This window comes from Blastococcus sp. TF02-09, from assembly GCF_003319105.1.
Taxonomy (GTDB): domain Bacteria; phylum Actinomycetota; class Actinomycetes; order Mycobacteriales; family Geodermatophilaceae; genus Blastococcus.
The window spans coordinates 1-55019 of sequence record NZ_QOHH01000012.1 but is presented as its reverse complement, the minus strand read 5'-3'; the positions used below and the strand labels follow the sequence as shown (position 1 = coordinate 55019).

63 protein-coding genes (1 of these 63 running past the window's edge) are annotated in these 55019 nt (G+C 74.6%); 23 read left to right on the top strand and 40 right to left on the bottom strand.

What is annotated here, in order from left to right; all coding sequences use genetic code 11:
- A protein-coding gene (locus DQ239_RS16975; RefSeq protein WP_113835596.1) for a DUF58 domain-containing protein crosses the window boundary here: on the top strand, positions 1 to 830 show its 3' portion. It extends 148 nt beyond the left edge of the window; the window shows 830 of its 978 coding nt (coding positions 149-978); the start codon falls outside the window, past its left edge; it ends in the stop codon at positions 828 to 830.
- Entirely contained in the window at positions 827 to 1783 is a 957-nt protein-coding gene (locus tag DQ239_RS16970; protein ID WP_233489419.1) for a VWA domain-containing protein, read from the top strand. The genes DQ239_RS16975 and DQ239_RS16970 overlap by 4 nt, the downstream gene beginning before the upstream one ends.
- Positions 1784 to 1886: 103 nt before the next feature.
- Here DQ239_RS16970 and DQ239_RS16965 read toward each other — a convergent pair whose 3' ends face one another.
- The 8 genes from DQ239_RS16965 to DQ239_RS16930 all read right to left on the bottom strand — a co-directional run bounded on the left by DQ239_RS16965 (position 1887) and on the right by DQ239_RS16930 (position 9877).
- A complete protein-coding gene (locus DQ239_RS16965; protein WP_113835595.1) occupies positions 1887 to 2726 on the bottom strand; it encodes an alpha/beta hydrolase in 840 nt (279 codons plus the stop codon).
- Between the two features lie 176 nt (positions 2727 to 2902).
- Entirely contained in the window at positions 2903 to 3619 is a 717-nt protein-coding gene (locus tag DQ239_RS16960; RefSeq protein ID WP_113835594.1) for an ANTAR domain-containing protein, read from the bottom strand.
- A gap of 300 nt (positions 3620 to 3919) precedes the next feature.
- Positions 3920 to 5689, bottom strand: coding sequence for a carbohydrate-binding domain-containing protein (locus tag DQ239_RS16955; RefSeq protein ID WP_113835593.1), 1770 nt, complete (start codon positions 5687 to 5689; stop codon positions 3920 to 3922).
- On the bottom strand, positions 5686 to 6489 hold the full coding sequence (locus DQ239_RS16950; RefSeq protein WP_113835592.1) for a polyphosphate polymerase domain-containing protein: 804 nt from the start codon (positions 6487 to 6489) through the stop codon (positions 5686 to 5688). Before DQ239_RS16950 ends, DQ239_RS16955 begins: the two co-directional genes overlap by 4 nt.
- Positions 6486 to 7115: a DUF4956 domain-containing protein gene (locus tag DQ239_RS16945; RefSeq protein WP_113835591.1), complete on the bottom strand. Its 630-nt coding sequence runs from the start codon at positions 7113 to 7115 to the stop codon at positions 6486 to 6488. The genes DQ239_RS16950 and DQ239_RS16945 overlap by 4 nt, the downstream gene beginning before the upstream one ends.
- Positions 7116 to 7225: 110 nt before the next feature.
- The gene (locus DQ239_RS16940; RefSeq protein WP_199583114.1) at positions 7226 to 8017 is read right to left on the bottom strand and encodes an FAD:protein FMN transferase; all 792 of its coding nucleotides are present in this window, start codon (positions 8015 to 8017) and stop codon (positions 7226 to 7228) included.
- Positions 8014 to 8463 (bottom strand): FMN-binding protein, encoded by a 450-nt coding sequence (locus DQ239_RS16935; protein WP_113835590.1) that lies wholly within the window; start codon positions 8461 to 8463, stop codon positions 8014 to 8016. Before DQ239_RS16935 ends, DQ239_RS16940 begins: the two co-directional genes overlap by 4 nt.
- A gap of 4 nt (positions 8464 to 8467) precedes the next feature.
- Entirely contained in the window at positions 8468 to 9877 is a 1410-nt protein-coding gene (locus tag DQ239_RS16930) for a ferredoxin reductase family protein (RefSeq protein ID WP_199583112.1), read from the bottom strand.
- A 408-nt stretch (positions 9878 to 10285) separates the two neighbouring features.
- On the opposite strand from DQ239_RS16930, the gene DQ239_RS16925 reads away from it, so the two are divergent.
- From DQ239_RS16925 to DQ239_RS16915, 3 genes are all read left to right on the top strand, one after another.
- Positions 10286 to 12391, top strand: coding sequence for a SpoIIE family protein phosphatase (locus tag DQ239_RS16925; protein ID WP_113835588.1), 2106 nt, complete (start codon positions 10286 to 10288; stop codon positions 12389 to 12391).
- Between the two features lie 64 nt (positions 12392 to 12455).
- Positions 12456 to 12710, top strand: coding sequence for a hypothetical protein (locus DQ239_RS16920; protein ID WP_113835587.1), 255 nt, complete (start codon positions 12456 to 12458; stop codon positions 12708 to 12710).
- Between the two features lie 206 nt (positions 12711 to 12916).
- Positions 12917 to 13126, top strand: coding sequence for a hypothetical protein (locus DQ239_RS16915; protein WP_113835586.1), 210 nt, complete (start codon positions 12917 to 12919; stop codon positions 13124 to 13126).
- Between the two features lie 171 nt (positions 13127 to 13297).
- Here the strand turns inward: DQ239_RS16915 and DQ239_RS20160 are convergent, their stop codons facing one another.
- Complete coding sequence (locus tag DQ239_RS20160; protein ID WP_199583108.1) at positions 13298 to 13735, bottom strand: MarR family transcriptional regulator; 438 nt, start codon at positions 13733 to 13735, stop codon at positions 13298 to 13300.
- 208 nt (positions 13736 to 13943) lie between these two features.
- Between DQ239_RS20160 and DQ239_RS16905 the strand changes: the two genes are divergently transcribed.
- Complete coding sequence (locus DQ239_RS16905) at positions 13944 to 14393, top strand: DUF6069 family protein (protein WP_199583106.1); 450 nt, start codon at positions 13944 to 13946, stop codon at positions 14391 to 14393.
- Here the strand turns inward: DQ239_RS16905 and DQ239_RS21045 are convergent.
- From DQ239_RS21045 to DQ239_RS21040, 4 genes are all read right to left on the bottom strand, one after another.
- Entirely contained in the window at positions 14390 to 14572 is a 183-nt protein-coding gene (locus tag DQ239_RS21045; RefSeq protein WP_233489418.1) for a hypothetical protein, read from the bottom strand. The two genes, DQ239_RS16905 and DQ239_RS21045, sit on opposite strands and share 4 nt — an antisense overlap.
- Before the next feature lie 254 nt (positions 14573 to 14826).
- On the bottom strand, positions 14827 to 15621 hold the full coding sequence (locus DQ239_RS20460; RefSeq protein WP_158544878.1) for a hypothetical protein: 795 nt from the start codon (positions 15619 to 15621) through the stop codon (positions 14827 to 14829).
- 120 nt (positions 15622 to 15741) lie between these two features.
- Positions 15742 to 16206 carry a MarR family transcriptional regulator gene (locus DQ239_RS16890; protein WP_158544877.1) on the bottom strand — a complete coding sequence of 155 codons (465 nt, stop codon included), beginning with the start codon at positions 16204 to 16206 and terminating at the stop codon, positions 15742 to 15744.
- A 298-nt stretch (positions 16207 to 16504) separates the two neighbouring features.
- Positions 16505 to 16741, bottom strand: coding sequence for a hypothetical protein (locus DQ239_RS21040; RefSeq protein WP_233489417.1), 237 nt, complete (start codon positions 16739 to 16741; stop codon positions 16505 to 16507).
- Positions 16742 to 17406: 665 nt separating this feature from the next.
- On the opposite strand from DQ239_RS21040, the gene DQ239_RS16880 reads away from it, so the two are divergent.
- On the top strand, positions 17407 to 18024 hold the full coding sequence (locus tag DQ239_RS16880; RefSeq protein ID WP_113835582.1) for a hypothetical protein: 618 nt from the start codon (positions 17407 to 17409) through the stop codon (positions 18022 to 18024).
- Between the two features lie 224 nt (positions 18025 to 18248).
- Complete coding sequence (locus tag DQ239_RS16875; protein WP_113835663.1) at positions 18249 to 18872, top strand: ATP-dependent Clp protease proteolytic subunit; 624 nt, start codon at positions 18249 to 18251, stop codon at positions 18870 to 18872.
- Positions 18873 to 18885: 13 nt separating this feature from the next.
- Here the strand turns inward: DQ239_RS16875 and DQ239_RS16870 are convergent, their stop codons facing one another.
- Positions 18886 to 19512 (bottom strand): PilZ domain-containing protein, encoded by a 627-nt coding sequence (locus DQ239_RS16870; RefSeq protein WP_113835581.1) that lies wholly within the window; start codon positions 19510 to 19512, stop codon positions 18886 to 18888.
- A 108-nt stretch (positions 19513 to 19620) separates the two neighbouring features.
- Positions 19621 to 19797, bottom strand: coding sequence for a hypothetical protein (locus DQ239_RS20455; protein ID WP_158544874.1), 177 nt, complete (start codon positions 19795 to 19797; stop codon positions 19621 to 19623).
- Positions 19798 to 20036: 239 nt separating this feature from the next.
- On the opposite strand from DQ239_RS20455, the gene DQ239_RS16865 reads away from it, so the two are divergent.
- Together DQ239_RS16865 and DQ239_RS16860 are read left to right on the top strand one after the other, a co-directional pair.
- The gene (locus DQ239_RS16865; RefSeq protein WP_147252151.1) at positions 20037 to 20465 is read left to right on the top strand and encodes a hypothetical protein; all 429 of its coding nucleotides are present in this window, start codon (positions 20037 to 20039) and stop codon (positions 20463 to 20465) included.
- A gap of 125 nt (positions 20466 to 20590) precedes the next feature.
- Complete coding sequence (locus DQ239_RS16860; protein WP_040339721.1) at positions 20591 to 20794, top strand: cold-shock protein; 204 nt, start codon at positions 20591 to 20593, stop codon at positions 20792 to 20794.
- A gap of 71 nt (positions 20795 to 20865) precedes the next feature.
- Here DQ239_RS16860 and DQ239_RS16855 read toward each other — a convergent pair whose 3' ends face one another.
- Positions 20866 to 21321 carry a hypothetical protein gene (locus DQ239_RS16855; protein WP_113835579.1) on the bottom strand — a complete coding sequence of 152 codons (456 nt, stop codon included), beginning with the start codon at positions 21319 to 21321 and terminating at the stop codon, positions 20866 to 20868.
- A 68-nt stretch (positions 21322 to 21389) separates the two neighbouring features.
- On the opposite strand from DQ239_RS16855, the gene msrB reads away from it, so the two are divergent.
- Positions 21390 to 21806, top strand: a complete 417-nt coding sequence (gene msrB / locus DQ239_RS16850) for a peptide-methionine (R)-S-oxide reductase MsrB (protein ID WP_113835578.1) — start codon at positions 21390 to 21392, stop codon at positions 21804 to 21806.
- A 123-nt stretch (positions 21807 to 21929) separates the two neighbouring features.
- Here msrB and hemQ read toward each other — a convergent pair whose 3' ends face one another.
- The 4 genes from hemQ to DQ239_RS20445 form a co-directional block, all read right to left on the bottom strand.
- Positions 21930 to 22646 carry a hydrogen peroxide-dependent heme synthase gene (gene hemQ, locus DQ239_RS16845; protein WP_113835577.1) on the bottom strand — a complete coding sequence of 239 codons (717 nt, stop codon included), beginning with the start codon at positions 22644 to 22646 and terminating at the stop codon, positions 21930 to 21932.
- A 65-nt stretch (positions 22647 to 22711) separates the two neighbouring features.
- Positions 22712 to 22870: a hypothetical protein gene (locus tag DQ239_RS20450; protein WP_158544872.1), complete on the bottom strand. Its 159-nt coding sequence runs from the start codon at positions 22868 to 22870 to the stop codon at positions 22712 to 22714.
- Between the two features lie 67 nt (positions 22871 to 22937).
- A complete protein-coding gene (locus tag DQ239_RS16840) occupies positions 22938 to 23456 on the bottom strand; it encodes a YceI family protein (protein WP_158544870.1) in 519 nt (172 codons plus the stop codon).
- Positions 23453 to 24040, bottom strand: coding sequence for a hypothetical protein (locus tag DQ239_RS20445; protein WP_158544869.1), 588 nt, complete (start codon positions 24038 to 24040; stop codon positions 23453 to 23455). Before DQ239_RS20445 ends, DQ239_RS16840 begins: the two co-directional genes overlap by 4 nt.
- Before the next feature lie 147 nt (positions 24041 to 24187).
- On the opposite strand from DQ239_RS20445, the gene DQ239_RS21035 reads away from it, so the two are divergent.
- Positions 24188 to 25609 carry an AAA family ATPase gene (locus DQ239_RS21035; RefSeq protein ID WP_233489415.1) on the top strand — a complete coding sequence of 474 codons (1422 nt, stop codon included), beginning with the start codon at positions 24188 to 24190 and terminating at the stop codon, positions 25607 to 25609.
- Between the two features lie 38 nt (positions 25610 to 25647).
- Entirely contained in the window at positions 25648 to 26946 is a 1299-nt protein-coding gene (locus tag DQ239_RS21365; protein WP_348519335.1) for a LuxR C-terminal-related transcriptional regulator, read from the top strand.
- Here DQ239_RS21365 and DQ239_RS16830 read toward each other — a convergent pair.
- Genes DQ239_RS16830 through hemE form a run of 3 tightly spaced genes read right to left on the bottom strand, consistent with a single transcriptional unit; the run spans position 26943 to position 30383 of the window.
- A complete protein-coding gene (locus DQ239_RS16830) occupies positions 26943 to 27911 on the bottom strand; it encodes a hypothetical protein (RefSeq protein ID WP_113835575.1) in 969 nt (322 codons plus the stop codon). The genes DQ239_RS21365 and DQ239_RS16830 overlap by 4 nt on opposite strands.
- Before the next feature lie 43 nt (positions 27912 to 27954).
- Positions 27955 to 29325 carry a protoporphyrinogen oxidase gene (gene hemG / locus DQ239_RS16825; RefSeq protein WP_113835574.1) on the bottom strand — a complete coding sequence of 457 codons (1371 nt, stop codon included), beginning with the start codon at positions 29323 to 29325 and terminating at the stop codon, positions 27955 to 27957.
- Positions 29322 to 30383, bottom strand: coding sequence for a uroporphyrinogen decarboxylase (gene hemE / locus DQ239_RS16820; protein WP_199583102.1), 1062 nt, complete (start codon positions 30381 to 30383; stop codon positions 29322 to 29324). The genes hemG and hemE overlap by 4 nt, the downstream gene beginning before the upstream one ends.
- 115 nt (positions 30384 to 30498) lie before the next feature.
- On the opposite strand from hemE, the gene DQ239_RS16815 reads away from it, so the two are divergent.
- Together DQ239_RS16815 and DQ239_RS16810 are read left to right on the top strand one after the other, a co-directional pair.
- Positions 30499 to 31119, top strand: a complete 621-nt coding sequence (locus DQ239_RS16815) for a DUF3000 domain-containing protein (RefSeq protein WP_113835573.1) — start codon at positions 30499 to 30501, stop codon at positions 31117 to 31119.
- An 85-nt stretch (positions 31120 to 31204) separates the two neighbouring features.
- Positions 31205 to 32458, top strand: a complete 1254-nt coding sequence (locus tag DQ239_RS16810; RefSeq protein WP_113835572.1) for a ribonuclease D — start codon at positions 31205 to 31207, stop codon at positions 32456 to 32458.
- Positions 32459 to 32571: 113 nt separating this feature from the next.
- Here DQ239_RS16810 and DQ239_RS16805 read toward each other — a convergent pair whose 3' ends face one another.
- From DQ239_RS16805 to DQ239_RS16785, 5 genes are all read right to left on the bottom strand, one after another.
- Positions 32572 to 32850, bottom strand: a complete 279-nt coding sequence (locus DQ239_RS16805) for a thiamine-binding protein (protein WP_233489412.1) — start codon at positions 32848 to 32850, stop codon at positions 32572 to 32574.
- A 2-nt stretch (positions 32851 to 32852) separates the two neighbouring features.
- The gene (gene dxs, locus DQ239_RS16800; RefSeq protein WP_113835570.1) at positions 32853 to 34772 is read right to left on the bottom strand and encodes a 1-deoxy-D-xylulose-5-phosphate synthase; all 1920 of its coding nucleotides are present in this window, start codon (positions 34770 to 34772) and stop codon (positions 32853 to 32855) included.
- 128 nt (positions 34773 to 34900) lie between these two features.
- Positions 34901 to 36157 carry a sugar ABC transporter permease gene (locus DQ239_RS16795; RefSeq protein WP_113835569.1) on the bottom strand — a complete coding sequence of 419 codons (1257 nt, stop codon included), beginning with the start codon at positions 36155 to 36157 and terminating at the stop codon, positions 34901 to 34903.
- Positions 36154 to 37005 (bottom strand): ATP-binding cassette domain-containing protein, encoded by an 852-nt coding sequence (locus DQ239_RS16790; protein WP_233489410.1) that lies wholly within the window; start codon positions 37003 to 37005, stop codon positions 36154 to 36156. Before DQ239_RS16790 ends, DQ239_RS16795 begins: the two co-directional genes overlap by 4 nt.
- Before the next feature lie 105 nt (positions 37006 to 37110).
- On the bottom strand, positions 37111 to 38229 hold the full coding sequence (locus DQ239_RS16785) for a substrate-binding domain-containing protein (RefSeq protein WP_199583100.1): 1119 nt from the start codon (positions 38227 to 38229) through the stop codon (positions 37111 to 37113).
- 166 nt (positions 38230 to 38395) lie between these two features.
- Between DQ239_RS16785 and DQ239_RS16780 the strand changes: the two genes are divergently transcribed.
- Positions 38396 to 39580 carry an ROK family transcriptional regulator gene (locus tag DQ239_RS16780; RefSeq protein ID WP_113835568.1) on the top strand — a complete coding sequence of 395 codons (1185 nt, stop codon included), beginning with the start codon at positions 38396 to 38398 and terminating at the stop codon, positions 39578 to 39580.
- 57 nt (positions 39581 to 39637) lie between these two features.
- Here the strand turns inward: DQ239_RS16780 and DQ239_RS16775 are convergent, their stop codons facing one another.
- A complete protein-coding gene (locus DQ239_RS16775; RefSeq protein ID WP_113835567.1) occupies positions 39638 to 40006 on the bottom strand; it encodes a hypothetical protein in 369 nt (122 codons plus the stop codon).
- Positions 40007 to 40142: 136 nt separating this feature from the next.
- Here DQ239_RS16775 and DQ239_RS20440 point away from each other — a divergent pair, with 136 nt between their 5' ends.
- Positions 40143 to 40403, top strand: coding sequence for a hypothetical protein (locus DQ239_RS20440; protein ID WP_158544867.1), 261 nt, complete (start codon positions 40143 to 40145; stop codon positions 40401 to 40403).
- Positions 40404 to 40427: 24 nt separating this feature from the next.
- Here DQ239_RS20440 and DQ239_RS16765 read toward each other — a convergent pair whose 3' ends face one another.
- Genes DQ239_RS16765 through DQ239_RS16750 form a run of 4 tightly spaced genes read right to left on the bottom strand, consistent with a single transcriptional unit; the run spans position 40428 to position 45201 of the window.
- Positions 40428 to 40658 (bottom strand): DUF4177 domain-containing protein, encoded by a 231-nt coding sequence (locus DQ239_RS16765; protein WP_113835566.1) that lies wholly within the window; start codon positions 40656 to 40658, stop codon positions 40428 to 40430.
- Between the two features lie 43 nt (positions 40659 to 40701).
- Positions 40702 to 41895, bottom strand: a complete 1194-nt coding sequence (locus DQ239_RS16760; RefSeq protein WP_113835565.1) for a hypothetical protein — start codon at positions 41893 to 41895, stop codon at positions 40702 to 40704.
- On the bottom strand, positions 41892 to 43181 hold the full coding sequence (locus DQ239_RS16755) for a class I SAM-dependent RNA methyltransferase (RefSeq protein WP_113835564.1): 1290 nt from the start codon (positions 43179 to 43181) through the stop codon (positions 41892 to 41894). The genes DQ239_RS16760 and DQ239_RS16755 overlap by 4 nt, the downstream gene beginning before the upstream one ends.
- Positions 43174 to 45201, bottom strand: a complete 2028-nt coding sequence (locus DQ239_RS16750) for an APC family permease (protein ID WP_113835563.1) — start codon at positions 45199 to 45201, stop codon at positions 43174 to 43176. Before DQ239_RS16750 ends, DQ239_RS16755 begins: the two co-directional genes overlap by 8 nt.
- Before the next feature lie 171 nt (positions 45202 to 45372).
- Between DQ239_RS16750 and DQ239_RS16745 the strand changes: the two genes are divergently transcribed.
- Both DQ239_RS16745 and DQ239_RS16740 read left to right on the top strand, forming a co-directional pair.
- Positions 45373 to 46041 carry a TrkA family potassium uptake protein gene (locus tag DQ239_RS16745; protein ID WP_113835562.1) on the top strand — a complete coding sequence of 223 codons (669 nt, stop codon included), beginning with the start codon at positions 45373 to 45375 and terminating at the stop codon, positions 46039 to 46041.
- Complete coding sequence (locus tag DQ239_RS16740; protein WP_113835561.1) at positions 46041 to 46715, top strand: TrkA family potassium uptake protein; 675 nt, start codon at positions 46041 to 46043, stop codon at positions 46713 to 46715. The genes DQ239_RS16745 and DQ239_RS16740 overlap by 1 nt, the downstream gene beginning before the upstream one ends.
- Positions 46716 to 46723: 8 nt before the next feature.
- On the opposite strand, the gene DQ239_RS16735 is transcribed toward DQ239_RS16740, so the two are convergent.
- From DQ239_RS16735 to DQ239_RS16710, 6 genes are all read right to left on the bottom strand, one after another.
- A complete protein-coding gene (locus tag DQ239_RS16735) occupies positions 46724 to 47545 on the bottom strand; it encodes a DUF3159 domain-containing protein (protein WP_233489408.1) in 822 nt (273 codons plus the stop codon).
- Positions 47546 to 47639: 94 nt separating this feature from the next.
- Positions 47640 to 48017: an OB-fold nucleic acid binding domain-containing protein gene (locus DQ239_RS16730; RefSeq protein WP_113835560.1), complete on the bottom strand. Its 378-nt coding sequence runs from the start codon at positions 48015 to 48017 to the stop codon at positions 47640 to 47642.
- Entirely contained in the window at positions 48014 to 48766 is a 753-nt protein-coding gene (locus DQ239_RS16725) for a DUF3710 domain-containing protein (protein WP_113835559.1), read from the bottom strand. The genes DQ239_RS16730 and DQ239_RS16725 overlap by 4 nt, the downstream gene beginning before the upstream one ends.
- 1 nt (position 48767) lies before the next feature.
- Entirely contained in the window at positions 48768 to 49262 is a 495-nt protein-coding gene (gene dut, locus DQ239_RS16720) for a dUTP diphosphatase (RefSeq protein WP_113835558.1), read from the bottom strand.
- Between the two features lie 189 nt (positions 49263 to 49451).
- On the bottom strand, positions 49452 to 50231 hold the full coding sequence (locus DQ239_RS16715; protein WP_113835557.1) for a hypothetical protein: 780 nt from the start codon (positions 50229 to 50231) through the stop codon (positions 49452 to 49454).
- A gap of 103 nt (positions 50232 to 50334) precedes the next feature.
- Positions 50335 to 50634, bottom strand: coding sequence for a DUF4193 domain-containing protein (locus DQ239_RS16710; protein WP_113835556.1), 300 nt, complete (start codon positions 50632 to 50634; stop codon positions 50335 to 50337).
- Between the two features lie 302 nt (positions 50635 to 50936).
- On the opposite strand from DQ239_RS16710, the gene DQ239_RS16705 reads away from it, so the two are divergent.
- Both DQ239_RS16705 and DQ239_RS16700 read left to right on the top strand, forming a co-directional pair.
- On the top strand, positions 50937 to 51983 hold the full coding sequence (locus tag DQ239_RS16705; protein WP_113835555.1) for a phosphotransferase family protein: 1047 nt from the start codon (positions 50937 to 50939) through the stop codon (positions 51981 to 51983).
- Between the two features lie 29 nt (positions 51984 to 52012).
- Positions 52013 to 52561 (top strand): LytR C-terminal domain-containing protein, encoded by a 549-nt coding sequence (locus DQ239_RS16700; RefSeq protein WP_113835554.1) that lies wholly within the window; start codon positions 52013 to 52015, stop codon positions 52559 to 52561.
- 9 nt (positions 52562 to 52570) lie between these two features.
- Here the strand turns inward: DQ239_RS16700 and DQ239_RS16695 are convergent, their stop codons facing one another.
- Positions 52571 to 53386: an inositol monophosphatase family protein gene (locus tag DQ239_RS16695; protein WP_113835553.1), complete on the bottom strand. Its 816-nt coding sequence runs from the start codon at positions 53384 to 53386 to the stop codon at positions 52571 to 52573.
- A 50-nt stretch (positions 53387 to 53436) separates the two neighbouring features.
- Here DQ239_RS16695 and ppgK point away from each other — a divergent pair, with 50 nt between their 5' ends.
- Positions 53437 to 54189, top strand: coding sequence for a polyphosphate--glucose phosphotransferase (gene ppgK / locus DQ239_RS16690; RefSeq protein ID WP_113835552.1), 753 nt, complete (start codon positions 53437 to 53439; stop codon positions 54187 to 54189).
- Positions 54190 to 54437: 248 nt separating this feature from the next.
- Positions 54438 to 55019 (top strand): sigma-70 factor domain-containing protein (locus DQ239_RS16685; protein WP_304543978.1); only part of this gene is annotated, 582 nt, incomplete at its 3' end.

Here is a 55019-nt window from a genome sequence, read left to right as displayed (position 1 = left end):
TGCACACGCCCGGCGACGACGCCCGCCGCATCGACTGGGCCGTCACCGCACGGACCGGCGAGACGCACGTGCGGACGACGACGCCCGACCGCGAGCTGGAGACGACGCTGCTCGTCGACCTCACCGCCTCGATGGCCCTCGGCACGCGCCGGTCGGAGAAGCGCGCCCTGGCCCTCGCCGTCGCCGGTGCGCTGGTGCACCTGACCAGCGCCCACGGGGACCGGGTCGGTGCGGTCCTGCTCACCGGGGACGGCGCCCGGCGGGTGCCGCCGCGGGCCGGCCGGAACGCGGCACTCGCGCTCCGCCACCTGATGCTCACCACCCCGCGGACCGAGTCCGGGAGGGGCGCGGACCTCGCCGAGGCGCTCACGGAGCCGGCCCGGCCGCCGCGGCGACGGGGGCTGGTCGTCCTCCTGAGCGACCTGGCCGAACCGGGCCCGTCGAGCGGTCCGCCGCGCTGGGTCCGGCCGCTGCAGCTGCTCGCCCAGCGCTCCGACGTCGTCGTCTGCCAGGTCCAGGACCCGCTGGAGACCGAGCTGCCGGCCGTGGGCACGCTGCACGTCGTCGACGTCGAGACCGGTCGGCAGATGGAGGTCCGCACCACCCGGACCGTCCGGGAGCGGTACCGCGAAGCGGCCGCCGCGCGCACCGAGGAACGGCGCGCCGCCGTCCTCGCCGCCGGGGCGGGCCACGTGCTGCTGCGCACCGACCGGGACTGGCTGCCCGAGCTGGCCCGCCACCTGTCGGCCCGCCGCCGGGCGCTCCGCGGCCCGGCTCCGGGTTCCCTCCCGCGCCGTCCGGCCGCCGTCCCCCCTGGAGTCCCGTCGTGAGCGACCTGTCCTTCGAGGCGCCGTGGCGCCTGCTCCTGCTGCTCGCCGTGGCCGCCGTCGCGCTCGCGTACGTGCTCGTGCAGCGTCGCCGCACCGCGTACGCCGTGCGGTTCGCCGACGTGGACCTGCTGGAGTCCGTCGCGCCGCGGAGCCCCCGCTGGCGCCGGCACCTGCCCGCAGCGCTGCTGGTCACGGCGCTGGCGTTCATGGTGACGGCCTTCGCCAAGCCCGCCGCCGCGGTCGAGGTGCCGAGCGAGGCGGCCACGATCGTGGTGGCCATCGACACCTCCGTCTCGATGCAAGCGACCGACGTCGAGCCCTCCCGGTTCGCGGCGGCGCAGGAGGCGGCCGTGCAGTTCGTCGAGGGGCTGCCCGACGGCATCGACGTGGGGCTGGTGAGCTTCTCCGGCTCGGCGAGCCTGGAGGTCGCGCCCACCGACGACCGGGACGCCGTCGTCTCGGCGATCGAGGACCTGCAGCTGGGCCAGGGGACGGCGATCGGCGAGGCGGTGGCCGCCTCGGTGGCCGCCGCCGGCGAGACGGCGCTGGCCGAGGGCGAGGAGCCGACCCCGACGTCGGTCGTGCTGCTGTCCGACGGCAGCAACACCCAGGGCCGCTCGATCGAGGAGTCGATCCAGATCGCCACCCGGGCCGACATCCCGGTGTCGACGATCGCGTACGGAACCGCGGACGCCGCGGTCAGCGTGCAGGGTCAGCGGGTGTCGGTCCCGGTCGACACCGCGGCGCTCGAGACCCTGGCGACGGACACCGGCGGCGAGGCGTACACCGCGGAGAGCAGCAGCGAGCTGCAGGACGTGTACGCGGACATCGGCGACCAGGTGGGCACCACCACCGAGCGCGAGGACGTGTCCTCGGCGTTCGCCGGCATGGCACTGCTGGTCACGCTGGGAGCAGCGGGCGGATCGCTCGCCTGGTCACCCCGGCTGCCCTGACCGCACACCCGCCCGCGGCGGCCGTCTCCCCCGGAGGCGGCCGCCGCCTCCGTGCGCGGAGCCCGTCGCAGCCGCTGAGGGGCCGGGTCCCCCGGCAGCGACCTCAGGGACGCCGCGTGCCGGCGTCGCGCTCGCCGGCGGGCACCCCGGTGCGGCCGTCGACCTCGCGGCGCGGCATCGGCGTGGGCGGCTGCGCGCCACTCGCGGCGGGCACCGTGGCGTCGACGGCCTGCAGGATGAGCTGGATCGTCGCCTCCGGCTGCGACACGAACGGCACGTGCGAGGCCGCGACCTCCACGACGGTGGCGTCGGCGCGCTCCGCCATGAACCGCTGGAGCGCCGGCGGGATCGCCTTGTCCTCGGTGCCCAGCAGGTACCAGCACGGGGTTCCTGCCCTCCAGGCCGGTGGGCCCGATGGCGCGGCGAACCCGGAGGCCGTCCACGGCCGCTGCGCCGCAGCCATGACGGCCGCGGTGGCGGGGTCGACGTCCGCGGCGAAGGCCTCGTGGAACGCGTCGGGATCCAGGTAGAGATCCGCGTCCTGCGTCCCGTCCGGCCTCGTGAACGGGACGGGCCTGATGGCGGGGCCCACGAGGCTGCCCTCGTGCTGCTGGAGGAGCTGCTGGATGCTCTCGCCCACGTCGGGCATCCAGCCGTTGAGGAGGACGAGCGCCCTGACCTCGGCGTTGCCGGTCGCGGCGGCCGAGATGACCGCGCCGCCGTAGGAGTGGCCGACGAGCACGATCGGTCCCGGCACGGTCCGCAGGAACTCGGCGAGGTAGCTCGCGTCGTCCGGCAGCCCGCGCAGCGGATTGCCGAACCCGACGGCGCGGAACCCCCGGTCCTGGAGGGCCCTGATCTGGCGGTCGAAGCCGGTCGCGTCGGCCCACGCGCCGTGCACGAGGACGATCGTCGGCCAGGTCTCTGCGGTCTGAGGAGTCATGTCCCGTTCCCTGCGTCGTGGCGGAGGTCCGACTCCCGCGACGCTTCTCCTCTCCGCGGCACCCCGTCCAGGGACGTTCGACCGCCCGCGGACCTGCCAGCAGGTGGCCCGGCGCAGGACGCGGCCGCCGCGTCGGCGTGGACCCCCGCACCTCACGACGTGGCAGCGACCTGCGGTCAGACGTCCAGGGTGCCCTGCTCGACGATGTCGTGCGCGATGTCCCGCAGCTTGCGGTTCGTCTGGGTGCTCACGGTGCGGATCATGTCGAAGGCGGCGCTGTAGGTGACCTTGTAGGCGGACATGACGATGCCGATGGCCGCCCCGATCTCGCGATTCGTCTGCAGCGCCGTCTCCAGGTGGTCACCGCGGTCACGGAGCACCGCGGTCACCTGCTGCTCGTGCGCGAGCGCCACCGCCACGTCGTCCACCGGGCAGTCATCGGCCGTCGTGGGTCTCGTTCCCCGCGTCGCGCGGTCGACGGCGGCGGTGACGTCCTCGACGTGGTGCAGGACGCCGACGACGGCACCCGTGCTCCGGTCGCGCAACGGCGAGTTGATCGGGCGCCAGAACTTCCGGACGAAGGTCCCCTCGTTGTCTCGCGCAGGCACGTCGTAGCGCTGGATCGGCATCCGGTCGCGCTGGCCGAACCGCAGCACCGCCTCCAGCGACCGGGTCAGGTTGGCGACCGAGCGCGCTTCCGGCGTCTCCGGGTTGTCGGGGAACGCCTCGAACATCCCATGGCCGAGCAGCGCGTCCGGGACCTGCAGGGTCGCCTCGCGGTAGGCCTCGTTGACCGCGGAGATGCACAGGTTCCGGTCCAGCACCAGGTACGGCGCCGCGGAGTCCTCGAAGACGTCCACCCAGTCGGTGAAGCGCCGGTTGACGGAAGGCATTCGACGCTCCAGATCTACCGGTCGGCCACGAGAGCTCCGGCGGTCGCCCCGTCGAGCATCGCGACACCCCTCGACGGACCACGGCGCGGCCGAGCAGCCGGCGGTATCCGCCGGCTGCGGCTCCAGAGGGGAACCATGCTGGCAGATGCGACGACAGCGGCGACATCCGGCGATGCCCCGATGCGTGTCCGGACCGACGCAGCAGGCCCGCCGCCGTGCGGACGACGCCGGTCGTCGTCCCCGACGAGCCGAACGGCGCCGCCTCCGATGGAGGCGACGCCGCTCGGGTAGGGCGAGGGGTCAGTTGCGCGGGGGGCGCGCTCCTCCGCCCGGCATGCCGCCGCCCATGCCCCCGCCGGTGAACTCGCCGGCGGTGACGGTCGCGACCTCGGTGCCGTCCACCACCACGGTGTACTCGGAGCCGCTCTCGGTCGCGGCCGAGGAGTAGACGACCGAGGCGAACGCCTTCTCCCCCGTCCAGCTGTCCAGCACCTCGCCGTCGGCGGAGACGACCTGGACCGAGGCACCGGCCGCCTGGGCGTCGAACGTCGCGGCGACCCAGCCCTGCGCGGAGTCGGTGGCCGGCGCCTGCGCCATCCCCGCGCTGCCCGTGACCAGCAGTGTTCCGCCGCTGACCGCCAGGCCGCCGTCGAGGTCGAGCGCACCGTTGCCGGCATCGGTCGGGCCGCTGACGGTCACGGTGCCGCCGGTCATCGAGCCGGCGCCCGCCGAGTCCAGCCCGTCACCGCCGGCGTCGACGACCGTCGTGCCACCGGAGATGGTCAGGCTCGACTCGCCGGACGACGTCTCGACGAAGGTGTCGGCGGCGCCGGGACCCTGCTGCCCGGAGCCGTCGTCGCCCCCGGAGACGTTGACGCCGTCGTCGGTCGCCGTGAGGTCGAGGTCTCCGCCGGCGAGGGTGATGGCGGCGCTCTCCAGCGCCTCGTAGGACCGGCTCACCGTCAGCGTGCCGCCGGCGACGGTGACGTCGCCGTCGGCGTGCACGCCGTCGTCGCCCGAGGCGAGGGCGAGCGTCCCGTCCTGGATGCTGACGACCCCGTCGGAGTGGACGGCGTCGTCGGCGGAGTCGACGTCGACGGTGCCGCCGCCGACCACCACGCTGACCGCGCCCTCGAGCCCCTTGGCGGAGGCGTCATCGGCGACGGTCTGCCCGCTGCCGCCCCCGGACTCCACCTGGACGGTGCCCGCGCCGACGAGGACGTCGGTCGCGGCGGAGATCCCGTCCCCGTCGGCGGTGACCGCCACCGACCCTCCGGCGACGTACACGTAGCCGGCAGCGGCGTCCTCGGTGTCGTCGGACTTCAGGCCGTCGCCGCCGGCGGTCACGGTGACGTCGGCGTCCTGCACGATCAGGTAGTCCTTGCCCCGGATGCCGTCGTCGACCGCGTCGACGGTGACCGTCCCGGACGCGACGACGACGCCGTCCTGCCCGCCGATGCCGTCGTTGGCGTTGCCGGTGACCGCCAGCGACCCGGTGCCGGCGATCACGAGGTCCGCGGTGCTGTACAGGGCGGCGTTCGGCTCCGCGCCCTCCCCGGCGTAGTCCGCCCCGTCGGACAGGGAGTTCGTGGAACCGTCGGCCAGCACGACCACCGCGGCGCCGGCATCCGTGAACGCCAGGGCCGAGGTCGTCGAGGACGTGATGTCGGCGTCGTCCAGGACGATCCGCACGACGCCGTCGTCCGGGCTGTCGACGACGACCTGGCCGGCCAGGCTGCCGGTGAGCCGGTAGGTGCCCGCCGCGCTGATGGTGACGGTGCCGTCGGAGACGGTCACCGCCTCGGAGTCGGACTCGGCCGTGTCGCCGGTCAGCGTCACGTCCACGACGTCGGACTCCTCGTACGAGGGGTCGATGTCCTCGGGTGCCACGTTGGCGGCGAGAGCCGCGTCCAGGGCGATCCCCGCGGCGGCCGCCACCTCCTCGGTCGACGCGGTGGTCGTCGTGCCGTCGGCGGCCGTCGTCGTCGCGGCCTCGGCCGTGCAGCCCGCGAGGACGGCGGCGAGCAGGACGCCGGACAGGGCGGCACGGGTCTTCTTGATGCGGGTCATGACTGGTTCCGATCGTCGGTGGAGCAGGAGGTCAGGGAGGTGAAGTGGCGGCGCAGGACCGGGCACCACCGGTTGTCGGGGAGATCGCCGCGCAGCGCGGCCAGGCCGGTGCCGTACTTGGAGATCCGGCTCGGCCGGTAGCCCGCGCGCCACAGGAGCCGGTCGGCGGGTGAGGGGGCGGAGCCGGCCTTGGTCTCGACGAACGCGATCCCGGGGAGCCCGGCGGTCGCGCCGCCGGGGAGCGACCAGGTGAGGTCGGTGTCGACCGTCAGCCGGGCGTCCGCGGCGCCCAGGTGCAGGGTCGTGCGCCGGTAGGCGGTGCGCAGCGTGGGCCGCAGGTCGCGGCTGCGCACCGCCCCCAGCCCGGCCCGCTCGAGGACGTCGTCCACGAAGGCGGCGGCGACGGCGTCGTTCCCCTCGGCCGGGATGCGCTCCTTCACCGTCGCGCCGCGCATCCCGCGCGTCTTCACCTCGAGGAACGCCGCGCCGGTGTCCAGGTAGGTGCGGAACCGGACCTTGAACCGCCGCCGTCGACCCCGGGCGGCGAGGTGGTAGCCGGTCAGCTCCGGGGTGTCGAGGTAGAGGGACTCGTAACCGAAGGTGCGTCGTGCGCCGATCTCCAGCACCCGTACCTCCTCGCTCCGCGCCAGCTCGGCCAGCACCTGCTCGGCCGCGGGGACGGGGAGCACGTACTTCCGGTCGACCCGGGTGAGCAGCGCGGCCCGCGCGACCAGCTCCTCGAGCGAGACCGGCGCGAGGCCGGCCACCGGGGCGAGCGCCGGGACGTCGATGGCCGTCACGCCCGCACCGGAGCCGGCGCCGACAGCCCGTCGAAGGCATCGCGGGGACCCTCCGCGTCGGGCGAGGTCGTGCGGGGCCGCCGGTCGAATTCGAAGCGCACGTCGACCCAGGTGGTGTCGTTCACCAGGTCGACCCGCTGCACCGTCACCTGGTGCACCCGGGCGCCGAGCAGGCCCTCCAGGTGCGCGGTCAGCCGCTGCTCGTCGGTGAAGGCCGAGTCCAGCACCATCACCTGCTGGCGGTAGCGGCGCAGCAGCCGCGGATGCCCGGAGGCGTAGAGGACCGCGACGATCACGGCCATCAGCGCCAGCGTCACCGGGACGTCCCCGGCGCCGAGACCGCCCAGCAACCCCAGCGCGAGCGCGGAGAAGTAGTAGGCCACCTCGTGCTGGTCGAGCTCGGTGGAGCGGAGCCGGATGATCGACAGGACGCCGAAGAGGCCCAGCCCCAGGCCCGCCCCGACGGCGCTGTCGGCGAGGGCGACCGAGACGGCCAGCACCCCGACGTTCACCCCGAGGTAGGCGACGACGAGGTCGCGGCGGCGGTGGCGCGGGAAGTACACGCCGAAGGTGAGCAGGCCGATGGCGAGCAGGTCGGCGGCGTAGAGGACGAGAGAAGAAGGCATCTGGCTTTCCGAGGATCGACGACGGAGTGACGTTGCGGGACACGTTGCCGTCCGGACATGCCTCGTCACTGGGCGTTGCCTCCGAGCTCCCTGTGAGACCCGGTCCCCCGTCAGCCGACGGCGTGCTCCTCGGCATCCGGGCCGCACACGGACGTCGTCGACCCGTCCGCCCACACGACGAACCCGGTACGCCCCGGCCGGCCGGCCAGCCAGTCCGCGGCCTCGCACCCCTGCGCGTAGGCGGCCGTCGCGTCGATGTCGGCGTCGGTCAGCGAGTCGGCGACGACGGTCACCGAGGCGACACCCTCGGGAGGACGACCGGTGCGCGCGTCGACGAGGTGCGCACCGCGATGGGCCGTTCCGGACGTCGCGACGGCGCCCGTGCCGAGCGGCACCACGGCGATCACCCGGCGCGGGTCGTGCGGGTCCTCGATGCCGATCCGCCACGGCGGGGTGTCGGGACCCAGCGTGCGGCACAGCAGATCACCGCCCGCGGAGAGGCAGAAGTCGGTGCCGTCCAGCGCGCGCAGCGGTTCGGCCGCCCGCTCGGCGGCCCAGCCCTTGACCACCCCGCTGGGATCGAGCACCACCCGCCCGTCCGGGCCGGGGCGGTACACGCTGAACGCACCGCCGGAGTCCCGCTCTGCGGCGGCTCCGAGGGCGAGGACCTCCTGCACCTCGGGTGGGCAGTCGGCGAGGGTGATCTCCCCGCGGTCCAGCCGGCGCACCACGGAGTCGGGACGGTAGGTGCTGAACACGTCGTCGACGGCACGCAGCACGGCCATGGTCTCGGCCCAGGCGGCGCGACCGACGTCGTCCGTGGCGTGCCGGCCCCGCAGCGCGAGGCTGATCGGCATGCCCATGACGTGCTCGACCATGAGGACGGTCGGGACGGTGCTCACAGCCCCGCCTCGTCGAGCGCGGCCTGCAGCGACTCGAGGTAGCCCTCGCTGGTCACGGTCGCGCCGCTGACCATGTCGATGTCGGCGCTCTGCGCGTCGAGCGTCTCCTGGACCAGCACCGGGATGGCCCGCGCGTTGATCTGCCGGTCCTTCCCGTTCCCGGTCGGGTACTCGACCACCGTGACGTCGGTGATGGTGCCGTCCTCGACCGTCAGCTGGACCTGCACCGGGCCCCAGCGGGTGTCGGCCGCCGGCCCGGTGACGGTGCTCGCCGCCGACGACGAAGACCCCGAGCTGTCGCCCGTGCCGGAGGTGGCTGCGGTGTCCGAGGACGGCTGGGCCAGCACGCTCGTCGGCGTGCCCGACGCCGACGTCGAGGTGTGGTAGCCGAACAGCAGCGTCACGACGGTCAGGGTGCTCATGAACCAGAGCACGATGCGCTTCACGCGATCACCATCCGAAGCTCTCGACGTGGACGCGGTCGGCGGGGACGCCGGCCGCGGAGGTGGTGCGGCGGACCTCGTCGGCCCACGCCTCGGGGCCGCACACGTAGACGTCCCGGTCGGCGAGGTCGGGGACCCACGCCGTCAGCAGCGTGCGGTCGTCGGCGTCCCCGACGCCGGCGCCGAGCCAGGAGTCCGGTGCGCGCCGCGGCCCGGGCAGCCAGAGCACCTGCAGACCGCGCTGCCGGGCGAGCGCGGTGAGCTCGTCGGCGAACAGCGGCCGGTCGCGGAACCGGTAGAGCAGGACGGCGTCCCCCGGCGCGTAGGGCAGCTCCTCGGCGAGGGCCCGGAGCGGGGTCACCCCGACACCGGCCGCGAGGAACGCCACCTTCGGCCGGGAGCGCGCCCGGGCGGACAGCCGGCCGTACGGGCCCTCGGCCAGCACCCGGGTGCCGGGACGCACGGCGCCCAGCGCGCGGCTGCCGTCGCCGAGGTCCTTGACGGTGATCCGCAGGCTCCGGCCGTCCGGCGCGGCCGACAGCGAGTACGGATGTCCACGCGTCCAGCCCGGCCCCGCCAGGAACCGCCAGGTGAAGAACTGCCCGGCCGACGCGCTCAGCCGGTCCAGCCGCCGGCCGGTCAGGTGCACCGACACCACCCCGTCGTCCTCGGGGACGACGGCGGCGACACGCAGCCGGTGCCGGGCGTTGCGCCACACCGGCAGCCCGAGCCGCCAGACCAGGACCGCACCGGCCGACGCCGCCCAGAGCCCCCACCAGAAGACGGTCGCCGCGCGGGAGTCGAGGAACTCCTGCCCGGTCCAGAGCTGGTGCGGCAGGGCGAGGCCCACGCCCAGGTAGGCGTAGAGGTGCAGCAGGTGCCACGACTCGTAGCGCAGCCGCCGCCGGGCCGCCCGGACGCTGGTGACGACGACCATGACGAGGCAGGCGGTCCCGGCGACCGCGAGCAGCATCCCGGGGTAGTCGACGGTGAGCTCCCACAGCGTGGCCGGCGTCCGGCTCAGGGCGCCGTCCGCGTAGCCCCACGTGATCAGCACGAGGTGGGCCAGCAGCAGGTCGAACGAGACCAGGCCGACGATCCGGTGGTGGCGGGCCAGGCGGTCCTGCCCGTACGCGCGCTCGAGCACGGGCAGCCGGGCCATCAACAGCACCTGCACGAGCAGCAGGAGGGACGCGAGCAGGCCGGTGAGGCGGCCGGCCGAGGTGAGCCCGCCGGCCGTCCCGGAGAGATCCTGCACCCCTCCCCCGGCGGCCCACCAGTAGCTGACCAGCAGCAGCGCGCACCACAGGAGCACGACCGCGCCGGTGCGGACGACGGCGTCGGTGCGCGCGGCCTGCCCGTCTACACGTCCCGGGACGCGCCCCGCCGGCCGCGGCCAGGACAGGACGGCGCTCACGTCCGGCTCCCGCCGATGGGTGCGGGCGTGCGGTCGTCGCCGGGGATGCGCTGCTCGTCGTCCACGGTGCCTCCGCGGTCGGTGGGGTTCGACGAGGAGGACTGTGGCGGCTCCGGCTGGGTCGCAGCAGCAGATCGGCTGTACGTCCGCTGTGCACGGGCCGCCGGCCCCTCCGCGCCGGCCACGACATCGCCCGCTCACGGCCCCTGGGCTGACCGGCGTGGTTCGTGCCGATGCTTGGCTCGCGAGCTGCCGGCGGGCATGATCCCGGTCAAGCGACCTGACGATCATGACCCTGGCGACAAGGCGTTGCACAACAGAGTTTACGTCGTACACACTCTCCCGGGGTCCCCGCGCCGTCCAACCGCCGGCGGAGCAGTTCCCCAGCATGCCGAGCCAGAGGACACCGTGGACGACTCCGTCAACCCGACACTCTTCGACAAGGACGACACCGAGCGTCTGCGCGCCGAGCTGGCCATGGAAGCGGCCGGGATCGGCACCTTCGACTGGGACCTGACCACCGGTCAACTGGACTGGGACGACCGGCTGATCGCCATCTTCGGCTACGACCCCGACACGTTCGACCGCAGCATCGACGGGTTCAACGCGCGGCTGCACCCCGACGATCTCGACCGGGTGACGGCCGCCCTGCAGACCGCCATCGACAGCTGCGGGGACTTCGAGGCGGTGTACCGGGTGTGCCTGCCCGACGGGGACACCCGGTGGGTCTCGGCCCGCGGCCGCACGCTGTGCGACCCCGACGGCACCGCCGTCCGGCTGCTCGGCGCCGCCTCCGACGTGACCAGCCAGCACGAGGCCGACCAGAGCGTCACCCGGGTGCTGGAGGCCATGCCCGCCGCCTTCTTCTCCCTGGACCGCGACTGGCGGTTCAGCTACGTCAACGCCCAGGCCGAACGGCTGCTGCAGACCGACCGGGGACAGCTGGTCGAACAGGTGATCTGGGAGGCCTTCCCGGACGCGGTGGGCAGCCCGTTCGAGGCGCACTACCGGCACGCCATGACATCGGGAGAGAACGTCAGCTTCGAGGCGTACTACCCGCCCCCGCTGGACGCCCACTACGAGGTGCTCGCCTGGCCCAGCCCCGACGGCCTGGCGGTCTACTTCCTCAACAGCACCGAACGGCGCCGTCAGCACGAGCGCCTGCAGCTGCTGGCCGCGGTCACCCACCAGCTCGCCGGCACGATGCAGGCCGAGCAGGCCGTCGCCCGGCTGGCGCAGCTCGTGGTCCCGGCACTCGGCGACTGGTGCATCGTCACGCTCGTCGAGGAGGGCGCGCCGCACGGGACGACCCGCCGCGGCGCGCGGGACGTCGGCTGGTGGCACCGCGACCCGGAGGCACGGCCCCTGCTCGACAGCTACGCCGCCGCCCGGATGTCCGCGCTGCGGGACGACTCCTTCCTGCTGCGCTCCCTGGCCACCGGCCAGCGCATCGTCCGCGAGTCCGGCGCCACCGACGCCGTCCGGGGCGTGCTGTACCCCGGCGAGGCGCACGAGCTGATCGGCCGGCTGGGTCCGGAGTCCTTCCTCATCCTCCCGCTGCGCGGCCGCGACCGCACCGTCGGGCTGCTCACCCTGTCCAACGGCCCCGACCGGGCGCCGATGAGCCCCGAGGACCTGATCACCGCCGGGGAGGTCGCCGCCCGCGCCGGGCTCGCCCTGGACAACGCCCGGCTCTACCGCCAGCAGCGGTTGCTCGCCGAGGAGCTCCAGCGCAGCCTGCTCACGGAGCCGCCCGAGCCCGACCACGCCGAGATCGTCGTCCGCTACCTGCCCGCCGTCGAGGCGGCCGCGGTCGGCGGGGACTGGTACGACGCGTTCATGCAGGCCGACGGCGCGACCACGCTGGTGATCGGTGACGTCGCCGGCCACGACATCACCGCTGCGGCGACGATGGGCCAGCTGCGCGGGCTGCTGCGCGGGATCGCCACCAACGACAACAGCGGTCCGGCCGACGTCCTCTCCCGCCTCGACGGCTCGATGGCCCTGCTCGACATGCGAGGACTGGTCACCGCCACGGTCGCCCGCTTCGAGCAGACCATGGACGAGCGGCTGCGCGGTGTGACCCGGATGCGCTGGTCGAACGCCGGCCACCCGCCGCCGCTGGTCGTGCACCCGGACGGCACGGTGGCCGAGCTGACGCGCCGGCCTTCCGAGATGATGCTCGGCATCGACCCGGGCACCGCCCGGACCGAGTCGGTGGTCACCCTGGACCGGGGCGCCACCGTGCTGCTGTACACCGACGGGCTGATCGAACGCCGCGACAGGGACCTCGACGCCGGCCTGGCCGCGCTCACGGAGGCGCTGACCGACCTCGCCGACCTACCTCTCCAGGAACTGTGCGACCGGCTGCTCGAGCGGCTCGTGCACGGCCGCCCGGACGACGACGTCGCCCTGGTCGCGGCCCGCCTGCACCGCCAGGACCGACCTCGCCCCGCGGAGGCCGGGCCGAGGAAGCTTCCCGACCCGATCCCGGAGGAGCCGTCGATCCCGTGACCAGAGGAGCACTGACGGCAGGGCGCTCCGTCGCGCCCTGCGCAGACCGGCCCCAGGTGCCGGCATGAACCGGCGTCGCCTGGCCCAGGTGCACCGCAGCATCGGTCGGGCAGAGCACGGCGTCGAGGAGCGCATGCTGGCCCAGGCCCCCCGACTCCCCGACTCCGAGGAGGTGCGCGACCGGGCGCGGGCGATCTCCGCCAACGCCGAGCGGCACCTGGCTGCCGCCGCTCGACTCGACGGGACGAGCGACCCGGACGAGGCGACGGATCACGACGCCTGGCACACTGATCGACCGGGTGGCCGGCCGTCCTCCTGACGTGGCTGCCGAGCGGCCGGTTCCTCTCCACGCTGCGTCATCGTCAGGACACCTGACTGTCAGGTGACGCCGTCCGCCCGCGGGCCGAGCCCGGTGTCCGCGGTGTTCGCGCAGCCAGGAGGCGACCTGTCGCAACGGCGGGATGTCATGTAGCTTGACGCACCGACGCCCATAGATTGTGGACAATCTTTTCTCGTGGGGGCCCGGTGCGCGAGAAGGCCTACAGACTCGTCGATGCAGCCGACCATCCGTTGTCGACGTACGACGCCGTCGACGACGAGGACGCCACCGCGCAAGGTCGTGTCGTGGCCCGGCAGTTGTGGGCGACCTCGAGGGTCTTCGCCGTGCAACGCCGGCACGCGGACGGGTGGACCGACGTGGCCGCCTGGGTCTCCGCCCTCGGTGCCCGATCGTGACCGACCAGGAGTGCAGCGATCCGCGCGACGGCCTACCCACCTGCTGCCGGCTCGGATGGCGGGTCTACCCGGAGGACTGCCCCGAGCACGGCCCCCAGGTACCGGCCGACCTGATCGAGCAGCAGGACAGGTAGCACCAGGTTCCTGAGAGCATGCGGCGGGCAGCTGCCCTCAGGACTGCTCGTAGGGACTCAGCCGCAGCGTTCCGAGCGCCTTCCGCAACGCATCCATGTGCCGGGTGGGCAACGTCGTCTCCAGCTGCCGCAGGACGGTGTACGAGTCGGCCACCAGCTCGTGCCCGTACGGCGTGAGGTGCACCAGCCGACCACCTCGTCGACGCGGGTCGTCGGCCAGTTCGAGGAACCCCAGGGACACGAGTCCCCGGACCATCTCGTGGGTCGCCTGCCGGCTGGTGCCGAGGCGTCGAGCAAGCTCTGCCACGGTGATGCCGCCGGGGAGGAGCTGAGCGAAGAGCAGCGTCTGGGCCGCGCTCAGCCGTGGCCATCCCCGCTGCGCGAGGAGCTCCCGGGACTGGGCATCGAACCAACGACTCGCCAGGAGCATCAGGCGCGCCAGCGGCGCCTCGGCGTCGAAGGGTCCCCCGGACATGCAGGTGAGCGTAGGCACCGTCCCCCCGGGCCGCTGCCGGGCTCCCCGGTCGTGTGACGTCGAGGCGGCGGCGGTGCTGACCCGCGAGGGGCCGGACCGCCGGACACGAAAAATTCTCGGTCCGTCGTGTCGATCGGGATCGACCACGTTCGACGTATGGGTGAGCGGCCCGGCACCCAGCCGGCCACCCAGCTTCGGAGGCCACACCATGCCCGCCACGCAGACCACTTCGCCCGGGACCACCCCTGCGCTGATCCCGGCGACGCCGCGCCGCGCCGCACGGCTCGTTCCGGCCGGCCTGGCCGCCGCCGCCGTGGCCAGCGCGGCCACCACGACCATCGCCGCCGTCGGCTCCGCCGGCGGGATCAGCCTCGGCGTGAGCGGGGCACCGATCCCGGTGCTCGGATTCGCAGTCCTCACCGCGCTGTGCTCGGTCATCGGACTCGCGCTGGCCCTGGTCCTCGCCCGGCTGGTCCGTCACCCGCGCAGGTCGTTCGTGCACGTGACCGTGGTGCTCACGACGCTGTCGCTGATCCCGGACGTGGCCGCCGACGCAGCACCGTCGACCAAGCTGCTGCTGATGCTGACCCACCTGGTGGCCGCGGCGATCGTCGTTCCCGCCCTGGCCCGACGCCTTCCCGCCGGACAGCAGCACTAGGGCACGACGTGGAAGAGCTGCATGGCACCCAACCGGCCGAGGACGCGCAGCACGGGCTGGCTGGGGCTGCGCAGGATCGGCGTGGTGCCGGCGACCCAGGTCGCGTAGGCGCACCGGAGCAGGAAGCCGGCTCCCGCGACCGCCAGGAAGGTGACGCCGCTCGCCTCGATCACGCCCACCGGAGGGCTCGCTCTCCCGTGAGAGGAGGCCTCGTACGTCGAGACGGTCGCCTGGTCGACCTCACCGGTCAGATACAGGACCTGTTCGCCGCTCGACTCCTCGATCGAGATCCGACCCGCGGTCCATGCCGCACGAGGAGCAACAGCCATGCCGACCACCATCCCGACGATGAGTGGCTACGTCGGCTCGCTGTTGAGCCGATGTCAGGCTACCTGACATATGCGGCACCGTCCTGCGCGGCGGAACCGACCCCTCACTCGCCGGCCGCGGTGACCAGGGCCAGCAGTCCCGCGTAGAGGACCAGCCCGACGACGAACCAGGCGAAACTGGAACGCCGACCCGAGGGGATCTCCTCCTTGAACACGTTGAGCAGGACCGATCCGGCCAGGAGCGCGGTCAGCAGCGCCACCGCCAGGACGCTGGAGGGCGCGAACAGCGCCGACACGACCCAGCCCCCGATCAGTGCCGCGGCCAGAGCGAGCCGGCCACCGGTCGAGAACTGCCGCGGGTACCGCTCCTCCAGCCCTCGGTCGGTGAGCACGAAGTGCAGCCCCATGGCGACGGTGAACAGCACCGCGAAGGCGACGCCGGTGCGCAGCCGCAGCGCCATCGTGTAGGTGATCAGCGCGTTGTAGACCATGAACGACGCCAGGTGGAGGCGGTAGACCCCTGCGGGCGCTCCCGCCGGCCGGTCCGGGTCGGCGCGCACCGGAGCGGAGCCACCGGCGCGGTCCGCGAGCCGTTCCAGCCCGTAGAAGACGGTGAAACCGGTGAGCGCGACGAGGAAGATGCCGAGGTCGCTGAGCGGGGTCGGGCGGAACACCTGCCCGAGCGCCTCCCCCACGGCCTCGTTGCCCTCGGCGACCTCCGGCAGCAGGTGCAGGAAGACGTAGGCGACCGCGAGGCCCCCGGCGAACGAACCGGTCGCGGCTTCCGGGACGCCGGGCAGGCGCCGGATCCGGGGGGCGGCCAGGTGCAACGCACTGAGCACGACGGCGATCAGCAGCGCTCCGGCAACGCTCTGCCCTGTCGTCAGCTCGCTGCCCACAGCGCCTCCTCAGAAGTGAGCGGCGCCCCTGGTGCGCCGAGGAGGCATGTGCGCGTCCCGGATCCCCCGGTAGACACCTATGGCATACACCAAACGTCCGTGGGTGTCGCCGGCGCGTCCTCAGTCGGCCGCGGCCGGCCCTGCCTCGTCGCGGCGGGCCGCTGTGGGATCACCTGCGGCACCGATGGCCCGGAGCAGTTTGAGTGCCGCCTCGGTCTCGGCGCCGTCCAGCACGTCGAGGCTGCGGCGGAGGTCGTCCATCCGGAGCTGGTCGTAGCGCTCGAGCGTCGCCCGACCCCTCGGCGTAAGAGTGATGACCACCTCGCGAGCCGTGCGCGGCGACCGTCGGCGCTCGACGAGCTCCGCCGCGACGAGCCGGTCGACGAGCCGGCTCGTCGTCGACACGGTGACGCCCACCCCCTGCGCCAACCCGGCGAGGTTGCACTCCCCCGTCTCCGACAGGACGGTCAGGGCCCGGAGCTGGACCACCGACACGGTGCCGATCTCGTCGGCCGCGTGGAGGGAGACGCGCATGATCGCCCGCACGGCACCGAGCAGTGCGACCTCCACGGCCGTCTGCCGCATCCACTGCTCCTGCCTCCGGTCGACCGCCCGGCGGTCGACGCCTCCCGGCGCCGTGCTCGTGTGCCGATGGTCCAGCGACCCTATCCGGCCGGTTCGGCCAGTTCGCGGGCTCCAGAGGGCGTCCGTGCAGGCGACGCGCCGTCCTCCCCGGTTACGGTCGCGTCGTGCCCCCGGCCGCATCTGCGCCGACGAACGAGCCGCCGCGCAGGCGCAGGGGTTCGTGGCGGTGCTGGACCTCCGGTCCCAGGACGAACTGCTCGCCCACCCGCACCCTCTCGCCGAGCATCCCGGCTACCGGTCATTGCCGCTGATCGACCCGGCCGGCGAGGCACGGGTGGATCTCAGCCGGTACCGGACCCTCGGCGAGCTCTACAGCATCTGCCTGCAGCGCAATGCCACGCACATCGCCGCCATCTTCCGCGCCCTGGCCGAGGCGCCCCAGGACTCCGGACCTCTCCTGGTGTCGTGCCACGCCGGGCGCGACCGCACCGGCATGGTCATCGCCCTGCTGCTGGACCTCGCCGGCGTCGACCACGCGGTCATCGCCGCCGACTACGCCTTGCTGCCGGAACCGCCGACCACTCCCGCGGCGGAGCCGTCTCCGCAACGCGGCCCCGCGGTCTCGACGAGGACGCCGTCGAGGCGCTCCGACGTCGACTGGAGCCCTGACGACCGGGCGGAGCGACCCTCGCGGGGTGCGGGACGCCGTGCACGCCCCGGTGCGAGACGCTACGTTGCGCGCAACACACCCTGCACCGCCGGGAGCGTTCCGCATGCGGATCTACCGACTTGTCGATGCCGGCGACACGGCACTGTCGACGTTCGAGGCCCTCGACGACGAGGACGCGGCTGCCCTGGGCCGCGCGGCCGTCGAACGATCCGCCGTCCCCTCCGCTGTGTACGCCGTCCAGCACCTGACCCACCTCGGATGGACCGACGTCGTCGCCTGGGTCCCCCCGTCCCCCGCGCGGTCATCCCGTCCGCTGAGCTCGCCGCACGCCCGAGTCCACCTGCCGCGCGCCAGCCTGCCGCCGACCCGTCGGAACGTCCGGATCGACACCCGACTGTTGCCATAATGCAATGAAAGATTCCGCATGGCAGCACCGTGTCCGGAACATGCCCGTAGGGACGCTTCGCACCCGGTGCGCCCGCTCGACCGTCGGTGGACGGGCGCGCCCGAGACCCGTTCCAGGAGCAGCCATGACCCTCCGTTCCCCGTCCCGCCCCCTCTCCCGCTGGGCGGTCGCCACACTCGCCGGTGCCGCACTCGCCCTCACCGCGTGCGGCCAGGACGCGGACGACGTGTCCGACGACGGCGCCGCCGAGGTCGCGGGCGGCGCCGTCGGGCCCGACGTCCCGCTCGACGAGGACGTCGACCTGCAGCAGGTCCAGCTCGAGTTCCCGCTGGACGGTCGCTACGACGAGGGCGAGGACGCCCGGATGTTCTTCGCGGTCACCAACACCGGCAGTGCACCGGTCACGCTGACCGACATCAGCGGCCCGGACTTCGCGGGCGTGCTGGTGGAGAAGGACGGCGGAGCAGGTCTGCCGCTGCAGGTCGACGGCAACGACACCCTCTACGTCGGCGCCGAGGGTCCGCCGAACGTCACCCTGCGCGACCTCGGCCGCTCCCTGCGGTCGTCGCAGTCGATCCCCGTCACCTTCACCTTCGCCGACGCCGGAGCCGTCACCGTCGACGTCCCCGTCTCCGCGGAGGGCCAGTCCCCGGGCGCGCCGTTCGACTTCCCCGACGACGACCCCGACCAGGACCCCACCGAGGACGGCGCGTCGACCGGTGGCACGGGAACCGAGAGCTGACCTCGTCAGCGGCGACCGCACGGGCCCGCCGGCCGCACCTGTCAGACGCGGACGGCCGCGCATTCGACCGCACTCGGGTCAAGGCCGTTTCGCGACGGGCACAACAATTTCGCAATGGGCGCATCGGGCGATTTCGTCGCGCTCGCCCCTCTCATTCCTGACAGGCTCCGGAGCGCTGGGCCCACGGATGCGGAGGAATGACGATGCAATTCGACGACACCACGATGACCGACGACGCCCCTCGATCGCGCGAGCTCGGGCGCGTCCCCAGCCTGCAGGACGCGGTCGTCGACCGGCTGCTGCGGGAGCGGATCATCTTCCTGGGCAGCCAGGTCGACGACGATGTCGCCAACCAGCTGTGTGCGCAGATGCTGCTGCTCTCGGCCGACGACAGCCGCCGCGACATCCAGCTGTACATCAATTCACCCGGCGGCTCGGTGAGTGCCGGGATGGCCATCTACGACACGATGCAATTCATCGACTGCGACGTCGCCACCTACGCCGTCGGAATGGCTGCCTCGATGGGGCAGTTCCTGCTCACGTCAGGCACCGCGGGCAAGCGGTTCTCGCTACCGCACACGCGGATCATGATGCATCAGCCGTCGGCCGGCGTCGGCGGCACCCAGTCGGACATCACCATCCAGGCCGACATGCTCCGGGAGCTGAAGCGCGACCTGAACACGTTGCAGTCACGTCACTCCGGACAGCCGGCCGAGCGGATCGAGCAGGATTCCGACCGCGACCGCTGGTTCACGCCCGACGAGGCACACGCGTACGGCCTGGTCGACCACGTCGTCGCCACGGCCGCGGGGCTGCCGGTCGGGGGTGACCCGGCGACCGCGGACTGACCTCGCCCGCCGTTCACTCGGCGGCGGCGCGCTCCTCGCGCAGGGCCTGGAAGACCCGCTTGCGCAGCTGGTCGCCGTCACGCTCCGAGACGTCGAGGAACCTCATCGACAGCAGCCACCGGGCCCCCTGCGTCTGCTGGCGCACGACCTGCCCGCGCAGGTGCACCGTCTCGGCGCCCAGGGTGAGGCTGACGTCGAGGCGCGTGTCGGGCTCGGGCGGGAGGCCCCACCCGTCGACCATGCACCGCGCCCCGGCCTCGCTCAGGTCGACCGTCTCGCCGACGAGCTGGCCGTCGGCCCACGGGATGTAGGCCGGCAGGGCGACGCGCGCCCGCACGGCCCTGCGCCGCTGGCTGCGCTCCGCCGGCCCGGTCGGCAGGAGGTGCCAGCGCACCTCCTCACCGGTCTCGACGTCGACGATCTTGGCCGGGAGCGTGCGCTCCTCCTCCGCCCCGACCCAGTACAGCTCCACCGGGTCGCCGTCCTTGACCGAGCTCTTCCACGCGGCCCCGTCGCCCTCGGGACGGACCACGATGGTGGACTCGGTGGAGACGTCGACGGCAGCCGTGACCGTGATCCCGCGCGTCACCAGGGTGACGTCGGCCCGGGAGCTCTCGTGCGGCCTGCTTGCGTCGGTCATGGACTGCCCCTCACGGATGGATCTGCGGCGACACCATCAGGCGCACCGATCGATGCATCGGCAGCCGGCCGCGAACCTTGAGCGGAACGCCCGGGCCTGTTCGCGGGGTCAGAGGCGCGCGGCGATGGCCTCCGCGACGGCGCGCAGGGAGGCGGCGGACTCGGCGAGCCGGTCGGCGAGGACGAGATCGAGGTCGGCGTCGTGCAGGTCCTCCACCGTCCACAGCGGCAGGAGGTCGCAGTCGGTGTCGGTCGGGCGGGCGGGCGACGTGGCGAGAGGGTGCATCGGAGGGCTCTTCCAGTAGGACGGCGTGCCGGTCGATCCGGCAGACAGACCGTCCGTCGCGGACCTCGCGTCCCGCCCCAGGGATGCGCAGGAAATCCGCAAGACCGCTCGGAGGGCCGATCCGTCCCCCGTCGGGGTGAGGCCTCCCCCCGCAGTCGCCTGTCCCGCTGCATCCCGGGCAACGCTGGTCGAGAGACAGGACGTCCGACCCGGGCGGCCCACCAGCGGAGGAGGCGGAGATGAGGCGTGTGCTCGTGGCCTGCGGCGTCGTCCTCGTCGTCCTGCTCATGCTCGCTCGCGAGTACGAGGCCGCCGGGTGGACCGACGTCGGCGTCCTGGAGCTGGCGTCGGCGCTGGTGAACTCGCTGCTGGTCGTGGCCGTAGCCGCCGGCGTGCTGCTGGCCGGCCGCCTGGGCCTGGAGAGCTGGGCCCGGTCGATGGAGCGGTGGCGCCGTCGGCAGGCGCTCGCCGCGGGTGAGGACTGGGCGGACGCCGAGGTCGTCGAGGTCACGTCCTGGCGCACCGGACCTCCCGCGCCGCAGCCCGCGCTCGAGGCCGCCCCGCAGCCGGCCGGGCCGCCCGCCGGGTTCAGCTACGTGGGCCCGTCCTACGCCCCGGACCCCCGACCCGCCCCGCCGTTCCCCGAGCGCCCAGGCCGCCGGTTCTGACCTGCGCGGTCCCCCGCACGGGCCATCGCTGGTCTCGGCGGCGGTGGAGCGGCTAGGCTTTCGGCGTCGGGAAGGCCCTGCGCTATGGCAGGACCCCGATGCACCACCTCAGCTAGGAGCGAGCAATGCCCGAAGGAACTGTCAAGTGGTTCAACGCCGAGAAGGGGTTCGGCTTCGCCACCCCCGACGGCGGCGGACCTGATGTGTTCGTCCACTACTCCGCCATCCAGACCAGCGGGTACCGCTCGCTCGACGAAGGCCAGCGGATCGCGTTCGACATCGAGCAGGGCCAGAAGGGCCCGCAGGCTGCGAACGTCACCCCGCTCTGATCATCTGATCAGTACGCGCAGCGCCCTCGCCCGGTACCCCGGGCGGGGGCGCTGTCGTTGGTCGGGAGGGTTCAGCGGGCCCGTGGCACGTACCCGCCGATGAGGGCGGACATGAGCAGCGCCCCGTCGTGGGCGCCCACGGCGGCAGCCGCCTCGGAGAACGCCCGCCAGCGCGCCCGCTCGACCTCGGTCGGCGCCCGCTCGGCCCGGGCGGCCAGCTGCTCCAGCAGCCGGTCCCACTCCCCCTGCGGCGTGGGCCACAGCCCGGCCAGCCGCCGCGCCTCTGCCGAGATCGCGGTGATGCGCACGATGTCGCCGGCGTGGTTGGTCAGCGGCTCGATGTAGCCCGCCGACGCCAGGGCCTTGGCGGCCACGACGACGTCGGCCTTCGGCAGCCCGCTGGCCGGGACCACGGCGCCGAGCAGGTAGGGCGATCCCCCGTGCTCGGGGGCGTCCACGAGCCGGGCGATGGCCCGCAGCACGGGTAGGTCGCGGGTGAACCAGGTGTCGGGCAGCGGGGACGTCACCGCACCAGTCTCCCCGCAGCGGTGACGACGGCGGGAATGGCGGTCCGGCGCCCCCGGTTCGACCGGGTATGACGACCTCCTCGCAGCAGCCCCGGGTGCAGAAGACCGATGCCGAGTGGCGCGCGCAGCTGTCGCCGGAGGAGTACGCGGTGCTCCGCCAGGCCGGCACGGAGCGGGCCTGGACCGGTGAGTACGTCGACACCACGACCGTCGGCGTCTACGAGTGCCGTGCCTGCGGCGCCGAGCTGTTCCGGTCGCAGAGCAAGTTCGACTCGCACTGCGGCTGGCCCTCGTTCTACGAGGCCTCCGCGGAGGACAACGTGATCCTCCGCGAGGACCGCAGCTACGGCATGATCCGCACCGAGGTGCTGTGCGCCAGCTGCCACAGCCACCTGGGCCACCTCTTCGACGACGCCCCGCAGACGCCGACCGGTGACCGCTACTGCATCAACAGCGTCTCCATCCGGCTGGCCCCCGCCGAGTAGCCGCACCCGATCGCGCCGAGGGCGGTCACCCGATCCCGGGTGACCGCCCTCCCCCGCTTTTCCGCGGAAAAGCAGGCCGCTTTTCCGCGGAAAAGCAGGCTGTTTTTCCGCGGAAGTGCAGGGTTACGCGAGGTCGCGGACGAGCTCGGCGATCGGCTTGCGGACGCCGGTGTAGAACGGGATCTCCTCGCGCACGTGCCGGCGGGCGCGGCTGGCCCGCAGGTCGCGCATGAGGTCGACGATGCGGTGCAGCTCGTCGGCCTCGAAGGCGAGCATCCACTCGTAGTCGCCCAGCCCGAACGAGGCCACGGTGTTGGCCCGCACGTCCGGGTAGGGCCGCGCCTGCATGCCGTGCTCCTTGAGCATGTCGCGGCGCTCCTCGTCCGGGAGCAGGTACCACTCGTAGGACCGCACGAACGGGTAGACGCACACGTAGCGGCGCGGCTCCTCGTCGGCCAGGAACGCCGGGATGTGGCTGCGGTTGAACTCCGCCGGGCGGTGCAGCGCCATCTGCGACCACACCGGCTCCAGGTGCCGGCCCAGGGCGGTGCGGCGGAACCGGGTGTAGGCCTCCTGCAGCGCGTCGGCCGTCGGGGCGTGCCACCAGACCATGACGTCGGCGTCGGCCCGCAGCCCCGCGACGTCGTAGACACCGCGGACGACGACGTCCTTGCCGGCGAGCTCCTCGATCAGCGCGGCCGCCTCGTCGGCGGCGGCGGTCCGGGCGTCGTCGGCCAGCGGCCGGGCCAGGCGGAACACCGACCACATCGTGTAGCGGATGCTCGCGTTGAGTTCGTTGGCCCGCTTGCCGATGCTGCGTTCCTCGGTCTGCTCGGTCATGCCCCCATCATCCCCCCGGACGTGCGACCGCCCGCGACCCGGTCGGGCCGCGGGCGGTGCGGGGTTCAGCGGTCCGCGGCTGCGCGGCGCCGGCCGCGCAGCACCTCGGCGTGCTGCTCGCGGCAGTCACCGCACGCGGCCAGCCACACGTGGTGGCGCAGGCAACGGGCCGCCGGACGGGGTCGTGGGGTGGTCAGGTGGATCGGGTCGTGCTGGGTGCTCACCCCGTTCTCAACACCGGCCCGCCGCCGGGGATGCCCCGCCTCCGGAGTGGCGCCCGCCACCCCGCGCTCACGTCGGCGGCGGAACGAGCCAGGCGTCGATCTCGATCCGCACCACCCGGCCGATCATGGCGCGGGGCGCCCGGATCCCGACCGCCAGCCGGTCCAGCACCGCCGCCGCGCGCACCATCGTGCCGCCGTCCGCGCCCTCCGCCACCGCGGCCACCTCGAGCGGAGTCGCCGTCCCCCGCACCGACAGCCTGCCCGCGGCCAGCCAGCTGCCGTCCCCGAGCCGGGTGAAGCGGTCGCAGGTCCACACCATCACCGGCTGCCGGTCGACCGCCAGGAACCGGGGGTGACGCAGGTCGAGGTCGCGCCGGGTGATGCCGGTGTCGAGCGTGCCGAGATCGAACTCCGCCCGCGCCCGCACCGGCACGCCGTCGGCGTCCACCTCCACCTCCCCGCAGCTCAGGGCCACCGAGCCCCGCACGGGCAGGCCGAGGTTCCGGACCGTGAAGCGCACCTGCGTGCGGCTGTCCGAGACGGCCCAGGTGGCCGTCCGCGACCGCGGGCGCGCGCCCGGGGTCACGACCGTGCCCCTGTGGCGAGGCGTGGGTGCAGCACGCGGTCGACGTCCACCCGCTCGGGATCGGCCAGCAGGGCCGGGTTCTCCCACGGGAGCAGGTCGGTGACGAACACGGCTCGCCGGACGTCGTCCAGCACGGACAGCGCGGTGACCAGCGAGACGACGACGAGGGCGTCGTCGTCCCCGCGCAGCACCCAGGTGGCGACGATCCCGCCGACCGGCCGGGTCGCGGGCCCGATGCGCTCGCGACCGGCCCGCACGGCGCGGTCGGTGCGGGCGGCGTCACCGCCGGGGAACCACAGCACCTGGGCGAACGCGGGCACCGAGCCCGCCGCCGGTCCCGGCACCCGCTCGACCACCTCGTAGCGGCCGGCCCCGGTCAGGAACCCCGGATCGGCGACGCGTGCAGCGGCGGCGTCCGCGGCGCTCCTCCACAGCACGAGCAGCGCACCGTCAGCGCCGTCCAGCCGCCCGAGCACGCAGGCCTCGTCCTGCCCGTCGCCGCCGACGCCGGCGAGGAGGCTCTGCGCCCAGGTACCGGCGTCCTCGTCCGGCCAGCGACGGAACCGGTGGATGGTGGCGTGCATGGGGTCCTCCCCTCCCGCGCGGACCGCCGACCGGTCCGGACGGGTCGACCCTCCGCCCGGGGGTGGCCGGTGGACATCCGTGGTCCCACTGAGGCTCGGCACGGAATTCCGGTACGCAGGACGGCAGGGCGGTGGGATGCTCCCCGGATGGCGGACGCCGGGGCCGCCCCGGTGCCCGACCGGGGACCCTTCGTCGGCCGGGACGTCGAGCGGGCACGCATCCGCGCAGCCCTCGAGCGTGCCCGGACCGGCTCGGGCGGCCTCGTGCTGGTGTGCGGGCCGGCGGGCATCGGGAAGACCCGCACCGTCGAGGAGTCCGTCGGGGATGCGCCGGCCGTGGTGTGGGGGCGCTGCGTCGACGACCCGGGCGCACCTCCCCTGTGGCCGTGGCGCGGCGTCCTGCGCGCTCGGCCCGAGGTGGCGGCGGCGGTCGGCGACGCGCTGGCTGCGGTCGACGGCACCCCCGGCGCGGCCGATCCGGAGGTCGCCCGGTTCCGGTTCGTGTCGGCCGCGGCCGAGGCCCTCGTGGGGTCGGCCGAGCCCGGCGGCCTGGTCGTCGTCCTCGAGGACCTGCACTGGGGCGATCCGGCCTCGCTGCGCCTCCTGCGCCACCTGGCCGGTGAGCTGCACCGGTCCCGCCTCCTCGTCCTCGGCACCTACCGCGATCCGGCCGGCCAGCACGGGGCCGCCCTCGTCGAAGCACTGCCCGACCTCCTCCGTTGGCCCGGCAGCGAGCTGGTCGAGCTCCCCGCGCTCGCGCAGGACGACGTCCGCCGCTACCTCGCCGCGGTCGCGCCGGTGCCCGCCCCTCCGGCCACCGTGCACGAGGTCCACCGGAGGAGCGGCGGGAACCCGCTCTACCCGCGGGCGCTGGCCGCGGGCGGCCCGGCCGGTGGCGGCTCGGCGACGGCGGCCCTCCGGCACGCGGTCCGGACCGCTCTCGCCGGGCTGCCACCCGATGCGGTGGAGCTGATGTCCGTGGCCGCCGTGCTGGGCGAGCAGGTGCGTCCGGGGCTGCTCGTGGCGGTGACCGGGCGGCCGGAGGACGAGGTGCACCGGTCCCTGGACGCCGCCGTGCGGGCGGGGGTGCTCACCGCCGTGCCGGACGCCCCGGGCCGCCGCCGGTTCGCCCACGCCGTCGTGCGCGACGGCGTCTACGCCGATCTCCCGCCGAGCGACCGGGAGGCGTTGCACCGCCGGGTGGCCGAGGCGTGGGAGGGCGTCGTCGGCGTGGACGACACGACCGCGGGCGTGGTCGCCGGGCACTGGTTGCGAGCCTCGGCCGATCCGGACGGGCTGTCCCGGGCGGCAGGCTGGGCACGCCGGGCGGCGGAGGCGGCGACGAGGAACGGGCCGGGCTGCTCGTGGAGGTGGCCGGCGCCGAGTTCCGTGCCGGTCGCTTCGCCGAGAGCCTGGCCCACGCCGTCGCCGCCTCCGTGGCCGCACGCGGGCTCGCGCGGCCCGACCTGCTCGCGGCCGCCGCGCTCACCGTGCACGACGTCGCCGCGCCGGAGTTCGCACCCGCCGTCCTCGCGCTGTGCGAGCGCGCGCTGGCCGAACCCGAGGTGACCGGCTCGCCGGCGTTGCGCGCCCGGCTGCTGGCGCAGATGGCCTCCTGCCATGCGGACGCGGGCCGGCTCGGCGTTTCCTCCGGGCTCTCGGGGGACGCGCTGGCGGTGGCCGAGGGCTCGGGCGATCCGGACGCGGTCCTCGACGCCGTCCGCGCGCGGATGAAGGTCACCGTCGACACGTTGCGCCCGGAGGAGCGGCTGCGCCTGGGCCGGCTGGCGATCGGGCACGCCGGCGCGACGGGGCAGTCGCTCATGGAGCTGTGGGGTGCCAAGTGGCGGATCGACGCCGCCCTGGAGACCGGGGATCTGGTGAACACCGAGGAGGAACTGGCCCGCGTCTCCGCGCTGGCGCGGCGGACCGGGCTCCCGCTCGTGCGCTGGCACGACCTGCGGCTGCGCGCCTCGGTCGCCGCGCTGGTCGGCCGCTTCCCCGAGGCGCTCGAGCTCAACGAGCGGGCCCGCGAGCTCGGCGCGCGCGAGCTGGCCCAGGATCTCTCCACGGCCGGCATGTCCGGCGCCTTCGTGCTGCAGCACGCGCTGATCACCGGCGACATGCGCAGCTGGGACGACGAGAACCTGCACCTGCTGGACGCCGCGGGCGACGTGCCCATCGTGCTGGTCAGCCGGGCGCTGGTGGCGTTCCTCCGCGGCGACCAGGACGGGGCACGTGCCCGCTATGAGGAACTGAGCCGGCGGCTGGCCGACCCGGACTTCGCGGCATCCAGCGGGGTGCCCACGAACCTGGTGCCCCTGGTCGAGGCGTTCGGCGATCCGGGCACCGCCGAGGTCCTGGCCGACCTGATCGCGGCCCGCCCGATCGCCGCCGGTGGTGCCGGGGTGTACTGCTGCGGCCCCATGGCCGGGCTCCTGGGCCGGCTCGAGGTCGTCCGCGGCAGGACGGATCACGCGATCGCGGCCTTCGAGGAGGCGCTGGCCGTCGACACCGGTACCGGGGCCCGACCGGCCGTGGTGCACGACCGGCTCGGGCTGGCCGGGGCGCTGCTGGGCCGCGGGCGGCACGAGGACCTCCCCCGAGCCGGCGAGCTGGCCCGCGCCGCACGACGGGAAGCGGACCGGCTGGAGATGCCGGGACCGGCCGCGGCCGCCGTCCGCCTGGTGGACGCGGTCACCGCCGCAGGGCGCGCGGCCGACCCGCTCACCGGGCGCGAACGGGAGATCGCCGAGCTGGTCGCGGCGGCGCTCACCAACCGGCAGATCGCCGAGCGGCTGGTGCTCTCCGAGCGCACGGTGGAGAGCCACGTGCGCAGCATCCTGGCCAAACTGGGCGCGGCGAACCGCACCGAGATCGCGGTCCTGGCGTCGACCGGCCGCTAGCGCGGGACCGCCACCAGGGCCGGACGCCGGCGCCCGGGCACGCACGCGATCGCGGCCAGCGCCAGCGCGGCGCCGTCCTCGATCAGCGCAGCGGTCAGGGCGGGCATGCGGTCCGCCGCCCACCGCCGCCAGCCGGCCCCGGCCACGGCACCCACCGCGGCCGCGACCGCGCCCGCCGTCGCCGGCAGCGCGCCGTTGGCCCCGGACCTGGTCGCCAGCCGGGCGCCGCCCTCGAAGCCGCCAAGCAGCCGCGACGGCATCCCCGCCCGGCTCAGCCGGGACGGGGTGCCCGGCTGCTTGTCGGCGACCAGCTCCACGGCTAGGGCGACCGTCGTCGCCACCTTGCCGGGCAGGGTGGACCGGCCCGGTCCGGAGCCGCGGGGCGCGGTGAGGACCGGCCCGGCGAAGCCCAGGCTGCTGCGGCTGCCGGTGGCCAGGCCCAGCAGCGCGGATCGCCCCACCACCACCGCACCGGCGGGGCGCCGCGGGGTCCGCCGCTCGCGGTCGGTCGGGGCCGCCTCGAGCACCGCCTGCGCGGCCGCTCCGTAGGCCAGGTGCGGCACGACGTCGGCTGCCCACTCGGCCGCCGACCAGGTGCGCGGGTCCCCGATGCCCAGCCCGGCGACCGCGAGGTCCGTGGCGGCTGCGGACGTCGCGCCGGCGAGGACCGCACCCACGGGGGCCGGGAAGCGCACGCCGGAGGAGCGGACCGCGCTGGCCAGCACTCCGACGCCGAGCCCGTTGCCGAGCCCGGCGAGGGCCGCCAGCGCGCTCCGGCGGAACTCCTGCGTCCGACCGGTGCCCGGCACCGACCGGCCGATCCGCTCGGCCACGGCGTCCACGATCCGCCCGGGAACCGGACTGGCCGGGCGCCCGCGCAGCGCCCTGTCGAGGTGGCCCACGGCGTCCAGCGCGACGGTGCCGGCGGCGCCGGCGGCCAGCCCACGGAGAAAGGTCCCGGTCATGTCCTCGACCCTGGTCGCCCCGGCCGGAGTCGGCAACCGGCGGTCAGCCCAGGAGCGCGGTCACCGCACGGGTGGCGTCGCGGATGCAGGCGGGCACGCCCACGCCGTCGAACGCCGCACCCGCGACCTCCAGGCCGGGCACCTCCGCGACGGCGGAGCGCACCGCGGCGACCCGTTCCCGGTGCCCGACCAGGTACTGCGGCAGCCCACCGCCCCACCGGACCAGCGCCGTCTGCAGCGGCTCGGCGCGGTCGAGGCTCAGCAGGTCGGCGACGTCGGCCACGACCGCGGCGACCAGCTCGTCGTCGTCGCGCTGCAGGTCCTGCTCCGCGCGGAACCGGCCCACCGACGAGCGGACCAGCAGCGCCTCGCCGCCGTCCAGGTGCGGCCACTTCGCCGAGGAGACGGTCACGCCCTTGACCAGGCGCCCGGTCACCGGCGGCACGAGCAGGCCGGACCCGGCGGCGACGTCCTGGGCGGGGAACGCCATGGCGACGACGGCCATCGACGCGTACGGGATGCCCGCCAGCGGCTCGACCACCGCGGGCGTCACCTCGCGCAGCAGGCGGGCCGCCTTGAGCGCGGGGGCGGTCACCAGCACGGCGTCGGCGTCGAGCAGCTCGGGCTCGGCCGCGGACCCGGCGGAGAGCTGGAAACCACCCGCTGCGCGCCGCAGTCCGTGGGCCGGCGTGCGGAGCCGGACCTCGGCGCGGGCCGCCTCGACCAGCGCGGCCGGCAGCGAGCCGATGCCGTCGGAGACGGTGACGAACACCGGGCCGTCGGCGTCGCCCCGGCTGCGGGCGCCGGCGTCCCGGGCGGCCGCCACGGCACCCAGGAGCGATCCCGCGGCCGGCAGGGTGGCGGCCAGTGCCGGCATGGTCGCCTGCAGCGACAGCTCGTCGGCGCGCCCGGCGTAGACCCCGCCCAGCAGCGGCTCGACCAGCCGGTCGACGACCTCGTCGCCCAGCCGCTCGCGCAGCAGCGCGCCCACGGCGACGTCGCCGGTGGGACGGACCGGCGGGAGGTCGGCCTCGGCCCGCACCCGGGCGACGCCGTCGGGAGACAGCAGGCCCTCGAGACCGTCGGCGGACGCGGGGACGCCGAGCACGGTGCCGGCCGGCAGCGGGTGGCGGCCGTCGGGCAGCACCACCGAGGCCTGGGTGGTGGCCGGCGCGACGAGCCGGTCGCCCAGCCCCAGGGCCTCGACCAGCTCGACGGCGTCCGGCACGCGGGCGAGCATCGCCTCCGGTCCGGTGTCGTACCAGTGCCCGGCCAGCTCGACGCGGTGCAGCTTGCCGCCGATGCGGTCGCCCGCCTCCAGCACCACGATCTCGTCGTCGGGACGGCGACGGCGCCACTGGAAGGCGGCGGCCAGGCCGGTGATGCCGGCCCCGACGACGACGAACCGGGTCATCGCGTGGTCAGCTCGTGCACCAGCTCGGCGACGTGGGTGAGCACGTCGGGGTCGGTGTCGGGCAGCACGCCGTGGCCCAGGTTGAAGATGTGCCCGCGGGCGGCCCGGCCCTGCTCGACGACCCGGCGCACCTCGCGGTCGACCGTCGCGCGGTCGGCCAGCAGGACGGCGGGGTCGAGGTTGCCCTGCAGCGAGCGGTGCGGGCCGACGCGGCGGGTGGCCTCGTCGAGCGGGATCCGCCAGTCGACGCCCACGACGTCGGCACCGGCGTCGCCGATGAGCGGCAGAAGCTCGCCGGTGCCCACGCCGAAGTGGATCCGCGGGACGTCGCGCTCACCCAGGCCGTCGAACACCGCGCGCGAGTGCGGCAGCACCCGCTCGGCGTAGTCGGCGGCCGAGAGCACGCCGGCCCACGAGTCGAAGAGCTGGACCGCCACGGCGCCGGCGTCGACCTGTGCGCGCAGGAAGATGGCCGCCGACACGGCCAGCTTGTCCAGCAGCCGCGACCACGCCTCGGGCTCGGCGTACATGAACGCCTTGGTGCGGGCGTGCTCCTTGGAGGGGCCGCCCTCGATCAGGTAGGTGGCGAGGGTGAACGGCGCCCCGGCGAACCCGATGAGCGGGGTGGCCCCCAGCTCGGCCACCAGCTGACGCACCGCCGTCTGCAGGAAGCCCAGGGCCTCGGGTTCCAGGGCCGGCAGCGCCTCGACGTCGGCGACCGTGCGCACCGGCTTGCCGATCACCGGGCCGATGCCGGGCTTGATCTCCACGTCCATCCCGGCGACGACCAGGGGCAGCACGATGTCGGAGAAGAGGATAGCCGCGTCGACGCCGTGCCGGCGGACCGGCTGCAGGGTGATCTCGGTGACCATGTCCGGGTCCTGGCAGGCGTCGAGCATCGCCGTGCCGGCGCGCAGGCTGCGGTACTCCGGCAGGGAGCGGCCCGCCTGGCGCATGAACCACACCGGCGTGCGGCTGACCGGCAGCCCCCGGGCGGCGCGAACGAGGTCGGAGTCGGCCGGGGACGTCGGGGGGACCGGGGTGGGGGCGAGGCTCACGAGCGACGATCCTCCCAGACGGCCGCCGGGCGCGTTCCCGGCGGATCGCGACACAGTCGGCCACCTCTGCGGCGCGTCGGGAGCGATGTGCTAGCGGGCGACCTACCCTGCGCACGTGGAGCCGCATCCCCTGGCCGACTCAGGGAACACGGGCAAGGACGGGCGCGGGGACGACGTCCCCGCCGCCTTCCGGGCCGCCCTGGACGCGCTCGCGGGCGTCCGCGCCCGCCCGGAGATCGTCCTCGAGCACATCCCCGCGCCCCAGCGGCTGGCCCCGTACGCCCACGCCATCGGCGCGTCGGTGAGCGAGCGGGAGGGCGACGAGGACGTCGAGATCGCCAGCGCGCGGTTCATCGTGCTGCACGACCCGGCCGGCCACGAGACCTGGCACGGGACCACCCGGTGCGTCGGCTACCTCTCGGCCGAGACCGACGAGGAGCTCGTCGACGACACGATGTTCTCCGAGGTGGCGTGGAGCTGGCTCACCGACGCGCTCGCCGAGAACGGCGCCCAGCACACCACCGTCGGCGGCACCGTCACCCGGACGGCCTCGACCCGGTTCGGGGAGCTCGCCGGGCCCGAGCACTCGGTTGACGTCGAGATGCGCGCCTCGTGGACGGCCGGCGACACGGCCCTCGACCAGCACCTGCAGGCCTGGCTCCAGGTGCTGGCCAACGCGGCCGGGCTGCCGCCGCCCGGGGTGAGCCTGCTCGGCGACGGCGGGGAGAGGCGCTGACCGGTCCGGCGTCGGGGCTCTCTACCATCGGTCCCGGCGCGGGAGCCCCCGCCCGGCGCCCGACCGACGAGAAGGTGGACGGCAACTGAGCACCGAGCCCGCTCCTGGTGCGGAGCAGCCGACCGCAGAGACCGCTCCGGAGTCCACCGCCGTCCCGCTGCTCGCCCCCCGCGACGGCCTGCCGCCGGTCATCGAGAACTCCACCCAGCTGGTCGAGTACGCCGAGGCCCTCCGCGCCGGCACCGGTCCGGTCGCCGTGGACGCCGAGCGCGCCTCCGGGTACCGCTACGGCCAGCGCGCCTACCTCGTGCAGCTGCGCCGCAACGGCTCGGGCACCGGCCTGGTCGACCCCGTCCCGCTGCCCGACCTCTCCGTGCTGCAGGACGCGATCGGCGACGCCGAGTGGGTGCTGCACGCCGCCAACCAGGACCTCCCCTGCCTCGCCGAGCTCGGCATGGTGCCGCGCCGGCTGTTCGACACCGAGCTCGCCGCGCGGCTGGCCGGCCTCCCCCGCGTGGGGCTGGGCGCGGTCGTCGAGTCGCTGCTGGGCTTCTCGCTGCAGAAGGGGCACTCCGCCGCCGACTGGAGCACCCGGCCGCTGCCCGAGGAGTGGCTGGTCTACGCCGCCCTGGACGTGGAGGTGCTGGTCGACCTGCGCGACGCGCTGGCGGCGATCCTCGAGGAGCAGGGCAAGACCGAGTGGGCCCGCCAGGAGTTCGAGGCGATCCTGGCCGCCGGCCCCGCCGCACCCCGCGTCGACCCGTGGCGGCGCACCTCCGGGGTGCACGGGCTGCGCAGCCGCCGTCAGCTGGGCATGCTGCGGGCGATCTGGGAGGCCCGGGACGAGCTGGCCCGCCGTCGCGACATCGCCCCCGGGCGGGTGCTGCCCGACTCGGCGATGGTCTCCGCGGTGCAGGCCGACCCGAAGAACGAGGGTGCGCTGCTCGAGCTGCCGGTGTTCCGCGGCCGCGCCAACCGGCGGCTGGTCGCGCACTGGTTCCAGGCGTTGGCCCGCGGCAAGGCGATCCCCGAGGACGAGCTGCCCCCGCACAGCCGGACCGGCGACGGCCCTCCCCCGGTGAACCGGTGGGCCGACCGCGACCCCGCTGCGGCGACCCGCCTCCAGGCGGCCCGCGCCGGGCTGGCGGAGCTGGCGGAGAAGCACTCCGTCCCGGTGGAGAACATCGTCTCCCCCGACCTCGTGCGCCGGCTGATGTGGAACCCGCCGGAGCCCCGCGAGCGCGAGGCGGTCGTGGCGGCGCTGCGGGCCGGGGGCGCGCGGGAGTGGCAGGTCGAGCTCACCGCCGACCTGCTCACCGACGCGATCACCCGCGCCTGACCCGTCGCCGGGCGGCGGTACCCGGAGACCTCGACCTCGCGGTACGGCGGCCAGCCTCGCGGTCGACGGCGAGGCTCGCTGCGACACCGCGAGGTCGAGGTCGCGGGGCGCGCTCAGCGGAACTTGCGGGTGAGGCTGTCCATCGTGCGGTTCACCGTGGCCACCTTGAAGTGCGAGAGCCCCCCGGTCGCGCCCGCGGCGATCATCGCCTCGTGCGCGGCCCGCAGGGTGGCCCACACCTCGTCGGCCTCGCCCTCGAGCGTGGTCCCGAGCGCACCCACCTCGTAGCGCAGCCCCGACGCCTGGATCACCGCGATCGCCGCCTCGACGTGGGCGTGCGGGTCCTCCGCCGTGCCCGGCGGCGACGGCGCCACTTGGATCTCGGCGATCACGGTCACTGCTGGGCGCCGTCCACGCGTTCGGCCACGCTCTCCTCGGTGCGCTCGCCGAGCTTCGCGCTCCACTCGGCGATCCGGCGGGCGACGTCCTGCTCGGTCAACCCGACGTCGGCGAGCACCTGACCCCGGCTGCCGTGCTCGAAGAACTGCTGCGGCAGCCCCAGGGTGCGCACCGGCACGTCGACGTCGCGGTCCTGCAGGGCCTGGGTGAGCGTGCTGCCCACTCCCCCGGCGCGGCCGCCGTCCTCGACGGTGACCACGAGCCGGTGACCGGACGCGAGCGCGACCAGTTCGGGAGACACCGGCAGCACCCACCGCGGGTCCACGACGGTGACGTCGATGCCGTGGTCGGCGGCCCGCTCGGCGGCGGCCAGGCACACCGGCACCATCGAACCGACGGCGACCAGCAGCACGTCCTCGGTGTCCCCGCGGCGCAGCACGTCGACCGGCCCGCGGCGCTCGAGCGCCGGCAGGTCGGGCGGGAGGACGCCCTTGGGGAACCGGATGACCGAGGGGCCGTCGGAGATGTCGACGGCCTCGTGCAGCGCCTCGCGCAGGGTCGCCTCGTCCCGCGGCGCGGCCAGGTGCACGCCGGGCACCACCGACACGATCGACATGTCCCACATGCCGTTGTGCGAGGCGCCGTCCTCACCGGTCACGCCGGCGCGGTCGAGCACGACGGTCACCGGCTGGCGGTGCAGGGCGACGTCCATGAGGAGCTGGTCGAACGCCCGGTTCAGGAAGGTCGAGTAGACGGCGACGACGGGGTGCATCCCGGCCATCGCCAGGCCCGCGGCCGAGGTGAGCGCGTGCTGCTCGGCGATGCCGACGTCGAAGGTCCGCTCGGGGAAGCGCTCGCCGAAGGCGGCCAGGCCGGTCGGGTGCAGCATCGCTGCGGTGATGGCCACGACGTCGGGCCGCTCGGCGCCCACGCGCACCAGCTCGTCGGAGAACGCGTCGGTCCACGGGCGGCCGGTCTTGCGCACGCTGGCGCCGCTGTCCGGGTCGAAGACGCCGGTGGCGTGCCAGGCGTCGATCTGGTCGGTCTCGGCGGGCGCGTAGCCGAAGCCCTTGGTGGTGACGGCGTGCACGATGACCGGCCCACCGAACGAGCGGGCCCGGCGCAGCGCGGACTCCATCGCCCGGACGTCGTGCCCGTCGACGGGGCCGACGTACTTCAGGCCGAGGTCCTCGAACATGCCCTGCGGGGAGAGGACGTCCTTGAGGCCCTTCTTGATGGCGTGCAGCGCGTCGTACAGCGCCGAGCCCACCACGGGTGCCCGGTGCAGCGCCTGACGCACCTGGAGCAGGGCGTTCTCGTAGCCGGGGCGCAGCCGGAGGGTCGCCAGCGCGTCGGCGACGCCGCCGATGGTCGGCGAGTAGGACCGGCCGTTGTCGTTGACCACGATGACCACCGGGCGGTCCTGCGCGGCGGCGATGTTGTTCAGCGCCTCCCAGGCCATGCCGCCGGTCAGCGCGCCGTCGCCGATGACGGCGACGACGGGGCGTGAGTCACCGCGGATCGCGAAGGCCTTGGCCAGCCCGTCGGCGTAGGACAGCGACGTCGAGGCGTGGCTGTTCTCGACCCAGTCGTGCTCGCTCTCGGCCCGGCTCGGGTAGCCGGACAGGCCGTCGCGCTGGCGCAGCCGCTCGAAGTCCTCGACCCGGCCGGTGAGCATCTTGTGCACGTAGGACTGGTGGCCGGTGTCGAAGACGATCGGCTCGCGGGGTGAGTCGAAGACCCGGTGCAGCGCGATGGTCAGCTCGACGCAGCCGAGGTTCGGGCCCAGGTGTCCACCGGTCTTCGCCACGCTGGTGACCAGCGCGTCGCGGATCTCGGCGGCGAGCACGGGGAGGTCGTCGGGGCGGAGGGCTCTGACGTCCTCCGGGCCTCGGAGCGATCGCAGGAGGGGCACGTCGCGGCGGTGTCCTGTCTGGCGTCGTCGGTCGGTCGGCGACGGGGGCGCCGCCGACGACCACTGTAAACGCGATCGGCTGCCCCCTCCGGGCGAGCGGAGGAGGCAGCCGTCACGCAGCGGGTGGATCAGCGACCGGCGGACCGGCGTCCCCGCGAGGCCAGCGCGTCGATGACGACCGCCAGCAGGAGCACCGTGCCGGTGATGATGTAGCGCAGCGCCGAGGACAGGTTGAGCAGATCCAGCCCGTTGGCGATGGCGCCGATGACCAGCGCACCGAGCAGCGCGGAGTACATCCGGCTGCGGCCACCGAAGAGGCTGGTGCCACCGATGACCGCGGCCGCGATCGCGTTGATGAGGGTGTCGGCCGCGCCGGAGCTCTGGTTGGCGAAGCCCAGCCGCATCGCGGCCACCGTGCCGCCCACCGCGGCCAGCATCGAGGCGATGGCGAACACCGAGGTGCGCAGCGCGTCGACCTTGATGCCGGCCCGCCGCGCCGCCTCGATGTTGCCGCCGACCGCGAAGATCGCCCGGCCGTACCGGGTGCGGCGCAGCACGTACTCGATCAGGGACAGGATCGCCACGAAGACCACGAAGATCCACGGCACGCCGCGGTCGATCGACAGCTTCGCGACGACGGCGAGCAGCACGGCCAGCAGCAGCAGCGCCTGCGCCACCGGCACCCACAGCGCCCCCACCGGCAGGCCGGCCCGGGTGCGCCGGGTGCGGGTCGCCAGCTTCGCGGCCAGGAACAGCACCGGCAGCACCACGGCCAGGCCGTACGCCTGCCAGTCGGCCAGGTAGGAGAACCGGCCGAACTGCTGCAGCCCGCCGCTGGGCGGCAGGTTGATGGTGCCCTGCGAGCCGAGCACCTGGAGCTGGGCGCCCTGCCAGACCAGCAGGCCGGCCAGCGTCACGATGAACGACGGCACCCCGAGCTTGGTGAAGACCAGCCCGTGGATGGTGCCGATCACCAGCCCGCCGAGGGCCGCGGCCAGCAGCGACACCACCGGCGAGTAGCCCTCGTTGACGTTGAGGACGGCGAGGATCGCCGCCGCCAGCCCGGAGACCGAGCCGACCGACAGGTCGATCTCGCCGAGCAGCAGGACCAGCGTCACGCCGGTGGCGATGATGCCGACCGCCGCGATCTGCAGGCACAGGTTGACCAGGTTGAACGAGTTCAGGAACGTCGAGTTCAGCGACTGGAAGACGATGACGATGACGACCAGGCCGACGACGACGGGCAGCGACCCGAGGTCGCCGCCGCGCAGGCCGGCCAGCCGCTCGCGCAGCATCTGCTTGGGCTGCTGGGGTGCGGCATCCGGGACCGGGACCGCCGGGTCCATCGCCGCGGCGTCGGCCGTGCTGTCGGTGGAGGTGCTCATGCCTGGGTCCCCTCGGTACCGGCGGAGGTGGCGGCCGAGCGGCCGGCCACACGCGCGGCCCGCTCGCTGACGACGTTGGTGTCGGCACCGGTGATGGTGGCGACGAGCTGCTCGCGGGAGACGTCGGCCATCGCGAAGCGGCCGGCCACGCGGCCCAGCCGGAGGACGACGGCGCGGTCGGCCACGGCCATGACGTCGGCCATGTTGTGGCTGATCAGCACCACGCCCAGGCCCCGCTCGCGCAGCCGCTCGACGAGGTTGAGCACCTGGGCGGTCTGGGCGACACCGAGGGCCGCCGTCGGCTCGTCGAGCAGCACGACCTTGGGCGAGCCGAGCAGCGCGCGGACGATGGCCACCGACTGGCGCTGACCCCCGGAGAGGGAGGCCATCGGGATGCGCACGCTGGGCAGCTTCACCGACAGCTGCTCGAGCAGCTCGACGGTGCGCCGCTCCATCTCCGCCTCGTCCAGGGCGACGCCCCGGGTGAGCTCGCGGCCGAGGAAGAGGTTGGCGACGACGTCGAGGTTGTCGCAGATGGCCAGGTCCTGGAAGACCGTGGCGACGCCGTGGGCCGAGGCGGCGGCCGGCGTGTGGATCGAGACCTCGCGGTCCTCGATCCGGTAGCTGCCCTCGTCGGCGGGGCCAGCGCCGGACATCACCTTGACGAGGGTGGACTTGCCCGCGCCGTTGTCGCCGATGAGGGCGACGACCTCGCCGGCCCGGACCTCGAAGTCCACGTCGGAGAGGGCGCGGACGGCGCCGAAGCGCTTCTGGATGCCGGTGAGGGACAGCAGGGTGGTCCCCACCGGTGGGGTGTGCGGCTCAGTGCTGAGCACGTCGGCGCTCACGCGGTTCCTCCTGGTGCTGCGGGGTGGTGGGGGTGCCGGGATGACCGAGGCCCCGTGGGCCCGGGCAGGACGCCCGGGCCCACGGGGCACCCGATCACGACAGGATCACTGCAGGCCGATGGCCGCGCAAGCGGCTGCGTACTCCGGCGTGCAGATGTCCTCGACGGTCCAGAAGCCATCGGCCACGACGGTGTCCGCGAGGGTCTCCTGGGTGACGACGACCGGGTCGAACAGGGTGGTCTGGACGTCGCCCGCGCCGTTGTCGACGGTGGTGTCGCCCTCGACGTCCTCGCCCTGCGCCAGCGCGATGGCGACCTCGGCGGCCTTCTCGGCCTCGGGGGCGATCGGCTTGTAGACCGTCATGTACTGCTCACCGGAGACGACCCGCTGGATGCCCGCGAGCTCGGCGTCCTGACCGGTCACCGGCGGAAGCGGGTTGATGCCCGCGGTCTGCATGGCGGAGATGGCGCCACCGGCGGTGCCGTCGTTGGCGGCGTAGACGCCGACGAAGCCCGTCGGGCCGAGGGTCGCGATCTGGCCGTCCATGAACGACTGGGCGTTCTCCGGCTCCCACTCGGGGGTGAAGAAGTCCTCGTTCTCGGGCTGGAGGGTGAAGCCGGACTCGTCGAAGACGTTGTGCGCGCCCTCGTTGAACTGCTGGGCGTTCGGGTCGGTCGGCGAGCCGTTGATCATGACGATGTTGCCGCTGGTCACGCCCTGCTCGGTGAGCCGGTCCACCAGCGCCTGCGCCTGGGTCTCGCCGACGGTGACGTTGTCGAAGGAGACGTAGTAGGCGACCTCGGCGTCGCTGATCGAGCGGTCGTAGGCCACGACCGGGATGTCCTGCTCGGCCGCGGTCGCGGCGATGTTGGCCGCGGCGTCGCCGTCGACCGGGTCCAGCACGAGCACGTCGGCGCCGTTGTTGATGGCGGCCTCGGCCTGCGACTGCTGCTGCGCGGCGTCCTGGTTGGCGTTGCTGTACAGGACCTCGCAGGTCTCGCCACTCGGGCACTGGTCCTCGATCGCCGCCTCGAACAGCGGCCGGTCGAAGTTCTCGTACCGGGTGGTCTGCGACTCGGGCAGGAGGAAGGCGATCTGCAGGCCGTCCTCGCTGTTGCCGCCGCCGCCACCACCTCCGCCGCCCTCGCTGTCGCTCTCGCAGGCGGAGACGGCGAGCATCGCCGTCAGAGCCAGGCCCAGGGCCGCGCCTCGACGCTTGTCCACGGAAACTCCTCGGTGAGTCGTAAGACTGTGGGCGCAACGTGATGCACCGCACGGAACGGTCAACCTTCTGCCGGAAATTGTCAATACGACATAGAGCCGTCACCAAATCGAGACCTCTTGCGTCGATGGTTGACAGAAGCACCCCCGCCCCCGACCATCACCGACCATGGGGAACCGGCCGTGGCTGCCTGCCGTCACGGGTCCGCCGCGCCGTCTGGTCCAGGCCCTCCGCCTCGCCGGTCCGGCCACCCGCGCACAGCTCGTCGAGCTGACCGGCCTGTCCCGCGCCACGGTGTCGGGCTACGTCGCCGAGCTGGTCGAGCGGGGCCTGGTCACCCCCGCGGACCCCTCCGGGCACCTCCCGACCGGCGGCCGCCCGGCCAGCCTGGTGCAGCTCACCCGCGTCGCCGGCGTCGTCGTCGGCATCGACATCGGCCGCACCCACGTCCGGGTCGCCGTGGCCGACCTGGCCCACGAGGTGATCGGCGAGCACGTGGCCTCGGTGCCCGTGGTCGACCTGGGCGCCGACGCGGTGCTCGACACCGTCGCCGCGCAGGTGCGCGCAGAGCTCGACCGGGTGGGGGCCACGACCGACGACGTCGTGGGCATCGTCGCCGGCCTGCCGACGCCGGTCAGCGGTGCCGCCGGCGCGCTCGACGGCACCGTGGTGAAGTCCAACATCCTGCCCAACTGGTCGGGCACGGTGCCCGCGGCCGAGCTGCGCGAGCGCCTGGGCCTGCCGGTGATGGTGGACAACGACGCGAACCTCGGTGCTCTCGCCGAGTCGCGCTGGGGTGCCGGTGTCGGCTCGCGGTCGACGGTCTACCTCAAGCTGGCCACCGGTATCGGCGGCGCGCTCGTCCTCGACGGAGCGCTGCTGCGGGGCGTGTCGGGCACCGCCGGCGAGATCGGGCACGTCAGCCTCGACCCCGACGGCGACCTGTGCCGCTGCGGCAACCGCGGCTGCCTGGAGCTCAAGGCCGGGGGCGGCGCCCTGCTGCGCGCCGTCCGCACCGCCGCGCCGCACCTGGCGGACCTGCGCGCCCTGGTCGACGCCGCGGTGGACGGCGACCAGGCCTGCCGCCGACTGGTGGCCGACGCCGGCACCTCCGTCGGCGTCGTCCTCGGCGGGCTGGTGAACACGCTCAACCCCGACCGCATCGTCATCGGAGGCGAGCTGGGCACCGCCGGCGACCTGCTGGTGGACCCGATGCGGCGGGCGCTGGCGCAGTCGGCCATCCCGTCTGCCGTCGAGGGCCTGGACGTGGTGCCCGGCAGCCTGGGCGGCCGTGCCGAGGTGCTCGGCGCCGTCGCGGCGGCCCTGAGCGAGCCCGACCGGTTCGCCGGCTGAGACCACCCGGGGGTCCGCTTGCTGCGGCCGGGCCCCCGGGTCCTCTTCCCCGCCCGCTCAGAGCCGGGGGACCCACCGCTCGCCGCGCAGCGCCCCGGCGACGACCTCCACCCCCCGGGCGGCGGCCGCCAGCCGGGCGCCCTCCCGCTCGTAGGCCCGCATCGCCGCCTCGATGGCCTCGACCGGCAGCTGGTCGGCCAGCTCGACGCGGACGGTCCGCCAGCCGGCGCGGGCGGCCTCCAGCCCGGCGGCGACGTGGTCGGCGGCGAACCGGGCGAGCAGCACCGGATAGCGGCGCAGGACCTCGTGCGCCCGGTAGTCCGGCGGGACCAGGTCGTAGAGCCAGACGACGGCGCTGCGCTCCCAGTCGGGCGCACCGGGCGGGCGCACCTCGTCCGGCCAGCCCGGCGGCACCGTCGCGTCCACCGCACCAGTGTGCCGCACGGTCGAACGGATGTTCGATCCGCCTTGCCCGGGTGGGCGCGCCGACGCCGACCGCTGGTCCGACGTCGCGCACCGCTACCCCTGGCGCCGAGCGGTGCGGGCGGCTAGAGCCTGTGCTGTGCGTCTCCGACTCCCGCAGCCGACCAGCGCGCCCGAGGTGCGCATCCTGCTCAACCGCGACGTCGCGATGAGCAGGGGCAAGGCCTGCGCCCAGGCCGTCCACGCCGCGCTCCGAGCCTTCGACGTGCCGCACGGCCGGGTGGTGGTGCTGACCGGCTCGGCCGAGGAGGTGGCCGCGATGCCCGTCGTCATCCGCGACGCGGGGCTGACCGAGGTGCCGCCGGGCACCACGACCGCCGGCGCGACGGTGCTCGGCTGACCCCTCCCGGGCGCAGCAGGCCCGTCAGGAACCGACCTGGCGCTTCAGCCAGAACTGCTCGAAGCCCCACGTGCCGGCGCCGCTGGAGTGGTAGCTGACCAGCTCCCACCCCTCCGATCCCAGCTGGTTGAGCACCGAGCTGGTGTCACCGTGCTGGCGTTCCGACGAACCGCCGGGGAGCTTGACGCTCACGCCGGCCCGCTGCGACTCCGCGTCGTTGGCGGTGATGACCGAGGCGTATTCCCACGTGGGCACCCCTAGACGGTAGCGAGTGCCGTCCGCGACCCCGCCGGCCTCCTCAGACCCGGAGGGAGAAGACCGGGAAGAGCTGCATCGCCCAGCCCGCGGCCACGAGCAGCGCCGCGGCGGGGAGGAGCAGGAGCGCACGCCGGCGGTCGGGCCCGTCCCCCGCGCCGGACAGGGGCGTCAGCAGGACCAGCGCGGCCAGCCCGCCGACGGTGGCCAGGGCCCACCACCGGCGGTGGTCGATGCCCGCGCACGACAGCAGACCGGCGACCACCACGGCCGCGGCGAGGACGGCGACGAACCGGCGGTCCCGCACCGTGCCGCCCATCAGCTGCCAGACCAGGCCGAGCGTCAGCACGGCGACCCCGCCCCACATCGCCGTCGTCGCCACCACCGTCGGCGGGTCGAGCAGCGAGTAGTAGGCGGTGAGGTTGTCGAGGAAGCCGTGGCGCAGCCGCAGCACCGACGTGTGGTCGGGCACCAGCGCCGCGGGCGGCGGCACCCCGGCGGCCGCGGCCTCGGCGGTCGCTCGGTCCACCACCGCCGACGGAGCGGGCACGACGGCACTGAGCGCTGCCACGACGAGAGCGGGCACCAGCGCGACGGCCGGGACGAGCACGCGGTGACGCCGGCCGGGGACGCACCGAACCAGCGCGAGGACCGCCACCGGAGCCACCACCAGCAGGAGGAACTCCTGGGTCGCCGTCGCGGCCACGCACAGCACCGCCACGAGCCCGACCGACAGCGGGAGGGGCAGCCGGCGCCACGGCACGCAGGCCAGCAGCGCCAGGACGGCGAACCCCACCGAGTCCGGCCGGCCGAGGTCGCGCACCGGGAGCGACAGGGTGAGCGGCGAGACGACGACGGCCGCCGCCACCGCGAGCCCGGTGGTCCGCGAACCGGCCTGGCGGCCCAGCGCGACCGCCAGCGCCAGCACCCCGGCGACCGCGGCCAGGGCCAGCGCCGTGGCGGCCAGCACGACGGTGCCGCGGTCGGGCGGGCGCCCGCCCAGCCAGCGCAGCACCTGACCGGGCAGCGCCCGCCGGACGAACCCGTCGTCGTACGTGAGCCAGTACTGCGGGAAGACGTAGGGCGTCAGCGGGAACGGGCCGTCCAGCCGGTCGGCCAGGTAGGACCACGCCCGCCCCAGCACGGCCAGCGCCCCACCCACTAGCAGCACGGCGGTGAGAACGCGTGCCACGGCAGGCGCGGCCGGCCGGACCTCCTCGGCGACGGACGCCGTCATGCTCCGGACGGGACGAGCAGCGCCACGCACTCCACGTGGGCGGTCATGGGGAAGGCGTCGAAGCCGCGGACGGCGGCCAGCCGGTAGCCGGCGTCCGCGAACGCGGCGACGTCCCGGGCCAGCGCGGCGGGGTCGCAGGCCACGTAGACGACCGCGCGCGCACCCGTGCCCGCCAGCAGCCGGCTCACCGCCTGCCCGGCTCCGGCGCGCGGCGGGTCCAGGACGACGACGTCGGGCGGGGTGCCCAGCTCCTCGAGCAGCTCCCGGAGCCCCTCGGCGTCGACGTCGCCCTGCCACACTTCGGCGTGCGGCAGGTCGGCGAGGTTGGCGTCCGCGGTGGCGCAGGCAGCGGGATCGGACTCCACGCAGACCACGCGACCGGTCTCCCCCACCGTCGGTGCCAGGGCACCGCCGAAGAGGCCGGCCCCGGCGTAGAGGTCCAGCACGCTCTCCCCGGGTCGGACGGCGGCGAACCCGGCGACCGCCTCGACCAGGGCGTCGGCGGCGGCCGGGTGCACCTGCCAGAAGCCGGTGCCCTCGACCTCCCAGTCCCGCCCGCCGGCCCGCCGTTCCGCCCGGGTGACCGGCTCCTCGGGCAGCTCGCCGCCGGGACGCACGACCCGGCTCGACGTCGGCCGCCCGCTGCGGTCCAGCCGGCTGGTGGTCACCGCGCCGGCGGAGTCGACCGACACGTCGACCGCGCCCGCCCCGGGCCACGAGCGGCTCAGCACGGCCTGCGCCGCCGGCTCCACGGTGATCGGGCAGTCGTCGAGGACGACGACGTCGTGCGAGCGGTGCCGGCGCAGCCCGGGCGCTCCCGTCCGGTCGACGGCGAAACGGGCCCGCAAGCGCCAGCGCAGCGGTCCGCCCGGCAACTCCTCCACGACCACCGCGACGTCGTCCAGCCCGGCGAGCCGGCCCAACTGCTCCCGGACCACCGCGGCCTTGAGCCGGCGCTGCTCGGCGGGATCGACGTGCTGCCAGTCGCAGCCCCCGCACCGCCCGGGACCGCTGTAGGGGCAGGGCCGCTCCACCCGCGCGGGCGAGGCCTCGAGCACCTCGACCGCGTCGGCGCGGCAGAAGCCGGGGTGCCGGTCCTCGGTCACCCGCACGAGGACGCGCTCGCCGGGCAGGCTGTGCCGCACGAACACGACCCGCCCCTCGTGCCGGGCCACGCAGTGCCCACCGTGCGCGACGGGCCCGACGGTCACCTCGAACTCCCGGCCCTCCCACCCGAGGCCGCGGTCCCGGCGGGGACGCGCGGCGGCGCGGCGCCGGTCAGCCATACGGAGTCACGTCGGCGTCGTCGGCCAGCCCGCGCCGCAGGCCACCCGGCGCCGGGCCGTCGCCGCCGTCCCGGCCCAGGGAGCTCTCCAGCTGCCACGGGACGGTCGTGATCATCACGCCCGGCTGGAACTGGAGCCGGGCCCGCAGGCGCAGGGCGCTCTGGTTGTGCAGGACGTTCTCCCACCAGTGGCCGACGACGTACTGCGGCACGAAGACGACGACGAGCTCGCGCGGGCTGCCCCGCCGGATGCCCTTCACGAAGTCGACGACCGGCCGGGTGATCTCGCGGTAGGGCGACTCGACGACGGTCAGCGGCACCGGGATGTCGAACTTCTCCCAGTCCGCCTGCAGCTGGCGGGTGTCGGCCTCGTCGACGTTCACCGTCAGCGCGGTGAGCGCGTCGGGGCGGGTGGCGCGGGCGAACGCCAGCGCGCGCAGCGTCGGCTTGTGCACCTTGGAGACCAGGACGACGGCGTGCACCTTGCTGGGCAGCATCCGCGCGTCGCTGTCGGGGACCAGCTGGTCGGACACGTGCGAGTAGTGCCGGTTGATCGACTTCATCAGCACGAACAGGATCGGCATCGCGACGAGGACCAGCCACGCCCCGTGGGTGAACTTGGTGACCACGATGATCGCCAGCACGGCGGTGGTGAGCGTCCCGCCCACGGTGTTGATGATCTGCGACCGGCGCATGCTGCGCCGGACCACGGGGTCCGAGGTCGCCCGCATCTCCCGCTTCCAGTGCCGCACCATGCCCCACTGGCCGATGCTGAAGCTGGTGAAGACCCCGATGATGTAGAGCTGGATGAGCCGCGAGACGTCGGCCTCGAACGCGATGATGAGCAGCGAGGCGAAGCCGGCCAGCAGCAGGATGCCGTTGCTGAACACGAGCTTGTCGCCGCGGGTGTGCAGCTGCCGGGGCATGAAGCGGTCCTGCGCGAGCACCGACCCCAGCAGCGGGAAGCCGTTGAACGCGGTGTTCGCGGCCAGGATCAGGACCAGCGCCGTGGCGGCCTGGACGCCGAAGAACCCGGGCGAGGTATCGCCGCCGAACACGGCCGCGGCGACCTGCGCGATGACCGTGCGCTGCGGCTCGGTCTCGCAGTTCGCGAAGCCCTCGAGGTCGCAGGGGTGCTCGACGTACTTGACGTCCGACAGCAGCGCCAGCGCCGTCACCCCGGCGAACATCGTCGCCGCGACGCCGCCCATCAGGGCCAGCGTCGTGGCGGCGTTGCGGCTCTTCGGCGGCTTGAACGCGGGGACGCCGTTGGCGATGGCCTCCACACCGGTCAGCGCGGTGCACCCGGAGGCGAACGCGCGGAGCGCGAAGAAGAGCAGCGCCAGGCCCGCCATGTTCGTGTGCTCGGGTTCCGGGGTGATCGTGTAGCCGGCCGTCTCGGAGACCAGCCCCTCGTCGGTGAAGAACCAGCGGATCAGGCCGGTCACGATCATGATCCCGATGCCGGCGATGAACAGGTAGGTCGGGACGGCGAACGCCTTGCCCGACTCCCGCAGCCCCCGCAGGTTCGCCGCGGCGAGCAACGCCACGAGGCCGACGGCGATGAGCACCCGGTGCTCGTTCAGCGAGGGGAACGCCGAGATGATGTTGTCCGTGCCCGCCGAGACCGACACGGCCACGGTCAGCACGTAGTCGACGAGCAGCGCGCTGGCGACGACCAGCGCCGCGAACTGCCCGTGGTTCTTCATCGCGACCTCGTAGTCGCCGCCGCCCGAGGGGTAGGCGTGGACCACCTGCCGGTAGCTCAGCACGACGGTGGCCAGCAGCAGCACGACACCCGCCGCCAGCCACGGCGCCAGGTAGAGCACCGCCGTCCCCGCGAGGGTCAGGACGATGAGGATCTCCTGGGTGGCGTAGGCCACCGAGGAGAGCGGGTCGCTGGCGAAGATGGGCAGCGCGTACCGCTTGGGCAGCAGCGACTCGCCGAGGCGGTCGCTGGGCACGGCGCGGCCGAGGACCAGCCGTTTGGGGAGATGTCCGAGGTCGGACAGCGTGGGCACGGCGGCGATCGTACGAGCGCGCGGGCCCGATGGCCCCCCGCCGGGCTGTTCCCCTGCTCACCCGAGTGACGTGCCGGTTCGGTCCGGGGCGGCGGCCCTCACGGGTGTAGCTTCGCGCCGGATGCGCGGGCGGGACGGCCGCCGGCGCGACGAGTCCGTGGGAGCCCTTTCGTGCACGTCGTCGTCATGGGGTGCGGGCGGGTCGGCTCCGCCGTCGCCCGCCGGCTGGAACAGGTGGGTCACAGCGTCGCGGTGATCGACCAGGACCCCGCCGCCTTCCGCCGGCTGGGGCCGGACTTCGGCGGCCGGCAGGTCACCGGCCTGGGCTTCGACCGGCAGACCCTGCTGGACGCCGGCATCGACTCCGCCGGCGCCTTCGCCGCGGTCAGCAGCGGCGACAACTCGAACATCATCAGCGCCCGCGTGGCGCGCGAGACCTTCGGCGTGCAGCACGTCGTCGCCCGCATCTACGACTCCAAGCGGGCCGAGGTCTACGAGCGGATGGGCATCCCGAGCGTGGCCACCGTGCCGTGGACGGTGAACCGGCTGATCCGCGAGCTGCTGTCGGTGAAGGTCAGCGAGCTCTGGCGCGAACCCACCGGCAAGGTCTCGCTCATGCGCGTGACGGTCACCGACCCCTGGGTGGGCCACCGGCTGTCCGAGCTCGAAGCAGCATCCGGGGCGCGCGCCGCCTGGCTGGTGCGCTTCGGGGAGTCGCAGCTGCCCACCGCCACGACGATCCTCCAGGACGGCGACCAGCTGGTCGTCGCCGTCACCGACGAGATCACCGCCCGCGTCCACGACGTCGTGGAGCGCGGCACCGAGGGGGCCGAGCGCTGATGCGCGTCGCCATCGTGGGCGCCGGCGCCGTCGGCCGCTCCATCGCCGGTGAGCTGCTCGGCAACGGGCACACCGTCATGCTGATCGAGAAGGACCCCCGCAAGGTGCGCACCCGGGCGGTGCCGGGAGCGGAGTGGGTGCAGGCCGACGCGTGCGAGGTCTCCTCCCTGGAAGAGGCCCAGCTGGCCACCTGCGACGTCGTCGTCGCCGCCACCGGGGACGACAAGGCCAACCTCGTGGTGTCGCTGCTCGCGAAGACGGAGTTCGCCGTCAACCGCGTCGTCGCCCGCGTCAAGGACCCGCGCAACGAGTGGCTCTACACCGAGGCCTGGGGCGTCGACGTCGCCGTCTCCACCCCCCGCGTGCTCGCCGCGCTGGTCGAGGAGGCGGTCACCGTCGGCGACGTCGTCCGGCTGATGAGCTTCCGCAAGGGCGCGGCCAACCTCGTCGAGATCACCCTCGCCGAGGACACCCCCTGGGTGGGCCGGGCGCTGCGCGAGGTGCCGCTCCCCCGCGAGACGGTGCTCACCGCCATCCTGCGCGGCGAGCGGGTCATCACGCCGTCCCCCGACGAGCCGCTGGAGGCCGGGGACGAGCTGCTGTTCATCACCCACGGGGAGGTGGAGGACGACCTCAAGGCCGTGCTCGCCCCCGCGGGCACCGCCGGGGTCTGACCCGGACGTCAGTCCGCGAGGCGCTCGTCCGGCTCGCCGGCGGGCGCCTCCGCGGCGCGGTGCCGGTGCAGCCGGGCGACGACCCAGAACGTCACCGCCACCTCGACGGCGGTGACGGGGACACCGAGCAGCAGCGAGACGATGCCCAGGTCGGTGGCGTCGCTGTTCTCGCTGCCCAGGTAGAGGTACCACTGGACCCCTGCTCGGACGAGGAACACCGCGGCCCAGAGCACGGTCAGCCAGAAGTAGGCACGCAGCAGGCGCGGGTCCTCGCGCCAGGGCAGCTCGGGGGCGGGGTCGGGCAGGGCCCGGCCGGTCTCGGGGTCACGCTCGATGCGGTGCGGCACGGCGCGCGGACCGGCGGTCCGGTCGCGGCGCCGCGGGAAGCCGGCCCCCGGCGCGGCCATGGCACCCAGGTGGCTGGGCGAGAGGAACTCGGCGACGACGCCGACCAGGGGCCGGCGCAGGAGCACCGACCCGAGCAGCACGACCGCCAGCGCCGCGTTGCGCAGGATGCCGGGCACGTAGAAGTCCCGCGCCTGGCCGGTGGCCGCGGCGATGGCCACCGCGACGCCGACGGCGAACAGCCCGCTGACCGCCTGCTGCACGCTCTCCCGCCGCACCAGCCGCAGCCCGAAGAGGAGGACGGCGGTGACGAGGGCGGCGATGATCCCGGTCCGCAGCCCGCCGATGCCGTTGGCGACGATGAACGCGACCGTGGGCACCGTCGCGTCGACCATGCCGCGCCAGCCGCCCAGCTGGTCGAGCACCATGTGCCGGTCGAAGACGACGCCCGGCCCGCCGGACTGCCCGTTCCCCGTCGTGCTCACGCGTCTCCCCCACGTCGCCGCCACCGGCGCCTGCCCACCGGCCCGGTCCTGGCCACGCCGTCCACGGAACCGCACATCGGGTACGGGGCGGCGATCAGCAGGAGCCCAGCTCGTACCAGGGGTTGTAGATGACCCGCTTGCCGTCGAACGCGGCGAACCGGCCGCGGGCGGTGAGCGTGCGACCGGGCTCGATGCCCGCGATGCGCCGGCGGCCCAGCCAGACCAGCGTCACCGAGCCGGAGCCGTCGAACAGCTCGGCCTCGAGGGTCGGCACGGTCTCCCGCGGGGTGTAGACCACCGACTTCAGCCGCCCGGTCACCGTCACGACGGCGCCCTTGCGGCAGGAGCCGAGCGGCTCGCAGCCGGCGCTCGCCGACTCCGCGCGCAGTTCCTCGGCATCGATCGTCTGCTCGTCGGCGGTGAGTCGCTGCAGGGTCCGCGACAGCCAGCCGACCGGACGGGTCTCGGTCACGGTTCCAGGGTAGTGCGGCCGGGGGCGGAGGGGCCGCCCGCGTTCCCTCCCGCGGGGGGCGTCCGGGGAGCGGCGGCGGCCTCCTGCTGGGCGGCGATCCGCGCGGCGGCCTCCGCCGGCAGGGTCAGCGGCAGCGCCTCCCGCACCGGCATGGGGTCGCTCCCCCGGACGACGACGACGGCGCGGAAGGCATCCTCGAGCTCGGCCGCGGCCTCGGGGCTGGACGCCGCGGGCCCGCTGATGGTGCCGCGCAGGAACCAGCGCGGCCCGTCCACGCCGAGGAAGCGGGCCGGACGGCGGACGGGCGCCGGCGCGGGCTGCCCCGGCGCGGCCGGCGGCGCCGCGACGACGGTGCCCGCGAGCTCCGTGCCGAAGGGCCCCTCCACCTCGCGCAGCGACGCGCCCTGCCCGGAGGCGGTCCGCGCGATGTCGGCGCGCACGTCGTCCCAGATGCCGGCGGCCCGCGGCGCGGCGAAGGCGCTCAGCTGCAGCAGCGAGTCGCCCGAGCGCAGGGTCGCCCCGATGACCTGCTGCTGCTGGTTGAGGTCCACCCGCAGCTCCATCCCGGGCCGGGCGGGCAGCCGCAGCGCGCCGAGGTCCAGGCGGGTGATCCCGTCGTCGGGCGCGTCCGCGACGTCGAAGGGGCCGGTGGTCTCCTCGACCTCGCGCGCGCGGACCTGCGGCTCCGGGGGCACGCCGCGCTCGCGGAGGCTCCGGTCGATCCGGTTGCGTCGTCGTCCGAACGGCATGTCAGCCCTGCTCCTCGGTTCCCGTGGAGGGGAGCCCCGAGAAGCCCCCCGTCGAGCCGTGCCCGCCCGCCCCGCGCACGCTGCCCGGGAGCTCCTCCACCGGCACGAAGCGGGCCCGGACCACCGGCTGCACGACCAGCTGCGCGATCCGGTCGCCGCGGCGGAGCGTGAGCGCGTGGGTCGGGTCGTGGTTCACCAGGATCACCATGATCTCGCCGCGGTAGCCGGCGTCGATCGTCCCGGGCGCGTTGACCACCCCGAGGCCGTGGCGGGCGGCCAGCCCGGAGCGCGGGTGCACGAAGCCGGCATAGCCCTCGGGGATCGCCACCGCCACCCCCGTGCCGACGACGGCACGCTGCAGCGGGGCCAGCTCGACGTCCTCGGTGAGGGTCAGGTCGGCGCCGGCGTCGCCGGGCAGCGCGTAGCGCGGCACGGTGCCCTCGGCGGAGAGGAGGGAGACCGGCACGTCCAGCTCGGACGAGGGGAGGTCGGGCACGTCGGCGACCCTATAAGGACCTCCCTGCCCCCCAACGCTCGCACACTCGCGCCGGGCCCCTGCAGGGAGGCCGTACGGGGCCACCCGCTCGCACGCTCGCGCCGGGCCCCTGCAGGAAGGCCGTACGGGGCCGGACGCTCGCACGCTCGCGCCGGGCCCCTGCAGGGAGGCCGAAGGAGCGCGAGCGGGTCAGGCGTCGCCGCGCAGATCCCGCAGCACGCGCTCGGCGAGCGTCTCGGTGGCCTTCCGGTTGCCGCGGCCGGCCAGTGCGGCGCCCAGCAGGAGCGGCGCCGACGTCGGCACGGTGCCGCCGGGACGCCGGCCCACGCGGCGCGCCAGCGACCGCAGCCCGGCCGCGCCGAGCACGGAGCCGAGGCCGGTGGAGCTCGCGGCCGCACGCAGCCGCGACCATGTGCCGAGGTAGGCCAGGCCCCGCGCGCGGGCATCCCCCGGGGCGGGCCGGCCGTGCAGCTCGTGCAGCTCGCCGATCAGCACGATCTCGACCGCGGCGGTGAGGGCGGACTCCACGCCCAGCTCGAGCGGGAGGGCCAGCAGCGCCGCCGGGCCCCGGTGCGCCGCCGCGAGCCCGCCCGCCGCCGCCCCGATCCGGGAGGTGGTTCGGGCCGCCCGGGCGACGAGGGCGGCGGCGATCTCCGCATCCGACGAGCCGGGGTGCGCGGCGCGCAACCGCGCCGCGTCGCGGATCGGCAGCCGCGGGACGACCGCCGCCAGCAGGTCGTCGAGGACCGCCCCGTCGGCCGGTCCCGGGTCGGCCGCGGCCGCCGGCCCGGTCGTTCCGCCGGCCGCGGACCCGGGGTCGGCGCCGCCGACGAGACCGGCCACGGCCTCGACGACGGCGCGCGCGGCACGGCCCAGCCCGCCCTCCCCGGCCGGTTCCGGGGTGGGCGCGACCGGGCGCGGCGGTGGGACGTCACGAGGCGCGGCGGTCCGCGCCGAGTGCTCGGTCACCAGGTCCCCTCCGGTCGTGGCCCCGTCCGGGCCTCCGGCCCCCGTCCAGAGGCTCGCCCCGAGCGTGCGAGGGGTGAGGGGGACGGGGGTCCTTCCACCTCTTTCAGGCGCAGTCGCGGCAGTACAGGCTGTCGCCCTTGGTGGCGGCGAGCCGGCTGCGGTGCTGCACGAGGAAGCAGCTCGAGCAGGTGAACTCGTCCTCCTGCTTGGGCAGCACGCGGACGGTCAGCTCCTCGTTCGAGAGATCGGCGCCGGGGAGCTCGAGGTTCTCGTTGAAGTCGGTCTCGTCGACGTCGACCGACGAGGACTGGGCCTCGGCACGGCGTGCCTTGAGCTCCTCGAGCGAGTCCTCGCCGAGCTCGTCGGCCTCGTTGCGGCGCGGGGCGTCGTAGTCGGTGGCCATGGGGTGCCCCTCCTCCAGGTTCTCGCGGGCGCAGGGCCCGCTCTTTTCTGACGCGGTGCCGGGTGGGCTCCGTCGTCTCGGCCGGTCGCCGGTGGGCGACCGGTGTGTCTGTCGGCAGGAGCCCGCACGAGGGGCGTCCTGGTCCGTGCCGGTCGTCCCCTGCCCTCCGGATGGACGGCGTTCGGGACCGGCAGCCGCCCAACGCCGTACGAGCCCGGTTTGTGCCCGCGGGGTCACGGGCGACACATCGGGCACGCGGACGGGCGTCCGGGCGGCGGAGCGCCAGAGGTTACCCTGCCGCCGTGGCGACTCCCGTGGGTGCTGATCCGACCGTCGTGGGCCCCTACCTGGCGCGTGCGCTGGGCGATCAGCGGTGGCAGGAGGTGACCGTCGAACTGATCGCCGCCGGCATGTCCAACCTCACGTACACGGTGACCCCGCAGGGCGGCTCCGCCGACGACGCCGTGATCCTCCGCCGGCCGCCCACGGGTGCGGTCCTGGCCACCGCCCACGACATGGCCCGGGAGCACCGGGTCATCTCCGCCCTCGCCGGGACCGCCGTCCCGGTGCCCCGCACGCTGCACATGTGCACCGACGAGTCGGTGCTCGGCGCGCCCTTCTACGTGATGGAGCGGGTCGTCGGGGTGCACGCCGTCACCGCCTTCCCGCCCGGGTACGCCGACGAGCCCGAGCAGCGCCGCGCCGTCGGCGAGGGGCTCATCGACGTCCTGGCCGACCTGCACTCGGTCGACCACGAGGCCGTGGGCCTCTCCGACTTCGGCCGCCCCGAGGGGTTCGCCGCCCGCCAGGTGCGCCGGTGGACCAAGCAGTGGGACGCCACCCGCGACCGCGACCGGCCCGCGCTCGACGCCCTGGCCGCCCGGCTCGCCGAGACGGTCCCCACCACGCAGCGGTCGAGCATCGTGCACGGCGACTACCGGCTGGACAACTGCCTGCTCGACCCGCAGACGCCGGGCCGCATCAAGGCGGTCCTGGACTGGGAGATGTCGACGCTCGGCGATCCGCTGACCGACATCGGGATGATGTTCGTCTACTGGCCGCAGGCCGGTGAGGACCGCGCCTCCACCCAGAGCGCGCTGACCACGCTGCCGGGCTTCCCGACCCGCCTCGAGGCGGCGCAGCGGTACGCCCAGCGCACCGGGGTCGACCTGGCCGAGCTCAACTGGTACGTCGGCTTCGCCTTCTTCAAGTTCGCCGCGATCATCGCCGGCATCGTGGCGCGCTCGGCGGCCGGCGCCATGGCCGGCAAGAACACCAGCGGGTACGCCGAGCGCATCGACCCGGTCGTGGAGCTGGGACGCGCCGCGCTCGAGGACGGTGCGATCTAGCCGGCCGGTCCGGCTCTAAGCTCGCGGACGTGACGACGCTGCGCACCGACAGCCCGGCGGTGCGGGCGCGCAGCGGGCGTCGGCCCCTGCCGCCGATCGTCTTCCTGCTGGTCCTCGGCCTGATCGCCGGCGGCGTCTGGTGGAACGTCTTCCGCCAGGACGCCGCGCGGCAGGCCGAGCAGGACGCCGCCTGCGCCGAGGCCGAGGCGGCCCCCCAGGCACTGGACCCCGCCACGGTGTCGGTGCGGGTGTTCAACGCCTCCGACCAGGGCGGGCTCGCCCAGTCCGTCGCCGACGACCTCGGTGCCCGCGGGTTCACCATCGCGGAGGTCGCCAACGACAACAGCGGCCGCGAGGTGACCGGCGTGGGCGAGGTGCGGCACGGCGTCGGCGGGAAGTCGACCGCCGCCTTCCTGGCCCTCTACCTCCCGGGCGCGACGCTGTGGCAGGACGTCCGCTCCACCCAGCAGGTCGACCTGGTGCTGGGCCCGGAGTTCGTGATCGGCGAGAGCCTGGCCCCGGACGACGTCGTCAACGCCGCCCTGGACGACGCCGAGCAGGCCTCCGCCGACTGCTGACGCCGGTCGTCAGGGGCGGTGCAGCTCGGCCAGCAGCGCGAGCAGCTCCTCGGCGATGCCGGGAGCCGCGACGACGACCAGCGGATCGCCGACGGGCCGGCCGGGCAGCCCGCCCAGCACCAGCCCCGCCTCGGTCGCGACCAGCGCACCGGCGGCGTGGTCCCAGGGCTCCAGGCCCGCCTCGTAGTAGGCGTCCACCCGTCCCGCCGCCGCGGCGCACAGCTCCAGCGCCGCGCTGCCGTGCCGCCGGATGTCCCGCACCCGCGGCAGCAGGGCGGCCACGACCGCACCCTGCGCCCGCCGCTGCTCGACCCGGTAGCCGAACCCCGTCGCGACCAGGCTCAGCTCCAGCGCGGCCGCCCGGCTACCGGTCAACCGGACCGGTCCCGGCTCCCCCGGCGTCGAGCGGAAGGCACCCCCGCCCGCCACGGCGGTGAACAGCTCCCCGGTGGCGGCGTTGAGGACGACGCCGGCCACCACGGCGCCGTCGACCTCCGCGGCGATGGAGACCGCGTACGCGGGCAGGTCGTAGAGGAAGTTCACGGTGCCGTCGATCGGGTCGACGATCCAGCGCACGCCGCTGGTCCCGGCGCGTTCCGCCCCCTCCTCCCCCAGCACGCCGTCGTCGGGCCGGGCACCGAGCAACCGGCCCACCACCAGGTGCTCGCAGGCGGTGTCCACGGCGGTGACGACGTCCACCGGGCTGGACTTGACGGCGACGTCGTCCTCGGCGGTGGCCCGCCCCTGCCGGACGAGCTCGCCGGCCTCGCGCGCGGTGGCGACGGCCAGCTCCAGCAGGGACGCGGCATCCGGGAGCGCGGTCACATCCTCATCCTCCACCTGGGGCGGCGGGAGCCTGTCACTAATCTGAGCGGATGCAGGGCTTCGGCGTGGACATCGGCGGCAGCGGCATCAAGGGATGCCTCGTGGACCTGGAAAAGGGCCAGCTGGTCGGTGAGCGGTTGCGGATCGAGACGCCGCAGCCGTCCCTGCCCGACCCCGTCTACGACGCCGTCGGCGAGATCGTGGCGCACTTCGGCTGGACCGGGCGCCTGGGCGTCACCTTTCCCGGCGTCATGAAGCAGGGGGTGGCGCACACCGCGGCCAACGTCGACCGGAGCTGGATCGGCACCGACGTCGACGCCGGCCTGGACGCGCGCATCCCCGGCACTGTGGAGACCCTCAACGACGCCGACGCCGCCGGCATCGCCGAGATGCGGTACGGCGCGGGCCGGGACCGGGACGGCGTCGTGCTGATGCTCACCTTCGGCACCGGCATCGGCAGCGCCCTGTTCGTCGACGGGCGGCTGCTGCCGAACACCGAGTTCGGCCACATCCAGGTCGACGGCGAGGACGGCGAGCGCCGCGCCGCCGCGTCGGCCCGCGAGCGCGAGGGCCTGAGCTACCCCGAGTGGGCCGCCCGGGTGGACCGCTACCTCGACGTCCTGGAGGCGGGGCTCTGGCCCGACCTGATCATCGTCGGCGGCGGGGTCAGCAAGAAGGCCCACAAGTGGGTGCCGCTGCTGACCACCCGCACCCCCGTCGTGCCGGCCGAGCTGCAGAACGACGCCGGCATCGTGGGCGCGGCCCTGGCGGCGCACGAACGCCCTGACCGCGCGAGCCGCTAGCCCTCCGGGCGATCCCCGCGGCCACGGGCTGCGGCAGGCGCGAGGCCGGTGTCATCGCCGGTGAGCGTCGTTACAATGGCGGTGCCCCAGCCCGCCGCCCTCCAGCCCCGAGGGATCCCCTGCACCCACCGCGGTCAAACCCGCACGTGCGCGCCGGGACTCCCCGAAGGCCGGGGCGGGAGCCGGAGCCGCTACCCGAGGGCCAGACGGCCCTCTGGCGTACGCCCCCAGCCTGGGAAGGAACCTGAGTGCCCGCCGACCAGCCAGCACCCGAAGCCGACGCGAACACCGCCAGGCGCTCGAGGACGGTCGCCGCCGGTTCCCGCACCCCGAGGGCCACCGCCGCGGTCGCGGAGAGCTCCGGCGCGGCGACCCCGGCGAAGAAGGCCGCAGGGAAGAAGGCCCCGGCCAAGGGGCGGGCCAAGCCGGCCATCGCGCCGTCCACCGCTGCCGGCGAGGGGGCCGTGCTCGCCGCCGTGGCCGTCGACGGGACCGCCGTCGCGGTCGTCGACGCCGGCTCCGAGGGCCTCACGCTCGACGAGACGGTCCTCACCGGCAAGGACGGCGTCGAGGTCGCGGCCGCCGACGACGAGGCCGCGGAGCCGGGCACCGACTTCGAGTGGGACGAGGAGGAGGAGTCCGAGGCGCTGCGGCAGGCCCGCAAGGACGCCGAGCTCACCGCCTCGGCCGACTCCGTCCGCGCCTACCTCAAGCAGATCGGCAAGGTGGCGCTGCTCAACGCCGAGGAGGAGGTCGACCTCGCCAAGCGGATCGAGGCCGGGCTCTACGGCTCCGAGCGGCTGCGCCAGGTCGAGGAGGAGGGCATCAAG

Bases quoted from the DNA above. Each gene is read 5' to 3' on its own strand.
- DQ239_RS16965 (WP_113835595.1), bottom strand. From the start codon at position 2,726: ATGACTCCTCAGACCGCAGAGACCTGGCCGACGATCGTCCTCGTGCAC.
- DQ239_RS16960 (WP_113835594.1), bottom strand. From the start codon at position 3,619: ATGCCTTCCGTCAACCGGCGCTTCACCGACTGGGTGGACGTCTTCGAG.
- DQ239_RS16955 (WP_113835593.1), bottom strand. From the start codon at position 5,689: ATGACCCGCATCAAGAAGACCCGTGCCGCCCTGTCCGGCGTCCTGCTC.
- DQ239_RS16945 (WP_113835591.1), bottom strand. From the start codon at position 7,115: ATGCCTTCTTCTCTCGTCCTCTACGCCGCCGACCTGCTCGCCATCGGC.
- DQ239_RS16920 (WP_113835587.1), top strand. From the start codon at position 12,456: ATGAACCGGCGTCGCCTGGCCCAGGTGCACCGCAGCATCGGTCGGGCA.
- DQ239_RS20160 (WP_199583108.1), bottom strand. From the start codon at position 13,735: ATGTCCGGGGGACCCTTCGACGCCGAGGCGCCGCTGGCGCGCCTGATG.
- DQ239_RS16905 (WP_199583106.1), top strand. From the start codon at position 13,944: ATGCCCGCCACGCAGACCACTTCGCCCGGGACCACCCCTGCGCTGATC.
- DQ239_RS16890 (WP_158544877.1), bottom strand. From the start codon at position 16,206: ATGCGGCAGACGGCCGTGGAGGTCGCACTGCTCGGTGCCGTGCGGGCG.
- DQ239_RS16880 (WP_113835582.1), top strand. From the start codon at position 17,407: ATGACCCTCCGTTCCCCGTCCCGCCCCCTCTCCCGCTGGGCGGTCGCC.
- DQ239_RS16875 (WP_113835663.1), top strand. From the start codon at position 18,249: ATGACCGACGACGCCCCTCGATCGCGCGAGCTCGGGCGCGTCCCCAGC.
- DQ239_RS16870 (WP_113835581.1), bottom strand. From the start codon at position 19,512: ATGACCGACGCAAGCAGGCCGCACGAGAGCTCCCGGGCCGACGTCACC.
- DQ239_RS20455 (WP_158544874.1), bottom strand. From the start codon at position 19,797: ATGCACCCTCTCGCCACGTCGCCCGCCCGCCCGACCGACACCGACTGC.
- DQ239_RS16865 (WP_147252151.1), top strand. From the start codon at position 20,037: ATGAGGCGTGTGCTCGTGGCCTGCGGCGTCGTCCTCGTCGTCCTGCTC.
- DQ239_RS16860 (WP_040339721.1), top strand. From the start codon at position 20,591: ATGCCCGAAGGAACTGTCAAGTGGTTCAACGCCGAGAAGGGGTTCGGC.
- msrB (WP_113835578.1), top strand. From the start codon at position 21,390: ATGACGACCTCCTCGCAGCAGCCCCGGGTGCAGAAGACCGATGCCGAG.
- hemQ (WP_113835577.1), bottom strand. From the start codon at position 22,646: ATGACCGAGCAGACCGAGGAACGCAGCATCGGCAAGCGGGCCAACGAA.
- DQ239_RS20445 (WP_158544869.1), bottom strand. From the start codon at position 24,040: ATGCACGCCACCATCCACCGGTTCCGTCGCTGGCCGGACGAGGACGCC.
- DQ239_RS21035 (WP_233489415.1), top strand. From the start codon at position 24,188: ATGGCGGACGCCGGGGCCGCCCCGGTGCCCGACCGGGGACCCTTCGTC.
- DQ239_RS21365 (WP_348519335.1), top strand. From the start codon at position 25,648: ATGGCCTCCTGCCATGCGGACGCGGGCCGGCTCGGCGTTTCCTCCGGG.
- DQ239_RS16830 (WP_113835575.1), bottom strand. From the start codon at position 27,911: ATGACCGGGACCTTTCTCCGTGGGCTGGCCGCCGGCGCCGCCGGCACC.
- hemG (WP_113835574.1), bottom strand. From the start codon at position 29,325: ATGACCCGGTTCGTCGTCGTCGGGGCCGGCATCACCGGCCTGGCCGCC.
- DQ239_RS16795 (WP_113835569.1), bottom strand. From the start codon at position 36,157: ATGAGCACCTCCACCGACAGCACGGCCGACGCCGCGGCGATGGACCCG.
- DQ239_RS16780 (WP_113835568.1), top strand. From the start codon at position 38,396: ATGGGGAACCGGCCGTGGCTGCCTGCCGTCACGGGTCCGCCGCGCCGT.
- DQ239_RS16760 (WP_113835565.1), bottom strand. From the start codon at position 41,895: ATGACGGCGTCCGTCGCCGAGGAGGTCCGGCCGGCCGCGCCTGCCGTG.
- DQ239_RS16755 (WP_113835564.1), bottom strand. From the start codon at position 43,181: ATGGCTGACCGGCGCCGCGCCGCCGCGCGTCCCCGCCGGGACCGCGGC.
- DQ239_RS16740 (WP_113835561.1), top strand. From the start codon at position 46,041: ATGCGCGTCGCCATCGTGGGCGCCGGCGCCGTCGGCCGCTCCATCGCC.
- DQ239_RS16725 (WP_113835559.1), bottom strand. From the start codon at position 48,766: ATGCCGTTCGGACGACGACGCAACCGGATCGACCGGAGCCTCCGCGAG.
- DQ239_RS16710 (WP_113835556.1), bottom strand. From the start codon at position 50,634: ATGGCCACCGACTACGACGCCCCGCGCCGCAACGAGGCCGACGAGCTC.
- ppgK (WP_113835552.1), top strand. From the start codon at position 53,437: ATGCAGGGCTTCGGCGTGGACATCGGCGGCAGCGGCATCAAGGGATGC.